Below are 56,533 nucleotides of genomic sequence, written 5' to 3'. Positions count from 1 at the left end.
GTACGCGATCGTGATCTCCGACAGGTGCATCTGCGACACGACGCGCTTCATCGTCTCGATCGGGCACGGCGAGCCGGCCATGATCCCGGTGCGCAGCGTCGAAAGATCGAAGGTCGAGAACGCCGGATGATCGAGCTCGGCGATGAACATCGTCGGCACGCCGTGCAGCGCGGTGCAGCGCTCGCCGGCCACGGCCGCGAGCGTCGCAACCGGATCGAACGCCTCGCCGGGGAACACCATCGCCGCGCCCTTCGACACGCACGCGAGCACGGCCAGCACCATCCCGAAGCAGTGATAGAGCGGCACCGGGATGCATAGCGTGTCGTGCTCGGTGAAGCGCATCGCGGTCGCGATCGAGCGCCCGTTGTTGACGACGTTGCGGTGCGTGAGCGTCGCGCCCTTCGGGCTGCCGGTCGTGCCGCTCGTGAACTGGATGTTGATCGGTTCGTTGGCCGTGAGCGTCGCGCCGATTGCATCGAGCAATCCCGGATCGACGGCCTGGCGGCCGCGTGTCATCACGTCCGCGAAGCGGAACATGCCGGCCGGCGCGACGTCGCCCATCGACACGACCGTGCGCAGGCTCGGCACGCGTGCCGCGTGCAGGTCGCCCGGCGTCGTGGTCGCGAGCTCCGGCGCGATGGCCTGCAGCATCTCGACGTAGGCCGACGACTTGAAGCGCTCGGCCGTGATCACGGCCTTGCAGCCGACCTTGTTCAGCGCGTATTCGAGCTCGGCGAGCCGGTAGGCCGGATTCAGGTTGACGAGCACCGCACCGATGCGCGCGGTCGCGAACTGCGTGAGCAGCCATTCGCTGCGGTTCGGCGACCAGATGCCGACGCGGTCGCCCTTCACGATACCGAGCGCGGCCAGCCCCGCCGCGAGCACGTCGACCTCGTTCGCGAACTCGCGCCAGGTCCAGCGCACCTGCTGCTCGCGGAACACGACGGCCGGACGGTCGGGAAAGCGGCCGGCGGTGTCGCGCAGGAACCGGCCGATCGTCGCGTCGGACAGCGGCACGTCGGTCGCGCCACGCACGTACGACAAGCCGTTCTCGGGCGCGATCAGCGCGCCCACGCCAAGGTCTGCTGCCATGAATGTCTCCGTCTTTTTGGTCTGATCGGCCCGCGCGCGCCTGCCACGCCCGCCTCCATCGCCTCGATCGCGACGGACAGCCTCACTGCGGATGATGCCGCGCTCCGCTGACGACACTCTGACATCAATTCGCGGCGGACGGATGAAATAGCACGACCGGACGGAATGATCTGGCCCGCAATCCGCAGACGAAAAAAAAGCAGCCCGAAGGCTGCTTTCTTTCGCGGGATACGCGGCGCGGCTTAGTGCCGGCTGCGGATCTTCGCCAGACGCTGGATCGCTTCGAGCTGCGCCATCGCGGTCGCGAGCTCGGATTGCGCCTTCGCGAGGTCGAGATCCGACTTCGCGTTCTGCAGCGTTTCCTCGGCACGCTTGCGCGCTTCCTCGGCTTTCGCCGCGTCGAGGTCCTTGCCGCGGATCGCGGTATCGGCGAGCACCGTCACGGCGCCCGGCTGCACTTCGAGAATGCCGCCCGCGACGAACACGAATTCGTCGTTGCCGCCCTCGACTTCGATGCGCACCGCACCCGGACGAATCCGCGTGATCAGCGGCGTGTGACCCGGCAGAATGCCCAGCTCACCCGTTTCGCCCGGCAGCGCGACGAATTTCGCCTCGCCCGAGAAGATCTGCTCTTCCGCGCTGACGACGTCTACTTTGATGGTTGCCATATCGACTCCTGGTTGAGCGTATTACGTGGGCGCCGTGTCTCCTGTCCCCGGGGGTACAGGAGAATCAACGACCTCAACGGCGCCCGCTGCGTTACACCCGACCCTTACTGGATCTTCTTGGCCTTTTCGAAGGCTTCGTCGATCGTGCCGACCATGTAGAACGCCTGTTCCGGCAGGTGGTCGCACTCGCCGTCGACGATCATCTTGAAGCCGCGGATCGTTTCCTTCAGCGGCACGTACTTGCCCGGCGAGCCCGTGAACACTTCAGCAACGTGGAACGGCTGCGACAGGAAACGCTGGATCTTACGTGCACGTGCGACCGACAGCTTGTCTTCCGGCGACAGTTCGTCCATGCCCAGAATCGCGATGATGTCGCGCAGTTCCTTGTAGCGCTGCAGCGTCTGCTGAACGCGACGGGTGATCGAGTAGTGCTCTTCACCGATCACGTTCGGATCGATCTGGCGCGACGTCGAGTCGAGCGGGTCGACCGCCGGGTAGATACCCAGCGAAGCGATGTCACGCGACAGAACGACGGTTGCGTCCAGGTGGCCGAAGGTCGTCGCCGGCGACGGGTCGGTCAAGTCGTCCGCAGGGACGTACACGGCCTGGACCGACGTAATCGAGCCCTTCTTGGTCGACGTGATGCGCTCTTGCAGCTTGCCCATTTCTTCAGCCAGCGTCGGCTGATAGCCCACTGCCGACGGCATACGGCCGAGCAGTGCCGACACTTCGGTACCGGCCAGCGTGAAACGGTAGATGTTGTCGACGAAGAACAGCACGTCGAGGCCTTCGTCACGGAAGTGCTCGGCCATCGTCAGGCCGGTCAGCGCGACGCGCAGACGGTTGCCCGGCGGCTCGTTCATCTGGCCGTACACCAGCGCGACCTTGTCGAGAACGTTCGAGTCCTTCATTTCGTGGTAGAAGTCGTTCCCTTCACGGGTACGCTCGCCCACGCCCGCGAACACGGAGTAACCGCCGTGTTCCTTCGCGATGTTGTTGATGAGCTCCATCATGTTGACGGTCTTGCCCACGCCGGCACCGCCGAACAGGCCAACCTTGCCGCCCTTGGCGAACGGGCAGATCAGGTCGATGACCTTGATACCCGTTTCGAGCAGTTCGGTCGACGGCGACAGTTCGTCGAACGCCGGAGCCTTCTGGTGGATCGAACGCGTATGTTCGCTTTCGATCGGGCCGGCTTCGTCGATCGGACGGCCGAGGACGTCCATGATCCGGCCGAGGGTCGGCTTGCCGACCGGCACCGAAATCGGCTTTGCCGTGTTCTTCACGGTCAGGCCGCGGCGCAGGCCGTCGGAAGCACCCAGACAGATGGTACGGACCACGCCGTCGCCCAGCTGCTGCTGGACTTCGAGCGTCAGTTCCGAGCCATCGAGAATAAGCGCGTCGTAGATCTTCGGCATGCTGTCGCGCGGGAATTCCACGTCGATAACGGCGCCGATGCACTGTACGATCTTGCCTTCTACCAAAGCAGCAGTACTCATCGCTTTTCCTTTAAATACCTGATTCTTTACTCGCGCAAAGGCGCAGTTGTCGTCCCGGGCGCGCGCTTAAACAGCGGCTGCGCCGCCGACGATCTCCGACAGTTCTTTCGTGATCGCGGCCTGACGGCTCTTGTTGTACACGAGCTGCAGTTCGCTGATCACCGTCTTCGCGTTGTCGGACGCGGCCTTCATCGCGACCATGCGCGCCGATTGCTCGGACGCCATGTTTTCCGCGACGGCCTGGTACACCAGCGCCTCGACGTAACGCACGAGCAGTTCGTCGACGACTGCCTGCGCGTCCGGCTCGTAGATGTAGTCCCACGACGTGGCCGGCGTACCGTCATCGGCTTCGAAGTGTTCCGACGACAGCGGCAGCAGCTGCTCGATCACGGCTTCCTGCTTCATCGTGTTGACGAAGCGCGTGTAAGCGATATAAACCGCCGACAGCTTGCCTTCCGAATACAGATCGAGCTGCGTCTTCACGGCGCCGATCAGCTTGTCCAGATGCGGGGTGTCGCCGAGGTGCACGACCTGCGACATCACCTTCGCGCCGAAGCGGTTCAGGAACCCGAGGCCCTTGCCGCCGATCGCGGTGGCTTCGACCTTCTGGCCCTTCTCTTCCAGCTCCTTGAACTTCTGCACCGTCGCACGCAGCACGTTGGTGTTCAAACCGCCGCACAACCCCTTGTCCGTCGTGACGAGGATGATGCCGGCCGTCTTCGCGCCGTCGTTTGCCACCATGAACGGGTGGCGGTACTCCGGGTTCGCACGGCTCATGTGCGCGGCGATGGCACGGACCTTGTCCGCATACGGACGAGCGGCGCGCATGCGTTCCTGCGCGCGGCGCATCTTCGATGCGGCCACCATCTCCATCGCCTTCGTGATCTTGCGCGTGTTCTGCACGCTCTTGATCTTGCCGCGAATTTCCTTCATTCCAGCCATAGCTTGCTCCTTTGCGCCCCGGGTTAGCGCTTTAGCGCTTTACTCGGGGCTCATGCATCGCTCACCGAAGCGGCGCGGGCGCATCAGCACCCGCGCGGCCTCAATGTGTCACTCGCGGATCAATAGGCACCGGACTTCTTGAAGGATTCGATCGCCGAGCGCAGTGCGCCTTCGTCGTCCTTCGAGAGATCCTTGGTGTCTTCGATGCGCTTGATGAGGTCAGCGTGGCTGGTCTTCAGGTTTTCGCGCAGGCCCTTCTCGAACGACAGCACTTGCTTGACGTCGAGATCGTCGAGGTAGCCGTTGTTCGCGGCATACAGCGACACGGCCAGTTCCCAGACCTGCAGCGGCTGGTACTGCGGCTGCTTCAGCAGTTCCGTCACGCGGCGGCCGCGCTCGAGCTGCTTGCGGGTCGCTTCGTCGAGGTCCGATGCGAACTGCGCGAATGCAGCCAGTTCACGGTACTGCGCGAGGTCGGTACGGATACCGCCCGACAGCTTCTTCACGACCTTCGTCTGAGCGGCGCCACCGACTCGCGACACCGACACGCCGGCGTTGATTGCCGGGCGGATGCCTGCGTTGAACAGGTCGGTTTCCAGGAAGATCTGGCCGTCGGTGATCGAGATCACGTTCGTCGGAACGAACGCGGTCACGTCGCCCGCCTGCGTTTCGATGACCGGCAGTGCCGTCAGCGAACCGCTCTTGCCCTTCACTTCACCGTTCGTGAACTTCTCGACGTACTCTTCCGACACGCGAGCGGCACGCTCCAGCAGGCGCGAGTGCAGATAGAACACGTCGCCCGGGTACGCTTCACGGCCCGGCGGGCGGCGCAGCAGCAGCGAGATCTGACGGTATGCCCAGGCTTGCTTGGTCAAGTCGTCATAGATGATCAGCGCGTCCTGGCCACGGTCGCGGAAGTATTCGCCCATCGTGCAGCCGGCGTACGGTGCGAGGTACTGCATCGCGGCCGAATCCGACGCCGAAGCGGCGACGACGATCGTGTATTCCATCGCGCCCGTTTCTTCGAGCTTGCGAACCACGTTCATGATCGACGAAGCCTTCTGGCCGATCGCGACGTAGATACAGATCAGGTCCTTGCCCTTCTGGTTGATGATCGCGTCGAGCGCCACCGCGGTCTTGCCGCACTGACGGTCGCCGATGATCAGCTCACGCTGGCCACGGCCGATCGGCACCATCGCGTCGATCGACTTGATGCCCGTCTGCACCGGCTGCGACACCGACTTGCGCCAGATCACGCCCGGGGCGATCTTTTCGATCGCGTCGGTCAGCTTCGCGTTGACCGGGCCCTTGCCGTCGATCGGGTTGCCGAGCGCATCGACCACGCGGCCGACGAGTTCCGGACCCACCGGCACTTCGAGAATGCGGCCCGTCGTCTTGACGACGTCGCCTTCCGAGATGTGTTCGTATTCGCCGAGAATCACCGCGCCGACCGAGTCGCGCTCGAGGTTCAGCGCGAGACCGAACGTGTTGCCCGGAAACTCGAGCATTTCGCCCTGCATCACGTCCGACAGGCCGTGGATACGCACGATACCGTCGGTCACGGAGATCACGGTGCCCTGGTTGCGAACGTCTGCGCTCGCTTCAAGGCCCTGGATCCGGCTCTTGATCAGCTCGCTGATCTCAGAGGGATTGAGTTGCATTATTCGCTCCTGATAGTCAATTCTGTTGCGTGCCGGCGTGGCGCTCAGGCGGTCAAGGCAGCCTGCATCGATGCGAGGCGCGCGCGAACCGAGGTGTCGAGCACTTCGTCGCCGACCGTCACGCGCACGCCGCCGATCAGCGACGAATCGACTTCGACCGTCGGTTTCAGCTTGCGCTTGAACTTGCGTTCGAGGCCCGAGACGAGACTGTCGAGATCCGCGCCGTTCAGCGGGAACGCGCTCACGATCTCGGCGTCGGCTGCGCCTTCACGTTCGTTCTTGAGCGCCTCGAACTGCTCGGCAATTTCCGGCAGCAGCGCGATGCGATGATTGTCGACCAGCATCTGCACGAAGTTCTTCGCTTCGGCGCCGGCCGCGAGCGGCGACTTCACCGCAGCAAGCAGCAACTCGGCTACTTGCGTGCGCGTCACCTTCGGGCTCGACGCGACCGACAGCACTTCCGGCAGACGCGCAACCTGGGCCAGCTCTTGCACGAGCGTGGACCAGGCGGCGATGTCACCGCCCTCGGCCACGCGGAACAGCGCTTCTGCGTAAGGGCGGGCGATGGTTGCAAGTTCGGCCATGATCAGAGCTCGGCTTTCAGTTGATTCAGCAGTTGGGCGTGGGCCGTTTGATCGACTTCGCGCTTCAGGATCTGCTCGGCGCCCTTCACGGCCAGCGCGGCGACTTCGCCACGCAGCGCTTCGCGCGCCTTCACGATTTGCTGTTCTGCTTCCGCCTTCGCCTGAGCGACGATGCGGGCGGCTTCAGCCTGGGCGTTGGCCTTGATTTCCTCGGCGACCGCCTGGGCACGCTTTTCGGCGTCGGCGATGCGCTGCTGGCCGTCGTTGCGGGCCTGCGCGAGTTCCTGGTCCACGCGCTTGTGCGCTGCGTCGAGTTCCGCCTTGCCCTTCTCCGCGGCGGCGAGGCCGTCGGCGATCTTCTTCGAACGTTCGTCGAGGGCGTTGATCAACGGCGGCCACACGAATTTCATCGTGAACCACGCGAGGACCAGGAACACGACCATTTGCGCAAACAGAGTTGCGTTGAGATTCACGGTGTTTCCTTATCTGCTATTCCGGAAAAATGAAACGGTAAGGCGCTCATCGAGTTGCATTCGATCAGCGCCCCAAGTCTCCGTTCCGCCCTGCGCCGGCTCACGCCGGACGCATATTTCCGAGGAACCTTAGCCTGCGAGCTTCGACAGGAGCGGGTTCGCGAACGCGAACAGCATTGCGACACCAACGCCGATCAGGAATGCAGCGTCGATCAGGCCAGCCAGCAGGAACATCTTCGTTTGCAGCGGGTTGATGAGTTCCGGCTGACGCGCGCAGGCTTCGATGTACTTGCCACCCATCAGCGCGATACCGATACAGGCGCCGATTGCACCCAGGCCGATGATGATGCCGATACCGATGGCGGTCAGACCCTGGATGTTGGCGATGTAAGCTTGCATGATCACTCCTTTGTGAAAAGACTTGGAACTGAGATTTAAAAAACTAAAACGAAGACTCTTTCTTGCACGCCGCGCTTAGTGCTTGTCGTGCGCCTGGCCGAGATACACCAGCGTCAGCATCATGAAAATGAATGCCTGCAACAGAACAATCAGGATGTGGAAGATTGCCCAGACGCTACCCGCGATCACATGACCAACGAAGCCGAGGAACGTTGCGTCGCCACCGAAGCTCCACATGCTGCCGAGCAGGGCGATCAACAGGAACAACAGCTCACCCGCGTACATGTTGCCGAACAGCCGCATACCGAGAGAAACGGTCTTCGCGAGATATTCGACAATGTTGAGCGCGAGGTTCGGGATCCACAGCAGCGGGTGTGCGCCGAACGGTGCCGACAGCAGCTCGTGCACGAAGCCGCCCGCGCCCTTGATCTTGATGCTGTAGTAGATCATCAGGACGAACACGCCGAGCGCGATGCCGAGCGTGCCGTTCAGGTCGGCCGTCGGGACGATGCGATGGTGGGAAATCACGTCCGACAGACCGAGCAGGCCGATCACGCGGCCCGGCAGGTCGACCGGGAGGAAGTCGAGGGAGTTCATCAGCGCGACCCACACGAACACCGTGAGGGCGAGCGGAGCGATGAAGGTACGATTGCCGTGGACGATGGCCTTCGACTGGTCTTCGACCATTTCGACGAGCATCTCGATCGCGCACTGGAAGCGGCCCGGCACGCCCGACGTCGCCTTGCGGGCGGCCAGACGCAGCAGGACGATCGTCACGATGCCGCACACGATCGACCAGAACAGCGTGTCGAGATTCCAGACGTGGATGTCGAAAATCGACGTCTGATGCGAGGTGGAGAAATTCTGCAAGTGGTGCGCAATGTACTCGGACGGATCCGGACCGCGCGTGCCTTCGCTAGCTGCCATATCGTTAATGCCACCCAAATTGTCGAAAATCGTTTTGCCTGTTCCGCAACACGCTATTGCGGGAACGGGCCGGTGCGGTTCGCTGTCGAAACCGCACGCTGCTTGTTCCTTACCGCCAGGCCAGCGCGATCCAGTAGGTCTTCAGCACGACGAGGTACGTGACGAGGAACGGCACCCAGTGCACGCCGGCCCAGCCGAACGCCACTGCGGTGAACATCCCGATCGTCAGAGCGAGCTTCAGGGCTTCGCCCATCACCCAGCTCATCACGGTGGCCGAGCCACCTGCCTTCAGTCGTGCCACGAATACCGCACATGGCACCCAGCCAATCGCTCCGCCCAGAAACGCGGATTGCGCAGCGGCGCCCGGCGACTTCGAAAACAGCCACCACGCCAGCGTTGCAACCAGGGACAGGACCACTTGCGCGAACACCACCTTGTAGGGGGTCACGCGCGAGGGCTTGCTCACGTTCGGACCGAACAGCCTCTCGGCTTCCGTCCGTGTAAGCGGAACGATGTTGTTATCTTGCTGCTCGACATCCCAGTCGTCGGATTCGCGCCACTCACCGGCCGCCGAAGCGGGGCGTTGCGTGCGCTGATCATCGTGCCTGTCGTCCGGCGCCTGACCCGCCATCGCAATCTTCCGCAAAGTCCTTGAACCCGACCCCAAGCTTTCTGAAAGCTTTCAGGGGTGCCTAGCTAACAAATCCGGGCGATTGTAAGCGATAGTTGCAAGTGATTCAAGGCTTTAGACGCGACAAAAACCTGCATAAAACGACGCCTCATCATGTGAAAAAACACTCGATTCGACGACGTACGATGACAGTTGTAAGGTCGATTTCTTGCACCGGTATTTCTTGCGCGTAAAACGCCGGCGGCAGGGGGAATGACGGGGAAACGATGCCCGGTACGGGTCCGGGCGGAGCGGCACGATCGCCGCGGGAAATGCGCGGTGAAACACTCGCCCGGAATGACTTGGCACGACGGCCCGGAACACGCGAAGCGCCCTGGCCGATCGGTCGTGCGCGACGGGTGAAATTCGACCGGACGCTCGCGCATCGATACGTCCAATCAGTTGTCGCGCCACCACAGGTGTTCGACTGTGGGTTGCGGCACTTATCAACAGCCTATAACCACCGCGAATACTGCACCCTTCCCCGCCCCTCGAATCGCACACCTGTGCCGCGCACCCGCCTTGCTCAACCGTGAACGAGCAACCACGCGCCAAGTGCCGCGCTCACGAGTGCGAACGGAATCGACACCAGATGAAACGGCAGCCACATGCGCGGCTCCTTCGCGAGACGCACCGCGATCAGGTTCGCGAGCGAACCGATGGCAAAACCGAAACCGCCGACCGATACGCCGAACGCCAGCGCACGCCAGTCGTGCGTGAATTCCGACAGCAGGATCGCCGCCGGCACATTGCTGATCACCTGTGACAGCACGGCGCCCGCGGCATAGACGCGCAGCGGCGAATCGAGCCGCGCATTTGCGATCGTGTCGTGCACGACGGGCAGCGCGGCCGCGCTGCGCAGCACGACGAACATCAGCACGAAGATCAGCAGCAGCAGCCAGTCGATCTTCAGGACTGCGTTGCGTTTGACGGCGAGCAGGACGATGGCGACGCCGACGAGGCCCGGCAGCGGATGGTGGGCATCGGCGAGCAGTACGAATGCAGCGAACAGCACTGCCGCGATCAGCGCGTGCATGCGCTGTACCGGTAACGCGATGGCGTCGCCGGACAGATCGAGCGGCTTCGCGCGAAACATGAACGCGGTCAGCACGAGCAGCAACGCCATCAACGCAAGCGCCAGCGGCCCGAGCGTAACCACGAAGCGGCCGAACGACACGCCGCTCAATTGCCACAGGAAAAGATTCTGGGGATTGCCGAGCGGTGTCGCGACGGACCCCGCGTTGACGGCCAGCGCGACGACGATCACGAGCCGCCGGAACGGTAGCGGCGTCAGTGCACGCAGCGACACCATCAACGGCACGACGACGAACAGCGCGACGTCGTTGGTGAGCCACATCGACAGTACCGCGGCGAATCCGACCAGCAGCATCGCGAGCCCGCGTTCGGAATGCACGTGATGCACAATGCGGTGCGCGAGCCACATCAGGCAACCGGACAGCTCGAGTGCCTTGGTCAGCATCAGCAGGCCCGCGAGCGTCGCGACCGTCTGCCAGTCGACGCGACCTGCAAGCACCGAAAATGGTTGCGGACGCACCCATTGCAGCACGATCAGGCCGAGTGCAAGCACCGACAGTACCGGTTCCTGCGCAAGCCATCCGAGCCACCGGCGCGGCGCCGGTGCGCCCGTCTTCTCCATTGGCTGTCCTTACTCTTCGGTTGCGACGTTGCCGCGCAGCCGCGCGAGAATGCCCTCGAGCGCATCGAGGTTGCCGAAGTCGATCGTCACCTGCCCGCGCCCGCGGCGGCCGAGCTTGATCTTCACCGTCGACGCGAGCAGGTCGGACAACTCCTCTTCGAGACGGCGCGTATCGCGGCCGCCGTCGTCCTTCGCGCGCGCCTTCACGGCCGGCGCTTCCTTCGTCGTATGTGCGACGAGCTTCTCGGTTTCGCGCACCGACATGCGCTTGTTGACGACCTGATGCGCGAGCGTGATCTGCGTGGCCGCATCGACGGCGAGCAGCGCGCGCGCGTGCCCCATGTCGAGATCGCCGGCCAGCAGCATCGTCTGCACCGGCGACGCGAGGTTCAGCAGGCGCAGCAGGTTCGACACCGCGCTGCGCGAACGGCCGACCGATTCGGCCGCCTGCTCGTGCGTGAAACCGAACTCGTCGAGCAGGCGCTGGATACCGTGCGCCTCTTCAAGCGGGTTCAGGTCCTCGCGCTGGATGTTCTCGATCAGCGCCATCGCGGCGGCAGCCTGATCGGACACGTCCTTTACGAGCACCGGCACTTCATCGAGACCGGCCAGGCGCGCCGCGCGGAACCGCCGCTCGCCTGCAATGATCTCGTATTTGTCTGATGAAATGGGCCGTACCAGGATCGGCTGCATCACGCCCTGAGCGCGAATGCTGGCCGCGAGCTCCTGCAGGCTGCCCTCGTCCATCCGCGTCCGCGGCTGGTACTTGCCGGCCTGCAGCTTGCCGAGCGCGAGCGTGTTCGGCGCCCCTTCGATCTTCACCGCTTCGGTGATATCGGCGCTGCCGCCGAGCAGCGCTTCGAGGCCACGTCCCAAGCCCTTCTTCTTTGGTACCGCGTTCATGTCTTTCTTCCTCGCTTCGCTCATGTCCGGATCACGACACCTCGAACGCGCGGACGCGTTCGATCATCTCGGCACCGAACTGGAGATACGCCTGCGCACCGCGCGAGCTGCGGTCGAACACGACGCCCGGCAACCCGTAACTCGGCGCTTCCGCCAGGCGCACGTTGCGCGGAATCACCGCGTCGAACACCTTGTCGCCAAAGTGCGCTTTCAGTTGATCGGAGACTTGCTGCTGCAGCGTGATGCGCGGATCGAACATCACACGCAGCAAGCCGATGATCTTCAGGTCGCGGTTCATGTTCGCGTGAACCTGCTTGATCGTGTTGACGAGGTCCGACAACCCTTCCAGCGCGAAGTACTCGCACTGCATCGGGATCACGACGCCATGTGCCGCGCACAACCCGTTCAGCGTCAGCAGCGACAGCGTCGGCGGGCAATCGATCAGCACGAAATCGTAGTCGTCGGCCACGCGTTCGAGCGCTGCTTTCAGCCGGCGCTCGCGGTTGTCGATGCTGATCAGTTCGATCTCGGCACCGGACAGCTCGCGGTTCGCGGGCAGCACATCGTAGGTGACGCCGTCCGGGCGGATGCGCGCATCGGCGACCGACACGCCATCGACCAGCACTTCGTACACGGTCGCCTCACAGGCGGCCTTGTCGATCCCGCTGCCCATCGTCGCGTTGCCCTGCGGGTCGAGATCGATCAGCAGGACTCGTTGCTCCTGCGCTGCAAGGCTTGCGGCGAGATTGACCGATGTCGTCGTCTTGCCGACGCCCCCCTTCTGGTTCGCAACGCAGAAGATCTTTGCCATCGTTGGTGTGTTCCCTTTACCTTCAAACAAACGGCGCGCTACCGCGCGCCTTCAATTCGCGTCGTCGACGGCCACTTCGAACAGATGCCGCTCGGCATCGAGCATCGGCACCGCCAGCCGGATCGTCTGCTTCACGCGGCTGCCTTCCGGCAAGCGCGCAATTTCATCATCCGGGTGAACGCCCTTCATTGCCCAGATCGACCCACCCGGCGCAACCAGATGTCGAGCAAGTTTAACGAAGTCGGACAGATCCGCGAAAGCGCGGGATACGATCATGTCGAATTTTTCCGGCACTTCGACGCCCGGCTGCAGCGATTCGACCCGCCCGGTGACGACCGACAGGTTCGCGAGCTTCAGTTCCGCGCGCATCTGCGTCTGGAATGCAGACTTCTTCTGCACGATATCGTTCAGCGTGACCTGCCAGTCAGGCTCGACGATCGCGAGCACGATGCCGGGCAACCCGCCGCCCGAACCGACGTCGAGCACGCGCGCCGACGCACGGCCGCGCAGATGCGGGACGATCGAAAGCGAATCGAGGATGTGCTGGATCAGCATCTGCTTCGGGTCGCGGATCGCGGTCAGGTTGTAGACCGCGTTCCACTTGCCGAGCAGCGCGACATAGTCGAGCAACTGGTTGCGCTGAGCATCCGTCAGCGTGAGGTCGAGCGCCGCCGTGCCTTCGACGAGCATCTGTTCCAGTACGTCCCGATTAACCGCCGGCGCGCGACGCGCCGTCATTGTTGCGTCGGGACGGCGCCGTCCCCCTGCTCCGTTGCCTCGGCGGCCGTGCCATTCCGGCGGCCCAGCCCGCGACGCTTCAGGTGCACCATCAGCAGCGAGATTGCCGCCGGCGTGACGCCCGAGATGCGCGATGCCTGCCCGATCGTTTCCGGCCGGAACTCGTTGAGCTTCTGGCTCACTTCGAACGACAGCCCGCGCACTTCACGGTAATCGATACCATCGGGCAAGCGCGTGTTCTCGTTCGCGTCGTTGCGTTCGATCTCGGATGCCTGGCGCTCGATATAGCCCTGATACTTGATACCAATCTCGACCTGCTCCTTGATCTGCTCGAGCAGCACCGGATCGTCGGTCAGCGGCTCCGCGGGACCGCATTCACCACCCTTTAGCCCGCATACGCCGTCGTAGCTGATGCCCGGACGACGCAGCAGTTCGGCGAGGCTGTATTCGTGATCGATCGCCTTGCCGAGCAGCGCGGTCGCCTCTTCCGGCGGCAGCGTCTTCGGCGTGACCCACGTCGACTTCAGGCGTTCGGTTTCACGTGAAACAGCGTCGCGCTTCCGGCTGAATGCGTCCCAGCGCGCGTCGTCGACGAGCCCCAGCTCGCGGCCGATCTCGGTCAGGCGCATGTCGGCATTGTCTTCACGCAGGCTCAGGCGATACTCGGCACGGCTCGTGAACATCCGGTACGGCTCGGCCACGCCACGCGTCACGAGATCGTCGACCAGCACGCCCAGATAGGCTTGGTCACGACGCGGGCACCACGCGTCCTTCTCCTGCACATAGCGCCCCGCATTGAGGCCGGCCAGCAAGCCCTGCGCGGCCGCCTCTTCATAGCCGGTCGTGCCGTTGATCTGGCCCGCAAAGAACAACCCGTTGATCGCCTTGGTCTCGAGCGACGCCTTCAGCGCGCGCGGGTCGAAGTAGTCGTACTCGATCGCATAACCCGGGCGCAGGATGTGCGCGTTCTCGAGGCCGCGCATCGAATGCACGAGCTCGAGCTGGACATCGAACGGCAGGCTCGTCGAGATCCCGTTCGGGTAGAACTCGTTGGTCGTCAGCCCTTCCGGCTCGAGAAAGATCTGGTGCGATTCCTTCGACGCGAACCGGTGGATCTTGTCCTCGATCGACGGGCAATAACGCGGCCCGACGCCTTCGATCACGCCTGTATACATGGGCGAACGGTCGAGGCCGCCGCGAATGATGTCGTGCGTGCGTTCGTTCGTATGCGTGACCCAGCACGGCAGCTGCTGCGGATGCTGCTCCGCGCGGCCCAGGAACGAGAACACGGGAATCGGATCGAGGTCGCCCGGCTGCTCGTCGAGCTTCGAGAAGTCGATCGTCCGGCCGTCGATACGCGGGGGCGTACCGGTCTTCAACCGGCCCTGCGGCAGCTTCAGCTCCTTCAGGCGCGACGACAGCGACACGGCTGCCGGATCGCCGGCGCGGCCGCCCGTGTAGTTGTTCAGGCCGACGTGGATCTTGCCGTCGAGGAACGTGCCGGCCGTCAGCACGACCGCACGCGAGCGGAAGCGGATACCGATCTGCGTGACGGCGCCCACCACGCGGTCGCCTTCGACCATCAGGTCGTCGACGGCCTGCTGGAACAGCCACAGGTTCGGCTGGTTCTCGAGCCGCTGGCGGATCGCGGCCTTGTACAGGATGCGGTCGGCCTGCGCACGCGTCGCGCGCACGGCCGGGCCCTTCGACGAATTGAGGATCCGGAACTGAATACCGCTCTCGTCCGTCGCGGCGGCCATTGCGCCGCCCAGCGCGTCGACTTCCTTGACCAGATGGCCCTTGCCGATGCCGCCGATCGACGGATTGCAGCTCATCTGCCCGAGCGTTTCGATATTGTGGGTCAGCAGCAGCGTCTTCGCGCCCATACGGGCGGACGCCAGCGCGGCTTCCGTGCCGGCATGACCGCCACCGACGACGATGACGTCAAATTCTGTGGGAAAAAGCATGGTGGATTCCGCACGCCGAGCTGCGCACGAACCTATCAGAGAAATGTATGGGCCGAATTATAGCGGGTTCGCTTTTCACCCGAATGCCGTCCGAATGGTAGGGTCTGTGCATTTCGTCGATTTTTGGGCCGTGGACGGGAGAATCCAGGGTGTCGAGCCTGTTCAGGCAAAGCCCGAGCACGGTTTGCCGTACATCGCTGCACCTGTGCAAAAAAGCTGGCTGGCGAGAACGCCGCAGGCGGAATATGACCCGATCGATATCCGTAGCCCGCGAGGCCGCGCGAACACGACATGCTGTGCCCCCTTCTCTTCACAGCATTTCTGCCGGTTGCTCTCACCCTTGTCCACCGAGGTTCCACACATCATCGGCCTGTGGAACGAGCCACCACCGCACAGGACTTAAGACGATTCCTCCGGCGCTTATCCCCAGACCTCGAGCCAACAAGGCCTCACCGGCAAATAAAAACGGCGTGTTTCACGTGAAACACGCCGTTCGTTTCCCGCCAACCGCTCGGGCCATCAAGCCGTCTTCTTCGCCAGCCCCAGGTACGTTTCGATCACGCGCGGATTCTGCGCAAGCTCGGCGGCCGGCCCTTCCAGCGCAACCTCACCGGTCTCCAGCACATAGCCGTAATCCGAGATCTGCAACGCGGCCCGCGCGTTCTGTTCGATCAGCAACGTCGCCACCCCCGTACCGCGCAACGCGCTGATGATATGAAAGATCTCCTTCACGATCAGCGGCGCGAGCCCGAGGCTCGGCTCGTCGAGCATCAACAGGTCGGGCTTGCCCATCAGCGCGCGGCCGACCGCAAGCATCTGCCGCTCGCCGCCCGACAGCGTGCCGGCCGCCTGCTTGCGGCGCTCCTTCAGCCGCGGGAACAGCACGAACACGTGGTCGAGCTGGTCGAGGAAGTTCGATTCGCCAGCCTGCTTGCGGCGATATGCACCCAGCACAAGGTTGTCCTCGACCGTCATCGTGCTGAACAGCTCGCGCTTTTCCGGTACGAGGCACATCCCGCGCGCGACACGCTGCTCGACCGGCAACGCACCGACGTCGCTGCCGCGGTACACGACCGCGCCCGACGCATGCCCCGTAACCGGCAACGCGCCCATGATCGCGTTCAGCAGCGTCGACTTGCCGGCACCGTTCGGGCCGATCACGCTGACGATCTGCCCCGCACCGACCTTGATCGCCGCACCGTGCAGTGCCTCCACCTTCCCGTACCGGACTGCCAGCCCGCGCACTTCGAGAATCGGCATCGTCGTGTCCGTCATCACTCCACCCCGCCCAGATACGCTTCAAGCACGGCCGGGTCCTGCTGCACATCCTGCGGCAACCCTTCCGCGATCCGCGTGCCGAACTCCATCACCACCAGCCGGTCGGTGAGATTCATCACGAAATCCATGTCATGTTCCACGAGCAACACGCTCATGCCTTCCGCCTTTAGCCGTCGCAGCAGGTCGGCGAGCTGTTGCTTCTCCTGGTAACGCAGCCCCGCAGCCGGCTCGTCGAGCAGCAGCAGCGTCGGATCGCAGCACAGCGCGCGGGCGATTTCGAGAATCCGCTGCTGGCCGAGCGCGAGGCTGCCCGCTTCGTCGTACATGTGCTTCTCGAGCCCCACGCGGCGGATCTGGCGTGCGGCTTCGGCCAGCAGTTGCGCCTCCTCGTGTGCATTGAGCCGCGCGATGCTGCGCCAGACGCCCGTATGGCCGCGCAGATGCGCACCGATCGCGACGTTCTCGAGCACCGTCATCGCGGGCAGCAGCTTCACGTGCTGGAAGGTACGGCCGATGCCGCGGCGGACGATCTGGCGCGACGTGAGCCCGTCGATGCGCTCGCCACGGAACGTGATCGTGCCGCCCGTCGGCTTCAGCACGCCCGTCACGAGGTTGAACGTGGTCGACTTGCCGGCGCCGTTCGGACCGATCAGGCCGATGATCTGCCCCGCTTTCACGTCGAAGCTGACGTCGTTGACGGCCACGAGGCCGCCGAACTGCTTGCGTGCATTGTCGACGACGAGCAGCGGCTCACCGGCCGCCGGCTTCGCACGCTGCGGCAGCGGATCGGCCTGCTCGGGCACGTGCGCGCTCGGCCCGCGCGGGAACAGCCGGGCAACGAACGGCCACACGCCCTGGCGGGCGTACTGCAGCAGCAGCACCATCAGCACGCCGAACACGATGATCTCGAAGTTGCCTTCCGAGCCGAGCAGCTTCGGCAGCAGCGTCTGCAGGTAGTCCTGCAGCACCGTAAGGATCGCTGCACCGAGCACCGCGCCCCACACGTGCGACACGCCGCCGACCACGGCCATGAACAGGAACTCGATCCCGTGATTCAGCCCGAACGGGGTCGGGTTCACCGCACGCTGCAGATGCGCGTACAGGAAGCCCGACACCGCCGCCAGCACGGCTGCGTAGACGAAGATCACCACACGCATCCATGCCGTGTTCACGCCCATCGCCTCGGCCATCACGCCGCCGCCGCGCAGTGCGCGGATCGCGCGGCCCGGGCGGCTGTTCAGCAGGTTCTGCACCGACACGATCGCGGCCAGCACGACGGCCCAGATCAGGAAGTACAGGCTGCGGCCGCTTTCGAGCGCGAGGCCGAACAGGTTCAGCGCCGGAATGCCGTTGATCCCGTCGTACTTGCCGAGCAGCTCGAGGTTGCCGAACAGGTAGAACAGCGCGAGGCCCCACGCGATCGTGCCGAGCGGCAGGAAGTGCCCGGACAGCCGCATCGTGACCGCACCCAGCACGAGCGCGACGAGCGCCGTCAGCACGACGCCGACGATCAGCGCGAGCCACGGCGATACGCCGTAGCGCGTCGTCAGGAACGCGGTCGCATACGCGCCGATGCCGACGAACGCGGCCTGCCCGAAGCTCGTCATCCCGCCAACGCCCGTCAGCAGCACGAGCCCGATCGCGACGATCGCATAGAGGCCGATGTAGTTCAGCAGCGTGATCCAGTACTCGGGCACGTGCAGCGCGCCGGGCAGCACCGGCAGCGCGAACAACACCACGAGAAACACCCAGAAGGTCTTGTTGCGTACCATCGTCTTCATCGCGTCACTCCTCTTCCTCTTCCGCATGCGGCGTCACGAAGCTCCGCCACAGCAGCACCGGAATGATCAGCGTGAACACGATCACCTCCTTGTACGCGCTCGCCCAGAACGACGAATACGATTCGAGCACGCCAACCAGCAGCGAGCCGGCGGCCGCGAGCGGATAGCTGACGAGCCCGCCGATGATCGCGCCGACGAAGCCCTTCAGACCGATCAGGAAGCCCGAGTCGTAGTAGATCGTCGTCAGCGGGCCGACGAGGATCCCGGACAGCACGCCGAGCCCCGCCGCAAACGTAAACGCGAGCCGCCCCGCTTCCGTCGTGCCGATGCCGACGAGCCGAGCGCCGAGCCGGTTCACCGACGTCGCACGCAGCGCCTTGCCGGCGATCGTGCGGCCGAAGTACACGTAGAGCGCACCGATCAGCACAAGCGCCGTGGCGACGACCAGGATGCTCTGCACCGAGATCGTCATGCTGCCGATCGCCAGCGACGCGTCCGAGAATCCGTTGGTACGCGAGCCTTCCGCGCCGAACATCACGAGCCCGAGGCCGACCATCGCGAAGTGGACGGCGACCGACACGATCAACAGCAGCAGCGTCGTGCCTTCGGCGATCGGCTGGTACACGAGCCGGTAGACGAACGGCCCCATCGGCACGACGATCGCAAGCGTCAGCGCGATCTGCGCGAGCATCGGCATCGGCTGCGCGGCAAAGCTGCGCGTGATCGCGAACACCGCGAGCGGCAGCAGGATGTAGCGGCTGCCGAGCGTCGCGAGCGTGCGGCCGAGCTGATGGCGGCGCTCGCGATGCCGGATCAGGCCGCCGACTTCGAGCAGGAAGCACGCGATGCCCATCACGAACAGCAGCCAGCAGGTGGCGGGAAATTTCTGCGCCTGCAACGCGGCAAGCGTCAGCGCACCGTAGGCGACGAATTCGCCCTGGGGAATGAAGATCACCCGCGTGACGGAAAACACCAGCACGAGCGCCAGAGACAGCAATGCATAAATGGCGCCCGTCGTGATGCCGTCTTGCGCGAGGATCGCCGCAATCGAGAGATCCATACGTTTCGTGTATCGAGAATGCTGCGGAGAAACGAAAGGCGGAAACGCCGCGGGGCATGGGCGACACGGCAGGCGCGTCACGCGCCATGTGTCGGCCCCAGGACGTTCCAGGCAGCCCGGGGCGCGGCCCGTCAGGCCCGGCGCCCTGCCGACGGCATGCGCGGCGCCGTTCGCGCCGCGCATGCCGGTTTCACGTGATGCTTACTCGGCCTGCAGCTTCCACTTGCCGTCGACGATCTGCACCATCACGCGCGCACGCGTGTCGAAGCCGTTGTGATCGGTTGCCGTCATGTTGATCACGCCGTGCGACACGGGAAGGTCCTTCACGCTTTCGAGCGACGCACGCAGCGCCTCGCGGAACGCCTCGGTGCCCGGCTGGCCCTTCTTCAGCGCCTCCGGAATCGCACGCTGCAGCAACAGCCCCGCATCCCACGCATGGCCGCCGAACGTCGACAGCGAGCCCGCGCCGTAGGCCTTCTCGTACGCGGCCTTGTAACTGAGCGCCGGCTTCTTCACCGGGTTCGAATCAGGCAGCTGGTCGGTCACGAGCACCGGGCCGGCCGGCAGGATCTCGCCTTCGCAATCCTTGCCGCACACGCGCAGGAAGTCGTTGTTCGCGACGCCGTGCGTCTGGTACACCTTGCCCTTGTAGCCACGCTCCTTCAGCGTCTTGGCCGGCAGCGCCGCCGGCGTGCCGGAGCCCGCGATCAGCACCGCATCCGGGTTCGAGCCCAGCAGCTTCAGCACCTGCCCCATCACCGACGCGTCGGTGCGGTTGTAGCGCTCGTTCGATACGACCTTCAGGCCGTTCCTCGCGGCCGCCGCGTTGAACGTGTTGTACCAGCTGTCGCCGTACGCATCGGCAAAGCCGACGAAGCCGACCGTCTTCACGCCGTGCTTCGCCATGTAGCCGGCGATCGCATCGGCCATCAGCTGGTCATTCTGCGGCACCTTGAACATCCACGCGCGCTTCGCGTCCATCGGCGAGATGATCTGCGCGCTCGCGGCGAGCGAGATCGTCGGCGTCTTGCCCTGCGATACCGGGTCGAGCATCGCGAGCGAGTTCGGCGTGACGGACGAGCCGATGATCGCGTCGACGTGGTCCTCGTCGATCAGCTTGCGCACGTTCTGCACCGCACGGCTCGTGTCGGAGGCGTCATCCAGCACGATGTACTGCACGCTCTTGCCCGCGATTTCCTTGGGCAGCAGCGCGATCGTGTTCTTTTCCGGGATCCCGAGCGACGCGGCCGGCCCAGTGGCCGACAGCGTCACGCCGATCTTCACCTGCGCCGACGCCGTTGCCGCCGCGCACACGAGGCCCGCGGCAAGCACGGCCTCCATCCATCGATTCATCTTCATTTACGTTGTCTCCAAACGCTGCTCGAAAAAGCCACGGGTCGCTCGGGCGGCTCCCGGTCCCCAAAACAAGTTAATAATTTAACTATCTCGCCTGGCCGCGCCTACGCTCGTTTTCCCGTGAAACCCCGCACACCCGCCGCCTGCCGCCTGACACGGCCGTTCGCCCGTCACGATGCGCAGCAGCAGTGTCGTCAGGATGAAGGTGGCGAAGAAATGCGGGATCGTGCGAACGATCGATGCATGCGCAACGATGGCGGGAACGCACGCCGCTCCGGCCGGATACGGCCAGGTATACGCGCGGTGAAACGTCGAAAAAACGGCGGCTCATGAGAATGCGGATACGGATGCGAACGCAACGACCCCCGATGGCGTCGCAGCGCGCGTACAGGCCGCAGAACGGCCCGGGAAGGCCGCGCTGACCGTTGCCACACCCCGCGACGAACGGGCGGCGCCAGCCGCCTTTCCTGCCCCGAACCATCGTCCCGCGCTGCTCATCCAACCGTACTCCCTCTTCTGCATTCTGCTTGTAGGAGAACTGCCGACCGTTTTCCCGACCGCTCGGTCGGCGAAAGCTGAGTGTAACGGACGCGATTCGCGCACGCCAACCGGGTAAGCCCGGACAGCATGTGCGCAACGGCGCGCTGTCTGCAAACGAATGTCGGGAACGGGAAAAACGGAGAACGCGGCGAAGCGCGGAAGCGATGCGGTGCGCATGCAGGTGCGGGGCACGACTATCGCGCAGGCTGATGCACCATCGGGGGAAATCCGTGCACGCAAATGAAAAAGCGCTGTTGGATTCCGTCCAACAGCGCTTTGGGGTCCGGGCACTTTGTGCCTCGATTGTCTCCTCGTTCTCCACCTGCAAATTCGTTTCGCGGTGCATCAGAACTAGAGTGAATCTTAAAGAGGCTTAAGCACCACGACAACTTAGCATTTACCCCTATGGTGCATTGCCGCACGAAAATGGGGCACCAGCCTGTCGCGCGGCGCCGGCCCGAGCCGGCCGCAATACCCTTTTCGGCGCATGCGGGATGGTGCTGCGCATCAGCGGGCGGCGATGCGTACGGCCTGCGCTCAGGGCGATGCCCGGAGCGGCTTGATCCGCGCAACCATCTCGCCGACGATGCCGCGCCGGAATGCCAGCACGCATGCGATGAAGATCAGCCCGGTGACGATCGTCGCCGACTCGCCGAGCGAATGAAACCACGCGACGCCCGTGGCCGACGCGAGCCATTCTCCGATGTCGCCGAGCCGGTCTTCCAGCGCGACGATCAGCGCGGCGCCGAGAAGCGGCCCGAACAGGGTGCCCATCCCGCCGACGAGCGTCATCAGCACGACCAGGCCCGACATCGTCCAGTGCGCGTCGGACAGCGTCTCGAAGCCGAGCACGAGCACCTTCAGCGAGCCGGCCAGCCCCGCGAGCCCGGCCGACAGGATGAACGCGAGCAGCTTGAAGCGGTCGGTGTCGTAGCCGAGCGAGATGGCGCGCGCTTCGTTTTCCTTGATGGCGACGAGCACCTGGCCGAACGGCGAATGGACGACCCGCACGATGAACGCGCATGCGGCGACGACCACCGCCAGCACGACGTAGTACAGCGCGACGTCGTTCGACAGGTCGAGCAGCCCGAACAGGCGGCCGCGCGGCACGCCCTGCAGGCCGTCCTCGCCGTGCGTGAACGGCGCCTGCAGGTAGATGAAATAGACCATCTGCGCGAACGCGAGCGTGATCATCGCGAAGTAGATGCCCTGCCGGCGGATCGCGAACAGCCCGACGACGAGCCCGAGCAGCGTCGCCGCGACGGTGCCGACCAGCACGCCGAGCTCCGGCGTGAAGCCGAGCGTCTGCATCGAATAGCCGGTCGCGTAGCCGGCCGTCGCGAGGAACATCGCATGGCCGAACGACAGCAGCCCCGTATAGCCGATCAGCAGGTTGAACGCGGCCGCGAACAGCGCGAACGTCAGCACCTTCATCACGAACACCGGATACGCGCCGATGAACGGCGCGGCGAGCAGTGCGGCGAGCAGCACGCCGTAGAGCACTTTTCTCTGCATCATTTTTCCTTGCCGAAGAGGCCCGCCGGGCGGAACAGCAGCACGATCGCCATGATCACGAACACGACGGTGGCCGACGCTTCCGGATAGAACACGCGCGTGAAGCCTTCGATCACGCCGAGCAGCAGGCCCGTGACGATCGAGCCGAGGATCGAGCCCATCCCGCCGATCACGACCACCGCGAACACGGTGATGATCATCGGCTGGCCCATCAGCGGCGACACCTGGATCACCGGCGCGGCCAGCACGCCGGCGAACGCGGCGAGCGCGACGCCGAAGCCGTAGGTGAGCGTGATCATCATCGGCACGTTCACGCCGAACGCCTCGACGAGCTTCGGGTTCTCGGTGCCCGCGCGCAGGTAGGCACCCAGACGCGTCTTCTCGATCACGAACCACGTCGCGAGACACACCGCGAGCGACGCGACGACGACCCACGCGCGATAGTTCGGCAGGAACATGAAGCCGAGGTTGGTCGCGCCCGACAGCTGCGACGGCACGTCGTACGGCTGGCCCGACGATCCGTAGATCGACCGGAACACGCCTTCGACGACCAGCGTGAGGCCGAACGTGAGCAGCAGCCCGTACAGGTGATCGAGCTTGTACAGCCAGCGCAGCATCGAGCGTTCGATCGCGATCCCGAACGCGCCGACCACCAGCGGCGCCAGCACGAGCATCGCCCAGTACGGCAGCCCGAAGTACGACAGGCCCATCCACGCGAGCATCGCGCCCAGCATGAACAGCGCGCCGTGCGCGAAGTTGATCACGTTGAGCAGCCCGAAGATCACCGCGAGCCCGAGGCTCAGGATCGCGTAGAACGAGCCGTTGACGAGCCCGAGCAGCAACTGGCTCAGCATCGCCGGCAACGGAATGCCAAAGATTTCCATCGACTTAGCCGTCAGAATGAGTTTCGTTGCGTGCGCAACCTTCAGGCGCCACGCACGCGGGCGGCGCAGCGGGCACATCGCGGCAGCCACCACCGAGCGGCGCGCCCGTGCGCGCCGCTACGCCCTGCTTACTTCCACAACGCGCAGCGCGTCTCCTGCTTGGTCCCGAACGCCTGTTCGCCCGGAATCGTCGCGAGCACCTTGTAGTAATCCCACGGCTCCTTCGATTCCGACGGCTTCTTCACTTCCATCAGGTACATGTCGTGGATCATGCTGCCGTCCGTGCGGATGTAGCCCTTCGCGTAGAAGTCGTTGATCTTGATCTTCTTCAGCTCGGCCATCACCTTGTCGGAGTCGGTCGTTCCGGCGGCCTGCACGGCCTTCAGGTAGGTCGTCACCGACGAGTAGTCGGCCGCCTGCAGGCTCGACGGCATCTTCTTCATCTTGCCGAAGTAGCGCTGCGCCCACTGGCGCGACGCGGCGTCGCGGTTCCAGTACCAGCTGTCGGTCAGCACGAGGCCCTGCGTCGTCTCGAGGCCGAGGCTGTGCACGTCGTCGATGAACATCAGCAGCGCGGCGAGCTTCATCGTCTTCATGATGCCGAATTCCTTCGCGGCCTTGATCGAGTTGATCGTGTCGCCGCCGGCGTTCGCGAGGCCGAGAATCTGCGCCTTCGACGCCTGCGCCTGCAGCAGGAACGACGAGAAATCCGATGCCGACAGCGGGTGGCGCACCGCGCCGAGCACCTGCCCGCCGTTCGCCTTCACGACGTCCGACGTGTTCTTCTCGAGCGCCTTGCCGAACGCGTAGTCGGCCGTCAGGAAGAACCACGACTTGCCGCCCTGCTTCACCACCGCCGAACCGGTGCCTTTCGCGAGCGCCATCGTGTCGTATGCATAGTGGACCGTGTACGGCGTGCACTGCTCGTTGGTCAGCGTGTCGGCGCCCGCGCCGATGTTGATGTAGACCTTCTTCTTCTCGGCCGCGACCTGGTTCATCGACAGCGCGGTGGCCGAGTTCGTGCCGCCGACCAGCAGGTCGAGCCCGCCGCGGTCCATCCATTCGCGCGCCTTCGATGCGGCAATGTCGGCCTTGTTCTGGTGATCGGCGTAGACGACCTCGATCGGCTTGCCGAGCACCTTGCCGCCGAAATCGGCGACCGCCATGCGGATCGCCTCAAGGCCGCCCTGCCCGTCGATATCCGCGTAAAGCCCCGACATGTCGGTGATGAAGCCGATCTTCACGGTATCCGCCGCGTGTGCGGCGCCGGCGGTGAACGCGGCGGCCGCGAGTGCGAGACAGGCCTGTGCGAGGGTCTTCATTTTCATTGACGTCTCCTGTTGTTCTGATGCGTTGTGGTTGTTCGAGGGCCGCCACGGCTAGCGGCAAGGGCAACGGGGCGGCGTCACACCCCAAGCAGGTCGTGCAGGGTCGGCATCTTGCTTTCCAGTTCGGCCGCCTGGAAATGCTCGACGATGGTGCCGTGCTCCATCACGTAGAAGCGGTCGGCGAGCGGCGCGGCAAAACGGAAATTCTGTTCGACCATCACGATCGTGTAGCCGCGCGCCTTCAGCGCGACGATCATCCGCGCGAGCGCCTGCACGATCACCGGTGCGAGGCCTTCGGAAATCTCGTCGAGCAGCAGCAGGTTCGCGCCGGTGCGCAGGATCCGCGCGACCGCGAGCATCTGCTGCTCGCCGCCGGACAGCCGCGTGCCCTGGCTCTGCCGGCGCGACGCGAGGTTCGGGAACATCGCGTAGATCTCGTCGAGCGACATCGCGTGCTCGCGCGGCCCGATCAGCGGCGGCAGCATCAGGTTCTCCTCGCACGACAGGCTCGAGAAGATCCCGCGCTCCTCCGGGCAGTAGCCGATGCCGAAATGCGCGATGCGGTGCGTCGGGAGGCCGATCGTCTCGTGGCCCGCGACCTTGATCGACCCGCTGCGGCGGCCCGTGAGGCCCATGATCGCGCGCAGCGTCGTCGTGCGGCCCGCGCCGTTGCGGCCGAGCAGCGTGACGACCTCGCCGCGATGCACGGTCAGGTCGACACCGTGCAATATGTGGGATTCCCCGTACCAGGCCTCCAGGCCCGTGATCTCCAGCGCGGGCGTAACGCTCTCGACGCCGCTCAATTCGCGTTCCTCCCGTTCGCTGTGCTTCATGCGTGCGCCCCCGCGAGCGCCGCGTCGGCGCTGCCCATGTAGGCTTCGATGACGAGCGGATTCTTCGAGACCTCCGCATACGAGCCTTCGGCCAGCACCTCGCCGCGTTGCAGGACGGTGATCGTGTCGGAGATGCCCGCGATCACGTTCATGTTGTGTTCCACCATCAGGATCGTGCGGCCGCTCGCGACCTTCTTGATCAGCGCGGTCACGCGATCGACGTCCTCGTGGCCCATCCCCTGCGTGGGCTCGTCGAGCAGCATCAGTTCGGGCTCCATCGCGAGCGTCGTCGCGATCTCGAGCGCGCGCTTGCGGCCGTACGCGAGCTCGACGGTCGGCACGTGCGCGAAATCGGTGAGGCCGACCTGCGTGAGGAGATCCATCGCACGGTCGTCGAGCCGCTTCAGCGTGCGTTCGCTGCGCCAGAAATGGAATTCGGTGCCGAGCGCGCGCTGCAGGCCGATGCGCACGTTCTGCAGCGCGGTCAGGTGCGGGAACACGGCCGAGATCTGGAACGAACGGATGATGCCGCGCCGCGCGACCTGCGCGGGCCGCTCGTCGGTGATGTCGATGCCGTTGAAGACGATCTGGCCGGCCGTCGGTGTCAGGAACTTGGTGAGAAGGTTGAAGCAGGTGGTCTTGCCCGCGCCGTTGGGCCCGATCAATGCGTGGATCGCACCGCGGCGCACACGCAGGTTGACGCCGTTCACGGCGGTGAAGCCCCTGAATTCCTTCGTCAGTCCGCGTGTTTCCAGAATCGTGTCGCCGAGAATCATGTTCCCTTCCGTACGAAGTCAGGCGAAGCACCGGGATGCCTGGCGCAAGCGGCCGCGAACAGGTCAGCGGATCAGCGGGCTGCCCCCGGGCGCCGTGGTACGCCTCGAGGGTTGGTCTCCCGCGCCGACGCGTATGCACATTGCGCAACATTGTCGCGCCGTTGGTGCAGTGCAATCATCGGGATTTGCACTTATAGGGCTGACCGCCCTGTCGCACGCGGCCGAACGCGATTTTTCGCCATGCTTTTTTGACACGTGCATCATCGCGCGTTGACCTTCCGCCACACCCGGCACGCGCGATGAAACAAGCCGCGCGACTGCGCGGCCTGCATCGAGCATGGATCGTGCCGCTCGCGCGGCCGCGGCGACGGCTTGGTTCGCATAGCGAATCAGCGGCCGCGTGCATGACGGCCCGCTGTCGCGCGCGTCAGCGGGCCGTCACGCAACCGACGCCGCAGCGTCGGTTCGCACCGGCGTCGCCTCGCGCGCCGCGCGGCGATCGGCGCGGATCATGTCGCTCGCGCGCTCGGCGATCATCAGCGTCGGCGAATTGGTGTTGCCCGACGTGATGAACGGCATCACCGACGCATCGACGATCCGCAGCCCGGCGATGCCGCGTACGCGCAACCGGCTGTCGACCACCGCGCGTTCGTCGTCGGCCCGTCCCATCCGGCAGGTGCCGACCGGATGGAAGATCGTCGTGCCGACGGCGCCGGCCGCCTCGATCAGCTCGGCTTCGCTCCGGTATTGCGTGCCCGGCAGGATTTCCGCGGGACGATAGCGCGCGAGCGCCGGCGCGGACGCGATCCGGCGCGTCAGGCGCAGCGCGTTCGCGGCGACATGGCGATCGTGATCGGTCGACAGATAGTTCGGCGCGATCGCCGGCGCGATGCCCGGATCGGCGCTCGTGACGTGCACGCTGCCACGCGAGGTCGGCCGCAGATGACACACCGACGCCGTGAATGCGTTGAAGCTGTGCAGCGGTTCGCCGAAGCGTTCGAGCGACAACGGCTGCACGTGGTATTCGAGATCGGGGCGCGTGAGCGCGGGATCGTCCGGATCCGATTTCGCGAATGCGCCGAGCTGCGACGGCGCCATCGACATCGGCCCGCGCTGCAGCAACGCATATTCGGCGCCGATCATCAGCTTGCCCCACCAGTGCGCGGACAGCGTGTTGAGCGTGCGCACGCCTTCGACGCGAAACGCCATCCGCAACTGCAGATGATCCTGCAGGTTTTCGCCGACGCCCGGCAGATCCTGCACGACGTCGATGCCGAGCGCCTGCAATCGCCGGCCGTCGCCGATTCCCGACAGCTCGAGCAGCTGCGGCGAATTCACCGCGCCGGACGTCAGCAGCACTTCCGCGCGGGCCCGCGCGACGTAGTCGGTGCCGCCGCCGCGATACTCGACGCCGACGGCGCGCCGCCCGTCGAAGATCACGCGCTGCGCCTGCGCGCCGGTGATCACGGTCAGGTTCGGTCGCGCCATCGCGGGCCGCAGGAATGCCTTCGACGTATTCCAGCGCACGCCGCGCTTCTGGTTCACCTCGAAATAGCCGACCCCGGTATTGTCGCCGCGGTTGAAATCGTCGGTCGCGGGGATGCCGGACTGCTGCGCGGCCTGCGCGAACGATTCGAGGATCTCCCAGCGCAGACGCTGCTTCTCGACGCGCCAGTAGCCGCCCGCGCCGTGCGCGTCGCTCGCGCCCGCATGGTGATCCTCGCTGCGCTTGAAGATCGGCAGCACGCTGTCCCACGACCAGCCGGCGTCGCCGGTGGCCTCGGCCCAGCTGTCGTAATCCTCGCGCTGGCCGCGCATGTAGATCATCCCGTTGATCGACGAGCAGCCGCCGAGCACGCGGCCGCGCGGATACGACAGCGCGCGCCCGTTGAGCGCCGCCTCGGGTTGCGTCTTGTACAGCCAGTCGGTGCGCGGGTTGCCGATGCAGTACAGATAGCCGACCGGAATATGGATCCAGTGATAGTCGTCCTTGCCGCCGGCTTCCAGCAGCAGGACGCGGATGTCGGGATCCTCGGTCAGGCGGTTCGCGAGCACGCAGCCCGCGGTGCCCGCGCCGACGATCACGTAATCGAATTCGCCTTCGAGCGTACGTGGAGTACTCACGGCGTGTCCCCTTCTTCCTTGTTGTGCGCCGCGCGGCGCGATGCCGCGCGCATTTTCAGCATAGTGCGTCGCGGGCCATGCAGGCGGCCGCGCACACCATGACCCGAGCAAGCGTACTCCCGCGGCCGGCAGCCGATCCAATGAGTTATGCTGAACTGCGTTATAAGCCACGCTCATATCACGACGATGGATCTCACCCTGCTCCGCGCGTTCGCGACGGTCGCGCGCGAAGGCAACCTGACGCGCGCCGCCGCGCAGCTGCACGTGACGCAGCCGGCCGTCAGCCTGCAGATCAAGCATCTGCAGGAGACGCTCGGCGTCACGCTGTTCACGCGCACGTCGCGCGGGCTCGCGCTCACGCGCGACGGCCAGACACTGCTGCCGCATGCGGAACGCGCGCTCGCCGCGGCCGCCGACGTGCAGCGCGCCGCTGCCGCGCTGCGGCACGAAGTGCGCGGCCGGCTGCGGATCGGCACGATCCTCGATCCGGGTTTCCTGCGGCTCGGCGGCTTCCTGCGCGCGCTGGTCGAGACCCATCCGCAGATCGAGACGGCGCTGCGGCACGGGATGTCGGGCTGGGTGATCGAACAGGTGCGCACGCGGGCGCTCGATGTCGGCTACTACATCGGCCGGCCGGGCGAGGACGATTCGCTCGACGGCGCACTGTTCCACACCGTCACGCTCACGCATTTCCAGTACCGCGTGCTCGCGCCAGCCGGCTGGAAGGAACGCGTGCAGCGCGCGCACGACTGGCGTGCGCTCGCCGCGCTGCCGTGGATCTGGACGCCGCCGGCGTCCGCGCACCACCGGCTGCTGTCGCGGCGCTTCGCCAACGCCGGCGCGCAGCCGGTGAAGGTCGCCGAGGTCGACCAGGAGCAGTCGATGCTCGACCTCGTCAAATCGGGGATCGGACTGACGCTCGCGCGCGACTCGACCGCGCTGGCCGAAGCGCACGCCCACGCGCTGACGATCGTCGAACGCGTGACGGTGCCGACCGAGCTGACGTTCGTGACGCTCGCCGAGCGGCGCGACGAACCGGCGATCACGGCCGCGCTGCGGCTGATCGAGGCCCAGTGGGCGATATGAGCCGTGCTGATGAAGGTGGCGTGACGGCCCGCACGCGTCATCCCGCCACATCGGCGGTCACGCCATCGTCTTCGCGTTTTTGCTAGATTGTGCGTTCGCACACCGCGAGACCCCGATTGAAGGAGACCCGCATGGCCCGCAACATCGAGATCAAAGCCCGCGCCCGCGAATTCGACCGGCTGCGCGAACAGGCTGCCAAGCTCGCGACCGAAGCGCCGCTGTTCTACCGCCAGCAGGATTTCTTCTACGACGTGCCGCGCGGCCGGCTCAAGCTGCGCCGTTTCGAGGACGGCACGCCGGCCGAACTGATCTTCTACCAGCGCGACGACCGCGACGGCCCGAAGGCGTCGTACTACACGCGCAGCCCCGTGACGAACCCCGACGCGATGCACGCGCTGCTCGCGACCGCGCTGACCACCCGCGGGATCGTGACGAAGGAACGGCACGTGTACCTTGCGGGTCGCACGCGCATCCATCTCGACCGCGTCGACGGCCTCGGCGATTTCATCGAACTGGAAGTCGTGCTCGGCCCGGACGACGACGAGGCCGGCGGCGAAGCCGAAGCGCACGACGTGTTCGCGAAGCTCGGCGTGGCGCAGGACGATCTCGTCGCGGTCGCGTACGTCGACCTGCTGAACGCCGATACGCAGCACGAAACGGCCTGATCCGGCCCTTCGGCGGCCGCGCAGCGCGGCCCGCCTTCAGCCCTGCCGCCGCCCCGTCATTGCGTCATGCGGCGCCGGGCGCCAGGTGCGCGAGCGGCAGCGCGCCGTTGCGCTTGAAGGTCGTCAGCACGATGTTCGAGCGCACGCTGTCGACGCCCGGCACGCGCATCAGCTTCTTCATCACGAACTGCGACAGCGCGTTCAGGTCGGGCGCGACGATCCGCAGCAGGTAGTCGGCATCGCCCACCACCGCGTGGCATTCGAGCACTTCGGGCAGCACGTCGATCTGCTGCTGGAACTGCTCGATGATCGAATCGCCGTGGTGCTTGAGCTTCAGGCTCGTGAACGCGGTGACGCCGAGCCCGAGCCTTTCCGGGCGAAGCATCACGCGATAGCCTTCGATCACGCCGGCCGCCTCGAGCCGCTGCAGCCGCCGGCCGATCTGCGACGGCGACAGCGGCACCTCCTCGCCGAGCTGCTGATGCGTCGCGCGACCGAAGCGCTGCAGCACGTCCAGCAGCGCGAGATCGAAGTGATCGAGTTCCAGCATGAGCATTCTCCGCATTGATTCATGATTTGATGCACGATTATCGCATCAACCATCAAATCAGCGCCAACGATGCGCCCTTTCCGCGCGCGGCCCGCTCTACACTTGCATGGTTACCCAACCCAGCCTGCAGAGCCTGATCATGTCCACCGTCGTCACCGCGAAACGGCAGGAGCAGTTCGACGCGGGCCTCGAAACCCGCGCCGATTTCACCATCGACCAGCCGCTGCGGCGCTACGGCCAGGTCGACCACGCGGTGTGGAAGCAGCTCTATGCGCGCCAGTCGGCGCTGCTGCGCGGGCGCGCGTGCGACGCGTTCGTCGCCGGGCTCGGCAAGATCGACCTGCCGGCCGACCGCGTGCCGTCGTTCGCCGACGTGAACCGCCAGCTGAAGCCCGCGACCGGCTGGGAGATCGTCGCGGTGCCGGGCCTCGTGCCCGACCGCGTGTTCTTCGAGCATCTCGCGAACCGCCGTTTCCCGGTCACCTGGTGGATGCGCCGGCCCGACCAGCTCGACTACCTGCAGGAACCCGACTGCTTCCACGACCTGTTCGGCCACGTGCCGCTGCTGATCGACCCGGTGTTCGCCGACTACATGCAGGCGTACGGCCGCACCGCGCTCGCGGTCGCCGACGACGAGGCGGCGCTGGCGCGGCTCGCACGGCTCTACTGGTATACGGTGGAATTCGGGCTGATCCGCGATCCGCGCGGCCCGAACGGGCTGTCGATCTACGGCGCCGGGATCGTGTCGAGCAAGGGCGAAAGCCTGTACAGCCTCGAAAGCGCGGCGCCGAACCGGCTCGGTTTCGACCTCGAGCGCGTGATGCGCACGAAGTACCGGATCGACACGTTCCAGAAGACCTACTTCGTGATCGACGATTTCGCACAGCTGTTCGCGCTCGCCGGCGTCGACGGCCGTGCGCTGGCCGACCGGCTCGCGGCGCTGCCCGAATTCGCGGCCGGCGCGGTGCTCGATAGCGATCGCGTGCTGCACCGCGGCACGGGCGAAGGCTGGCCCGACGACGCCGACGCGTGACACGCCGGGGCGCCGAGGCCGGTGCCCGTCACCCTGCCCGCAACTATGAAACAATGAACGGCGCCGGCCGTGCCGCGCGGCGCAGCCGCGCGCGGGCGCCGTTACCGAACGAGAGGTGCAAGATGATCCACAAGCTCACATCAGAAGAACGCAAGACCCGGCTCGCAGGCCTGCCGCTCTGGACGGCCGTGCCGGGCCGCGACGCCATCCAGCGCAGCCTGCGCTTCGCCGATTTCAACGAAGCGTTCGGCTTCATGACGCGCGTCGCGATCAAGGCGCAGGAAATGAACCACCATCCGGAATGGTTCAACGTGTACAACCGCGTCGACGTCACGCTGTCGACCCACGACGCCGACGGCCTGACCGAACGCGACATCGAACTCGCGCTGTTCATCGACCGCGCCGGCGCGCACGCGCAACCGTCCGCCTGACGCTTTCCTCTACCGCCGCGCGTCTTTTGGTGCGCGGCGCGTCAACTTTTCATTTCGATGAACGTTTTCTAGGATGTACTCAGCGAAAGCCTTCAGCTTTCCAAGCCATCCTTAAGGCGCACGTAAGTCTCATACGCTTTCCGTGCCTTGGGGTCCAAACCTTCCAGTTGCAACGCGCTTTCGCGCTGTACAATCAGCAGCGCATACGGCTTGGAGAGCGCGCTGGCCTCTTCGCAGAGTTTGAGTTCGTCGCCGCTCGACGGCGAGCGGGCGCGCCAGAAATTGATCGCGGCTTCTAGGTCGTGGATCGAAATATCGGACATGATTGGATTTAATCGTTCGCTGGCCGCCATGCTTGATTGTCAGGTAAGGCGGCGCCCCTGTGGAAACGGCGTCGTGCTGTCCGCGTGCCTGAACCGCCAACCCATTGTACTTGAGCGAACTTCATGCGACTCCTTCTGATCGAAGACGACCGCCCCATCGCACGCGGCATCCAGAGCAGCCTCGAGCAGGCTGGCTTCACCGTCGACATGGTGCATGACGGCATCTTTGCCGAACAGGCGCTGGCACAGAACCGCCACGAACTCGTGATCCTCGACCTCGGCCTGCCGGGCATCGACGGGATGACGCTGCTCACGCGTTTCCGCCAGACCAACCGCCACACGCCCGTGATCGTGCTGACCGCACGCGACGAGCTGAACGACCGGATCCAGGGCCTGAACTCGGGCGCCGACGACTACATGCTCAAGCCGTTCGAGCCGGCCGAGCTCGAGGCGCGCATCCGCGCGGTGATGCGCCGCAGCGGCCCGCACAGCGACATGCCGCGGCCGGAAGTGTCGCTCGGCGGCGTCCGCCTGTCGGGCGTCGACCGCCGCATCTTCAACGACGACAAGCCGCTCGAGCTGTCGCCGCGCGAATTCGCGGTGCTCGAGATGCTGCTGCTGCGTCACGGCCGCGTCGTCAGCAAGGCCCAGCTGCAAGATCACCTCACGCACTTCGGCGGCGATCTCGGCGACACCGCGATCGAAGTCTACGTGCACCGGGTGCGCAAGAAACTCGAGCAGTGCCGTGTCGAAATCGTCACGGTGCGCGGCTTCGGCTACCTGCTGCAGGAAATCCGCCAGACGGCGAGCGTCTGAGCGGCGCCGCATGCCGGCCGGCCAGGTGCCGCCGGCGTGTGCGCCGCCCGCTCCGTTGCGCCGCCCGGCGTACGACCGCGCCGCTCCCCGTGAGCGGCGCTTATCCATTTGCCCGTCGAAATGTCTCCTGATCCGGCTGTGACCACCAGCCTGCGCCGTTCGCTGCTCCGGCGCCTCGCCGCCCCGCTGTCGATGCTCGCGCTGATGAGCGGCCTGATCGCCTACTGGCTCGCGTGGCAGTACACGCAGCATGTGATCGACCGCTCGCTCGCCGATCTCGCCACCGCCATCTCCAAACAGATCCAGATCGCCGGCCCCGACGCGCCGTTCACGGTGCCGCCGCTCGCGCAGGCGATGTTCTCCGATCCCGCCGAAGCGCTGATCTACCGGATCAGCGACGGCGAGCAGGAACTCGCCGGCGATCCGAAACTGCCGCTGCAGGGCATCAACGTGCGCCGCATGCATCACGCGTACGTGTTCGAGGCGGAGTACGACAACCGCGCGGTGCGCGTCGCGCAGGTGCGTGTCGACAACGTCGAGGGCGGCAAGCCGATGGTCGTCGAAGTCGCGCAGCCGGTGCGGCACCGCTACCGGATCGCGGCCGAATTCCTCGTCGCGATCATGATGCCCCTGTTGCTGCTGCTGCTCGCGGGCTGGGGCATCGTGTGGCGCGTCGTGAACCAGCAGTTGGGCCCGCTCACGCATCTCGCCGATTCGCTGAACCGGCAGACCCACACGTCGCTGGAACCGGTCGACGAAACCGAGGTGCCGCTGGAGATCCGGCCGCTGACGAGCGCGATGAACGCGCTGCTTGGCCGCCTGAAGACCGCGCTGGACGCGCAGCGCAAGTTCATCGCCGACGCCGCGCACCAGTTGCGCACGCCGCTCACGGCCGTGAAACTGCATGCGGAACAGGCCGCCGTCGCGCGCGATCCGCATCAGACCTATGCGGCGGTACGCGAACTGCGTGCGGCCGCCGACCGTGCGGTGCGGCTGTCCAACCAGTTGCTGTCGCTTGCCCGCGCGGAACCGGGTGAGCAGGCCGCACGCTTCGTCGATGTCGACCTCGCGGCGATGGCGTTCGAGACGGGTGCCGAATGGGTGCCGCGTGCCCTCGCGTCGCACGTCGATCTCGGTTTCCAGCGCGCCGACGGCGCGGACGACGACGAGAAGCTGACCGTGCGCGGCAACCCCGTGCTGCTGCGCGAGGTGATCGCGAACCTGCTCGACAATGCGCTGAAATACGTGCCGCTTGCCCGGCCGGACGGTGCGCGGATCACGGTGAACGTCGCGCGCAGCGCGCTCGAGGACGGCCAGCCGGCCGCCGAGATCGTCGTGGAAGACAACGGCCCCGGCGTGCCCGCGAACCAGCAGGCCGACCTGTTCAAGCGCTTCTTCCGCGGCGACGCGCAAAGCGGTAACGGCGTCGAGACGGGTGCCGGGCTCGGGCTCGCGATCGTGCACGACATCATCGCGATGCATGGCGGCACCGTGTCGTACGAGGATGCGCCCGACGGCGGTTCGCGCTTCGTGGTGAGGGTGCCGCTCGCCGCGCATCCGGAGAAGCCGGCCAGCGAAACGCCGGCGGCGGCCTCGACGCACTGAGCGATTCGCGGCGAGCGACCCGCCGCCCCGGGGCCCGAACGACAGCGGCGGCGCAAGGTACGCCGCCGCCTGTCTTACTTCTTGCTCTTCTTGTCCTTCGGCTTCGACTCGGACTTGCCGTCCTTCCTGTCCTTCTTCTTTTTCTTCTTCCCGCCTTCGTCCGACGTCGCGAGCAGCGTGCCGCGACATGACACCGCGCCGCAGTGGCACGCGTATTCGCGCTTGAGCTTCTTCGTCAGCTTCGCATCGATCACGAGGCCGTAGTCGTAGAACAGCTCCTCTTCCGGCCCGATGTCGCGCAGCGCGTGAATGAACACGCGCCCTTTGACTTCCTCGGCCTCGCAGTTCGGCGCGCACGAATGGTTGATCCAGCGCGCGCTGTTGCCGTCGATCTTGCCGTCGATCACGCCGCCTTCGTCGAGTGCGAAGTAGAACGTATGGTTCGGCTCGCTCGGGTCGTGCGGGTGGCGGCGCAGCGCTTCCTTCCACGAGATTCGCTCGCCCTTGTATTCCACTACGCGCTCGCCGGCCTTGATCGGCGCCACGGCGAACACGCCCTTGCCGTGTACTCCCGAGCGGCGCACCGCGATCCTGCGTGAACTCATCGAACGAATCCTTGTGAAGACGACTTGAATGGAAGCGGCCGCGATCGCGGCCCGGCGTCGCGCCAAACGAAAACGCGGCACCGGGTGGTGCCGCGTCGGGGCATGCGGCGGATCACCCGCATCCTACACGTTCACGATTGCTTCGTTCAACATCGCACGCAATATTGCATGCGGAACGCTCAACGCTGGCCGAATGCGATGTCGCCGAACAACGCCTTGTGCTCGCGCGGCTGCGAACGCCAGTATTGCGGCGGCGCCGTCACCTGCGCGTCGAGCTCGGCCGCCGCATGCCACGGCCAGCGCGGGTCGTACAGCATCGCGCGCGCCATCGCGACGAGGTCGGCATCGCCGGCCTCGATCAACCGGTTCGCATGCTCGGGCTCGTTGATCAGGCCGACCGCTATCGTCGGCATGCCGACCGCGCGCTTCACCGCCTGCGCGAACGGCACCTGGTAACCGGGCGACAGCGGGATCTTCTGCAGCGGCGACACGCCGCCGGACGACACGTCGATCCAGTCGCAGCCGCGCTGTTTCAGCGCGTGGGCGAACGCGATCGTATCGTCGAGCTCCCAGCCGCCTTCGACCCAGTCGGTCGCGGACACGCGTACGCCGACCGGCCGGTCCTCCGGAAACGCGGCACGCACGATCTCGAAGATCTCGAGCGGAAAACGCATCCGGTTTTCGAGCGAGCCGCCGTATTCGTCGGTACGCCGGTTCGCGAGCGGCGACAGAAACTGGTGCAGCAGGTAGCCATGCGCCGCATGCACTTCGATCGCGTCGATGCCGAGCCGCGCCGCACGCTTCGCCGACGCGGCGAAGGCCTCGCGGATGCGGTTCAGGCCCGCGGCATCGAGCGCGAGCGGCGGCGTCTCGCCGTCCTTGTGCGGCACGGCCGACGGGCCGTGCGGCAACCAGCCGCCGTCGGCGACCGATACCAGTTGCCCGCCCTCCCACGGCACCGCGCTCGACGCCTTGCGTCCCGCATGCGACAACTGCATCGCGATGCGCACCGGCGAATGCTTGCGGATCGCGGCCAGTACCGGTTTCAGCGCGGCTTCGGTCACGTCGTCCCAGAGGCCGAGGTCGGCGTGCGTGATGCGCCCGTCGGGTTCGACCGCGGTCGCCTCGATGCAGAGCAGCCCGGCGCCCGACAGCGCGAGATGGCCGAGGTGAATCATGTGCCAGTCGGTCGCTTCGCCGCGTTCGGCCGAGTACTGGCACATCGGGGAGATCACGATCCGGTTCGGAAGGGTCACGCCGCGCAGCGTGAACGGAGAAAACAGCGCAGTCATGGAAGCCGCTCGCCAGGAAAGGGAAAGAGCGGACGAGCGTAGCACGCAGGCTGGAAGCGTGCAGACGGCGCAACCGGCAGTAAGCGGATGGTCAGGTACGGCCGGCAGCAGCGTGCCGGCGATGCGGAAAATGCGGGGCGTACGGCAGTGCGCCGGCCTGCGACGGATGCGGGCCGGGCCAGACCTTCGCGGCGGGCGGAGCCGCCCGCGGCGCTATAGCCCGACGCTGTCGAGCCACTCCGCGAACATGCGCCGCGCGGCCGTTTCGAGCACGGGGCCGTGCTGCACCGTATCGGCACGCAACCGGCGCGCGTCGATGCCGGGCGTCGCCGCGATTTCACCGGCGTTCGCGATCAGCCAGGGTTCGAAGCGGTCGGTGCGGATTTCCGGGTGGCATTGCAGCGCCAGCACGTGCTGCCCCCACGCGAATGCCTGGTGGCGGCACGCCGGTGTCGACGCGAGATGGATTGCCCCGCCCGGCAGGTCGAACATATCGCCGTGCCAATGGAGCATCGACGTCGCCGCGCCATCGAGGTGACGCAGCGGCGACGCGCGGCCGGCATCGGTGAGCGCCAGCGGCGCCCAGCCGAGTTCGTGCTGCGCGGCCGGATAGACACGTGCGCCGAGCGCCCGCGCGATGAACTGCGCGCCGAGGCAGATGCCGAGGATCGGCAGCCCCGCGTCGATGCGCTGCCGGACGAGCGCCAGGAGCGGCGCGATCGACGGATACTGCGCATCGTCGTACACGCTGATCGGCCCGCCGAGCACGACCAACAGCGACGGCTCCAGCACGTTGAGCACCTCGACCCGCGACGATCCGACGTCGACATAACGCACCCGCCTCCCCCGTTCGCCGAGCACCTGCTCGAAGCTCCCGAGATCCTCGAAATGCACATGGCGGATCGCCACGACTTCAGCGTTCATCATCGGCCTCCCGGTCGATCGACGGACGTCAGCCTGCGAAAATCTTCCAGGTCTTCTTCTGCGTCGCCGCGTCGGCTTCTTCCTGCACCGAGCAGTCGAGACGCAGATCGCTGTCCGACATCGAGATGTCGAGCGCCGCGCAGTGATGCACGGTCTTCTTCGACAGCTTGCCCGGCTGGAAATGCGCGCACGTCAGGCACATGCGCTGCGGCGGCGTCGCACCGGCCACCTGCAGCTCGCGCAGCGTCTTCAGCAGCGCGCGGTACAGCGTGCCCTGCTCGTCCGCGCCGAGCTTGCCGACGGCTTTCGTCAGGAATTCAGGCCATTGCAGCGCCTTCTTCGCGGCCGTACGGCCACGCGCCGACAGGCGCACGGCCAGTGCACGGCCGTCGTCCAGCGCACGGCGCTTCTCGACGAGCCCCTTCGTCTCGAGCGTGCTGACCGCATCGCTCGTGGTCGCCGCGGTGAGCTGCGTCTCGCGCGCGATCTCGCCGAGCCGCATCGGGCCCTTGCGCTGCAGCAGCAGCACGAGAATCTCGCCCTGCGTCGGCGTGAGGCCAGCGCCTTCCGCCCAATCCCATGCCTGGCTCCGCATGGCCGTGCTCAACCGCAGCAGGCTGTGGGTCACACGTCCCGAAGCCTGGTTCCCGTAAACGCCTTCGCTCATAGTCTTTTCGCTTTGCCGCCGCCCGGATTGCCGAGCGGCCGTAGTGTGGAGATCGAATGTCTATCTCAAAACAAACGCGCTCTCTCGAGTGCGTCATCACGGCCGTCACGAGGCACACGCGGCGGTCGCGTTCGCGGCGACCGGAATGACACACGCCGTTCCGGTGTCCGCAAAGCCGACATTCTAAGCGAGAGCGGAAAATCGCACAGCTAAGTTATCCCCTGCATTCTGTGGAAAATCACTGGATAACTGAAATTTTTCGTTGTGCCCGCAATGCCGCGCGCCCGCGCAACGGGGCGCGCCAGCATTTTCCTGTTCGGATCGGCCATCGGTCGAATGGCATTGATCCACCGGGTTATCCCGCGCACAGATCATTGACTTTGCAGCGGAATATTAGGTTATCCACAGATTTTCAGGACGACCGGCACCGATTTCGGCCGGACATGGCGCCAACCGTCATTCAGCGAATCGCGACGCGGTCGAGCCTGCAATCTGCAAAACATTTTTTCACTCACGCCAACGTAAGCACTGCTGCCGGACCGTCTCGTTCAGCGATTTTTCCTGTTTGAAAACGGTTCTCAACCACGATGCGTCGTTCACGCGGGCTTTCGCGAGCGCGCCGATCTCGTCGAGCGCCGCGCGCGAGCCGAGCGCAGCCGCATGCGGCGCGATCCGGTCGAGCGTGTCGAGGATGTCTTCCGCGATCGTGCGGCGTTCACCCGTCTGAGGATTCACGCACGTGCCCTCGAGCCCGAAGCGGCACGCTTCGAAACGGTTGAACGTGTAGACGAGGTAGTCGTCCTCCGACAGCTTCAGCGGCCGGTCGGTCAGCAGGTAGCGCGCGAGCGTCTGGATGTAGCAGGCGATCGCCGCGGCGCGGTCGACCGACAGCGGCGTGTCCATCACGCGCACCTCGATCGTGCCGAAGCCGGGCTTCGGGCGGATGTCCCAGTAGAAATCCTTCATCGAGTTGACGACGCCCGTGTTCACCATCTTCGTGAAGTACTCCTCGAAGCTGTCCCAGGTCAGCACGAACGGCGCGCGGCCCGACAGCGGGAACGCGAACACCGAATTCAGGCGTGCCGAATGGAAGCCCGTGTCGACGTTCTGCACGAACGGCGACGACGCGGACAGTGCGATGAAGTGCGGAATGAAGCGCGACATCGAGTGCAGCAGGAACAGCGCGCTGTCCGCATCGGGACAGCCGATGTGCACGTGCTGGCCGAACACCGTGAACTGCTTCGCCAGATAGCCGTACAGCTCGGAGATGTACTGGAAGCGCGGCGCGTCGTAGATCTGCCGGTCGCTCCATTGCTGGAACGCATGCGTGCCGCCGCCGGCCAACCCGACGTTGAGCTGGTCGGCCGCCTTCACGAGCACGTCGCGGATCGCATGCAGCTCGCTGACGGCCTGCTCGTGCGAATGGCAGATGCCGGTCGACAGCTCGATCATGCTCTCGGTGATTTCCGGCGTGATGTTGCCCGGAAAGGTCTCGCCCTGGATCAGGCGCATCAGGTCGGATGCCGCCTTGGTCAGGTCGTAGTTGTGCGTGTTGACGACCTGGATCTCCAGTTCGACGCCGAACGTGAACGGTTCGGAATTGACGAAGGTTTCGAGTGCCATGGCAGGTTCCGGAATCAGTTGCTGTCGCTGCGTTCGCCGACCGCCGACAGGCAGCGGTAGACGACGAACGGGCTCACGAGCTGCAGGATCACGATCGAGCACATCACGATCGCGCGCAGGTGCGGGTCGAAATTCGGGTAGAGCTGGTACGTGTCGTCGACGAGCAGGTACGACAGCGCGGACATCGGCGTCAGCGCGATGCCGAGCGCAATGCCCTGCTTCATTCCGAGGCCGCTCGGCTTCGCGAACGCAACGACGCCGGCCAGCTTCGCGACGAGCCGCGTGACGATCAGCACGATCGCGAGCAGCCCGCCGAGCGCGATGTCGCCCCACGTGAACGACGTGAGCGTCAGCACGAACAGGACCACCGTCAGCAGCCAGCCGGCCGTGCCGAAATGCTCGGGCCACAGCTGCGGCCGCGCCTCGAGGTTCTTCACGATGATGCCGGCGAGCAGCAGTGTGAGCAGCGTCGACAGCTTCAACGCCTGTGCGACCGCGATCGCGAGCATCACGAGCCCGAACAGCGCGACGAACGAATGCTCGTCGCGCATCGTCGCGGTCATGTGGCGGAACAGGTAGTTGCACGAACGCGCGACGAGATACGCGACGATGAACGAGCCGGCGATCAGGTACACGGGTTGCAGGATCGTCGCGAACACGTTGCCGTACGCTTCCTGGTGAAGCCAGCTCGTCACGAGCTTGGTCAGCACGATCGCGTACACGCTGTTGAGCGCGGTGAGCGTGATGAGTCGTTGCGACACCTGCCCTTCCGCGCGCAGTTCGGTCTTGAGCTGGATCACCATCGACGGCGACGTCGCGATCGCGATCGCCGACAGCACGAGCGCGACCATCCCCGACACGCCGAGCGCGAGCATCACGAACAGCACGAGCACGAACGTCAGCGTGGCTTCGGCGAGGCTCGACGCGACGAGCCACGGATTGCGCCGGATCCAGCGCAGGTCGAGGCGGCTGCCGAGTTCGAACAGCAGCAGGCCGAGCGCGACATCCATCAGCAGCCGCGACGTTTCGTCGGTGCTGGTATCGATCACGCCGAATCCGAACGAACCGGCAATGAGACCGATCACCGCATAACCGGTGATGCGCGGCAGACGCCACGCGCGGTAGCACAGCTCGCCGCACAGGCCGGCCGCGAACAACGCGAGCCCGGCCCAGAACACGGCATCCGGCGCGAGCGGCCAGTTGGGCAGGAATGAGAACGCCGACTTCATCGTGGTGACTTCTCCTTTGGAAGCAACCGCCAGCGACGCGGGGTCAAGCGTCAGAAATGGATGCGCGCCGGCTGGGTATCGCCCCGAATGTGATTGTTGTGGTCGACGACGGCGGGACATGGGATCCGCCTGTTCCGCCACAGGGCGGAACGTCGTTCAGGTTGCCGATCTGGATTGTCGGCCTGATGTGTGAACGGACTGCGCAGTCTCGAAGATTCAGATTCGAAATCGTGCGGACCGTTCCATTGAAGCATGTCCGGCGCCTGGCCGGACGAACGCGAAGGAAACCGATTGTGCCACAGCTTTTTCGTTCCGGAACCGATTGAATCGACTCGCGGCGCTGTGCGGCACCACAGGTCTTTGGTTTCAAAGGTTTACTTGTATATATACGTAGTAGAAGTTAACAAAGGACGCACAGTTCTGTGGATAACTTCGGTTTACGCTGACGGATCAAGGCGTTGGCGAAACCATAACCGGTTGCACAGGCTGTTCGTGCACAGTCGTTTGAGTTGAGCAACTTTCGGGCCGTTGCACAGCTGTGCGGAGTTGCCCAGTTTACGTCCACTGTGATTACACACGAAGTGCGTGCGGATTCCGCGCGGTTATCCACAGCGTGGCGTGGATAACCTTGCGCGAAAAAATCGGGAGACTGTGCGCGATTCGCGTGCCGGTCAGCCGGCGGAGCCGACGCGGCGTGCGCGCAGTGCGCGGATCAGGAAGCGTGCGGGGTCGACGGCGTCGGCGAGTTCGCGCTCGAGCGGCCAGGGTTCGCCTTCGAGTTGCGATGCGATCAGTTCGGCGCCGAGCGCGGCCCACACGAGGCCGCGCGAGCCGAAGCCGAATGCGCCGTAGAGGCCGGGCGTACGCGGCAAATCGCGTGCCTGCGCACCGCCCAGCGCGCGGGCGTTCGCGAGCGCTCGCGTTTCGTCGGCCAGCGGGCCGAAGAGCGGCAGGCGGTCCCCGACGACCCAGCGGAATGCGACGCGGCCGCGCAGCGTGGCGGGATCCGGCAGCTCGCCGATCAGGCCGGGCAGCAGGTGCCGCACACGATCGAGGTTTTCAACGTGGCCGGCCGCGCGCATCGCCGGATCGACGTCGTCGGGCTCGAACGTGGCGCCGATCAGCAGCGTGCCGTCGTCGAGCGGCACCGCATATCCGTCGCCGATCGTCGGGCACGGCAGCGGCGCCGCGGTGCCCGGCGGCAGCAGCGTGAGCTGGCCGCGTACCGGCTGCAGCGCGACATGCTGCAGCCCGGCAAGACGCGCGGCGTCGCCCGCGTTCGCGAGCACGACGACGGGCGCTTCGGCGAGCGTCGCACCCGTATCGTCGAGCGCGTGCCATGCATCGCCGTGCCGCTCGAGCCGCGCGACGCCGCTGGAGGCAAGCAGGCGTACGCGCTCGCCGGCCGCCGCGTACTGCGCCGCGCACAGCGCGGCCGGCCAGACGGCGCCGCCGTGCGGAAACAGCAGGCCGCCATGTGCGACCGGCAGGTTCAGATGCGCACGCGCGGCGTCGGCATCGAGCAGCGTCACATAGTCGGACGGCGCGCCGAACGCGTCGAATGCGTCGCGCATCCGCGCGAAGTCGTCGGCCGATTCGGCGAGATGAATCATGCCGTGCGTGCTGCGCGCGAACGCATGACCCGCGCGTTCGAGTGCGCGCCAGCGTGCGATCGCGTGCAGGAAGCCGCTGCGCGTGAGGCGGCTCGCGACGTTGTCGTCGCGCGTCATCAGCGGATGGAATACGCCGGCCGGATTGCCCGATGCTTCGCTCGCGATCCGTTCGTGCCGTTCGATCAGCGTGACGTCCCAGCCGCGCGCGGCCAGGCGTTCGACGACCGCGCAACCGGCCAGGCCCGCGCCGATCACCAGCGCGCGACGCGTGGCAACCGTCAGCGCGCGCGGCGGTTCGTGCCGGCGCGAGCGCCAGCGCGGCGCATAATCGCCGACGAGCCGATCGTCGACTTCGCGAAAGATGAAACCTGTTTCGCCGAGTGCGTGCTTCATCTCGTCGGAACGTGCACGCGTTGCAAACGTCGCGGCGTCGCCGGCCATCTTCGCGAGCGCGCGGATCACGTCGGTCGATGACGCGGCGCCGTCGAGATAGAACGCGTCGGCCCGCACGACCAGCTTCTTCAGCATGTCGGCCGTATCGCCGAAGGCGAGCGTGAGCACCACGCGCCCTTCGTCGAATTCGAGCCGGTGCAGGCCGGGCACGAGCATCGGCCATGCGTCGATCAATGCATCGGCATCCGCGGATATGGTTGTGTTCGCAACGATATGGGAAACCGCGCGACGCAGGTCTTCGCGCGAAAACGGATGCGGTTCGACCGCGACGAAATGGAGCCGCTCGCAGCGCGACGGATCGTCGCGCCACGCGGCCCAGGTCGCGAGGAAGCCGGCGCCCGTGCCGAATTCCGTCGCGACGATCGTGAAGGTGCGACGCTGTCGCCAGCGAGCCGGCAGCCCGTTTTCCGCGATGAACGCGTGATGCGCGAGCGCGCCTGACGCACTGCGATGGAGCTCGCCGAACTCGGGCGAGACGAGCGTGCCGTCGTCGCGAGGCGCGAGCGTGGCGGGTACAAGTCGGTCGGGCATGCGAAACAAAAAACGTGGCAGCCAAGCCTGGCAAGGGATTGCGCGGAGCCGTCCGACCGGCCGTTGGAAAAGGGCAACGGGGCGGCGCACGGGCGGACCGCGCTGCGTATCCTGTCCGGTTGGCGCAGGTCAAAAAACGGGCAATCGACGATTCATTCGGCGAAATACCGATGAAAATCTTTGAAACCCTTGTCGTTATTGGGTTTGCGCTGCGCTATCATAGCAACGCCGTACCGCGGGGTGGCCGCCGGCAAGCCGGAGGGCGCGTCGCGCGGGCCAGGATTCGGCGCTGTGCCGTCGGAGTCTGACTCTCGACGGCACGGTTCGCGCACGTATAATCGGCGCGTTCGCGCTGTTCGTGTCAACCTAACCTGATAAAGGAACCTTAATGAACAAACAGGAACTGATCGACGCCGTCGCCGCCCAAACGGGCGCCAGCAAGGCTCAAACCGGCGAAACGCTGGACACGCTGCTCGAAGTCATCAAGAAGGCCGTGTCGAAGGGTGATGCGGTTCAGCTGATCGGCTTCGGCAGCTTCGGTTCGGGCAAGCGCGCAGCACGTACGGGCCGCAACCCGAAGACGGGCGAAACCATCAAGATCCCGGCAGCCAAGACGGTCAAGTTCACGGCTGGCAAGGCGTTCAAGGACGCCGTCAACAAGCGTTAAACCCGCGCCTGTTCCAACAAAAAACCCGCCTTTCGGCGGGTTTTTTGTTGGGCGCGCGCGGCATTTTCGCCACAGTCCGCGCCGCTCTTGCAAAAGTTAACGGTTACTTTTACAAGCCGTTACGACGCGGTCAGTCGTGCACGATCTGCGTGTTGCCGTGATCGTCGTCGTCGTGCGAATCGACGTCCCATGCGGGGAACGGATCGTCGAACGCGACCCAACCCGCCGCGCCGACCGCGAACTCCGCATCGGTCAGCAGGCACGCGTCGAGTTTCGCGCGCCACGCATCGGCGTCGAGCGCGATGCCGATCAGCACCAGTTCCTGCCGGCGATCGCCGACCGCGCGATCGTCGAGATCGCCCAGCCATTCGGCGCGGATTTCGCCGAGCAATTCGTCATCGTCCGGCCATTCCGCGCGATCCTGCGCGGCCCACCACAGCCCGGCCGGCCCATGCCGGCAGACGCCGCCAGCCTGCGACAGCGAACCGGCGATGTCGTTGCGCGTCGCGAGCCAGAAGAAGCCCTTGCTGCGCAGCACGCCCGGCCACTCCTGATGCAGCAGCGCCCAGAGGCGGGCCGGGTGAAACGGCCGGCGCGCGCGGTAAACAAAATTACCGATGCCGAATTCGTCGGCTTCGCCGTGCACGTGCGCATGATGTGCGTCATGGCAGTCGGGGTCGTCGCACTGCGTGTGATCGTGATCGAGCGATGCGAGCCAGCCGGGTGCGTTCGCCGCTTCGTCGAAATCGAAGCGGCCCGTGTTCAGCACTTCGTCGAGCGGCACGTTGCCGAACGTCGACACGACCTGGTGCGCGCGCGGATTGAGCCGCGCGAGAATGTGCTGCAGGCGGGCGAGATCGTCGGCGCCGACGAGGTCCGCCTTGTTGATCACCAGCACGTCGCAGAATTCGATCTGCTCGATCAGCAGCTCGACGAGCGTGCGGTCGTCGTCTTCCGACGCGGCGATGCCGCGCGTCGCGAGCGCGTCGTCGGAGCCGTAGTCGCGCAGGAAGTTGTAGGCGTCGACCACGGTGACGAGCGTGTCGAGCCGCGCGATCGACGACAGCGACGTCCCGTCGTCGTCGACGAACGTGAACGTTTCGGCGATCGGCATCGGCTCCGCGATACCGGTCGATTCGATCATGATCGCGTCGAAGCGGCCTTCGGATGCAAGGTTGCGGATTTCGACGAGCAGGTCGTCGCGCAGCGTGCAGCAGATGCAGCCGTTCGACATTTCGACGAGGCGTTCCTCGACGTGCGACAGCGCCTGCGCATCGCGCACGAGCGACGCATCGATGTTGACCGCCGCGAGATCGTTGACGATCACCGCGACTTTCAGGCCCGCGCGGTTCGCGAGGACGTGATTGAGCAACGTGGTCTTGCCGGCGCCGAGGAAGCCGGACAGCACGGTGACGGGCAACGGCTGGTTCATTGCCGGATTCATGATGATATGCACCAACGGAAAAGATGAAAAAGCGGCCGCGGCGCCCTTCCGGGGCGCGATCGGCCCGCGGACGGGCGAAGTTGCGGCGCGAGATCCGCATTGTGCATCAAACGGGCGCCGGCCGGCCGGCACCGGGTCGGGCCGCGACGCGGCGCCACGTCATTGCACGGGCGGCAGCAGCTTCCACTGCGACAGGATGCCGGCGATCTGCCGCGCATACTTGTCGCGCAGCGACGGGGTTTCCGAATGATAGGCGCCGACGGCCTGCCACGTGTTGCCGTAACGGTTCATCTTCTGCTTCAGATGCCACGCGGCGATGTAGACGTTCTTGCACGGTTCCATCAGCGTGTCGCGGCCGATGCCGTAGCGCGACAGCGCGGGCAGGTGAATCGAATTGATCTGCATCAGGCCGTAGTCGACCGAACCGTTCGTATTCTTGTTCAGCGCGCCGGGGCGGTTGCGCGATTCCTGCCACGCGATCGCGCGCAGGATCAGCGGATTGACCTGCTGGTATCTGGCCGCTTCGTCGAAACAATCCGCACGAGCGTTTGCGCTGGCGAACCACGCGCCAGCGGCGATCAACGCGATCGAAGCGAACCGTCGTCTGTTCATCGTGCGAAAACGAAAAGGAATTGCGCGAAGGTCGGGAAAACCCGTGCCTGTTATTAGTGCGACGAGAAACGCGCCGACCGTATCATACCGGCAGACCGTCAGATTGCGACATGCAGGAATACGGCAGCCCGGTTATACCGCATTTTCGTGTCGGTTCGTCGCGAATCGGGGGCGATGGCCGGCATGCGGCGGGCCGCCCCATCCTTACATATTGCATACGATTCGCCGGATCCCTGTCGTATGTGAGACAGTCCTCGGATCAATGTGATATTTCGGACATGAAAAACTGCTAATGTCGCCTCTTTCGGACTTGGATCCCAGCACTACCGCCGGAAGTGGCCTGAGCCGGCATCGACCCATTCATCCATGACAAGAAATCGCTTCGTTATGCGGCGCATTGCCACGACCCTCCTCGTCGCCGGCATCATCGTCTCGCAGGCCGCCTACGCTCAGGTCACGCTCAATTTCGTGAATGCGGATATCGACCAGGTCGCGAAAGCGATCGGCGCCGCGACCGGCAAGACCATCATCGTCGACCCCCGCGTGAAGGGGCAGCTCAACCTCGTGGCCGAACGGCCGGTACCGGAAGACCAGGCGCTGAAGACGCTGCAGTCGGCGCTGCGCATGCAGGGCTTCGCGCTCGTGCAGGATCACGGCGTGCTGAAGGTCGTGCCGGAAGCCGACGCGAAGCTGCAGGGCGTGCCGACCTATGTCGGCAATGTGCCGCAGGCCCGCGGCGACCAGGTGATCACGCAGGTGTTCGAACTGCACAACGAATCGGCGAACAACCTGCTGCCCGTGCTGCGCCCGCTGATCTCGCCGAACAACACGGTGACGGCCTACCCGGCGAACAACACGATCGTCGTGACCGACTATGCGGACAACGTGCGCCGCATCGCGCAGATCATCTCCGGCATCGACAGCGCCGCGGGCGCGCAGGTGCAGGTCGTGCCGCTGCGCAACGCGAACGCGATCGACCTCGCCGCGCAGCTGCAGAAAATGCTCGATCCGGGCGCGATCGGCAACAGCGACGCCACGCTGAAGGTGTCGGTCACGGCCGACCCGCGGACCAATGCATTGCTGCTGCGTGCGTCGAACGCCTCGCGCCTCGCGGCCGCGAAGCGCCTCGTGCAGCAGCTCGACGCGCCGAGCGCGGTGCCCGGCAACATGCACGTCGTGCCGCTGCGCAACGCCGATGCGGTGAAGCTCGCGAAGACGCTGCGCGGGATGCTCGGCAAGGGCGGCAACGACAGCGGCTCGTCCGCTTCGTCCAACGACGCGAACAGCTTCAACCAGAACGGCGGCTCGTCGTCGAGCGGCAACTTCTCGACCGGCACGTCCGGCACCCCGCCGCTGCCGTCGGGCGGCCTCGGCGGTTCGTCTTCGTCCTCGTCGTACGGCGGCTCGTCCGGCGGCGGCGGTCTCGGCACGGGCGGCCTGCTCGGCGGCGACAAGGACAAGGGCGACGACAACCAGCCGGGCGGGATGATCCAGGCCGACGCGGCGACCAACTCGCTGATCATCACCGCGTCCGATCCGGTTTACCGCAACCTGCGCTCGGTGATCGACCAGCTCGACGCGCGGCGTGCGCAGGTCTACATCGAAGCGCTGATCGTCGAGCTGAACTCGACGACGCAGGGCAACCTCGGCATCCAGTGGCAGGTGGCGAGCGGCCAGTTTCTCGGCGGCACGAACCTGAACCCCGGGCTGGGCCTGGGCAACAGCATCGTCAACCTGACGGCCGGCGGTTTGACCAACGCCGCCGGCGGGATCACCGGCGGCGGCCTGGCCTCCAATCTCGGGCAGTTGTCCCAAGGGCTCAACATCGGCTGGCTGCACAACATGTTCGGCGTGCAGGGGCTCGGCGCGCTGCTGCAGTATTTCGCGGGCGTGAGCGACGCGAACGTGCTGTCGACGCCGAACCTGATCACGCTCGACAACGAGGAAGCGAAGATCGTCGTCGGCCAGAACGTGCCGATCGCGACGGGTTCGTATTCGAACCTGACGAGCGGCACGACGAGCAATGCGTTCAATACGTACGACCGCCGCGACGTCGGCCTGACGCTGCACGTGAAGCCGCAGATCACCGACGGCGGGATCCTGAAGCTGCAGCTCTATACCGAGGATTCGGCGGTCGTCGCCGGCACGACCAGCGCGCAGACCGGCCCGACCTTCACGAAACGCTCGATCCAGTCGACGATCCTGGCCGACAACGGCGAGATCATCGTGCTCGGCGGCTTGATGCAGGACAACTACCAGGTGTCGAACAGCAAGGTGCCGCTGCTCGGCGACATCCCGTGGATCGGCCAGCTGTTCCGTTCCGAATCGAAGGTGCGCGCGAAAACCAACCTGATGGTGTTCCTGCGCCCGGTCATCATTTCCGATCGCAGCACCGCGCAGGAAGTCACGGCCAATCGTTACGACTACATCCAGGGCGTGACGGGCGCGTACAAGTCGGACAACAACGTGATCCGCGACAAGGACGATCCGGTCGTCCCGCCGATGCCGATCGGCCCGAGCCAGGGCGGCACGGCCGCGGGCAACCTGTTCGATCTCGACAAGATGCGTCGCCAGCAGGTACAGCGCCAGGTGGTGCCGGTGCCGGCCCAGCCGTTGCCCGAGGCGACGCCCGCGCAGCCGCAGAGCGTGCCGCAGCAGGCCGTGCCACAACAGCCGCTGACCGCCACGCCGGGAGCCTCGCAGTGAGCGACGTGCTCGCGTCTTCCGCCCACGACGGCGCGCCGGGCGAACGCCAGCCGCCGTCGCCGCTTGCCGCGCGGTTGTTGCCGTACGGCTTCGCGAAGAGCGGCCAGGTGCTGATCGCGCACCAGCTCGACGACACGCTCGAGGTGTGGATCAGCGAACGCACGAGCGATGCCGCGCTCGCGGAGATCGCGCGCAACTTCGGCTCGATTGCCGTGCACCACGTGCCGGCCGACGAGCTCGCGCAGGCGATCAACCAGGCGTACGCGCGCCAGGACGGCAGCGCCGCGCAGGTGGTCGGCGAGGTCGAAGGCGAAGTCGACCTGTCGCGGCTGATGCAGGACATCCCCGAAGTGGAGGATCTGCTCGAGTCGGAAGACGACGCGCCGATCATCCGGATGATCAACGCGCTGCTCACGCAAGCGGCGCGCGAACAGGCGTCGGACATCCACATCGAGCCGTTCGAGAATGCGTCGGTCGTGCGCTTTCGCGTCGACGGCACGCTGCGCGACGTCGTCCGTCCGAAGAAGGCGCTGCACGGCGCGCTGATCTCGCGGATCAAGATCATGGCGCAGCTCGACATCGCGGAGAAACGCCTGCCGCAGGACGGCCGCATCACGCTGCGCGTCGGCGGCCGGCCGGTCGACGTGCGCGTGTCGACGCTGCCGACCGGGCACGGCGAGCGCGCGGTGCTGCGTCTGCTGGAAAAGGATGCGCAGCGCCTGAACCTCGAGGCACTCGGGATGGGCCGCGACACGCTCGTGCAGTTCGACAAGCTGATCGCCCGCCCGCACGGCATCGTGCTCGTCACGGGTCCGACCGGCTCGGGCAAGACGACCACGCTGTATGCGTCGATGTCGCGGCTCGAAACCGCGACGACCAACATCATGACCGTCGAGGACCCGATCGAATACGACCTCGGCGGCATCGGCCAGACGCAGGTGAACGAGCGGATCGGGATGACCTTTGCCCGTGCGCTGCGCTCGATCCTGCGCCAGGACCCGGACGTGATCATGATCGGCGAAATCCGCGACCTCGAAACCGCGCAGATCGCGGTGCAGGCATCGCTGACGGGCCACCTGGTGCTCGCGACGCTGCACACGAACGATGCGGCGTCCGCCGTCACGCGCCTGACCGACATGGGCGTCGAGCCCTACCTGCTCGCGTCGTCGCTGCTCGGCGTGCTCGCGCAGCGTCTCGTGCGCCAGCTCTGCCCCGTCTGCAAGGAAGAGCGGCACGAGGACGGCCGCACCGTGTGGCATCCGGTCGGCTGCGACAAGTGCGGGCATTCGGGTTACGCGGGCCGGCGCGGCGTATACGAACTGCTGCTGGTCGACGAATCGATCCGCTCGCTGATCCATCGCAACGCGGCCGATGCCGAGATTCTCGCCGCCGGCCGCGCGGAAGGAATGCGCACGCTGCGCGACGACGCCGAGCGCTGGCTCGCGTCAGGCGCGACGTCGCTCGAGGAAGTGCTGCGCGTGACGGGAGGCGCATAGCGCGATGCCGGCATTCCGTTTCGAAGCAATCGATGCGGCGGGACGTGCGCAGAAAGGCGTCATCGACGCCGACAGCGCACGTGCCGCGCGCGGCCAGCTGCGCACGCAGGGGCTCACCCCGCTCGTCGTCGAGCCGGCCGCCAGCGCGACGCGCGGGGCGCGTTCGCAGCGGCTCGCGTTCGGCCGCAAGCTGTCGCAGCGCGAACAGGCGATCCTCACGCGCCAGCTCGCGAGCCTGCTGATCGCCGGGCTGCCGCTCGACGAGGCGCTCGGCGTGCTGACCGAGCAGGCCGAGCGCGACTACATCCGCGAACTGATGGCCGCGATCCGCGCCGAGGTGCTCGGCGGCCATTCGCTCGCCAATGCGCTGGGCCAGCACCCGCGCGATTTTCCGGAAATCTATCGCGCGCTCGTCGCGGCCGGCGAACACACCGGCAAGCTCGGCATCGTGCTGTCGCGTCTGGCCGACTACATCGAGCAGAGCAACGCGCTGAAGCAGAAGATCCTGCTGGCCTTCACCTATCCGGGGATCGTCACGCTGATCGCGTTCGGCATCGTCACGTTCCTGCTGAGTTACGTCGTCCCGCAGGTCGTCAACGTGTTCGCGAGCACGAAACAGCAACTGCCGATCCTCACGGTCGTGATGATGGCGCTGTCGGATTTCGTGCGGCACTGGTGGTGGGCAATCCTGATCGCTGTCGTGCTGGTTGTGTGGTTCGTGAAGGCGACGCTGTCGCGCGACGGGCCGAGGCTCGCGTTCGACCGCTGGGTGCTGACCGCACCGCTCGCGGGCAAGCTCGTGCGCGGCTACAACACGGTGCGCTTCGCGAGCACGCTCGGCATTCTCACCGCGGCCGGCGTGCCGATCCTGCGCGCGCTGCAGGCGGCCGGCGAGACGCTGTCGAACCGCGCGATGCGCGCGAACATCGACGATGCGATCGTGCGCGTGCGCGAGGGCTCCGCGCTGTCGCGGGCGCTGAACAACGTGAAGACGTTTCCGCCGGTGCTCGTGCACCTGATCCGCTCCGGCGAAGCGACGGGCGACGTGACGACGATGCTGGATCGCGCGGCCGAAGGCGAGGCGCGCGAGCTCGAACGCCGCACGATGTTCCTGACGAGCCTGCTGGAGCCGCTCCTGATCCTGGCGATGGGCGGCATCGTGCTCGTGATCGTGCTGGCGGTGATGCTGCCGATCATCGAGCTGAACAACATGGTGCAGTGACGTGGCGGCCTGACGGTCAGGCCGTCGCCGTTCAGCGCATGTAGATCGCGGGGGACGGCGTGTTCGCCGGGAGCTGGATTTCGGCGCGGGCGCCGTTGCGGTCGACGATGATCGAGCGCGGGCGGACCTCGGCGAGCTTCGCGCCGGGCGTGACGTCCGCGCCGAGCGACACGGCGCGCGGCGGTTCGCCGCCGACGCCGACGATCGCGGCACCGCCATGGTCGAGCGCGAGAATGCCGAACAGGTGGATGTCCTGGACGGGATTCTTGTCGAGCTGGCCGCCGAAGAGCGCCGCGGCGTCCTCGGTGCGGATCGGCAGCCGCGCGGCGGCGGCGGGCAGCGGCGCTTCGCGGGCCGACAGCGTGACGACCCAGTAGGTGGCCGTCGCGCACAAACCCGCGAAGAGGGCGAGGGAAAGGATCCGGATCGAGAGCGCGTTCATGCGCGCTATTGTACGGATGTATATGAAATTTGCGTTGGGTGAAAGCCCTCGACGATGCGCGCCTTACAATGCGTGCTCCGCGCCCGCGGGACCGGAAGCTTGCTGTCAGGCAATCGTCCGGTGCGCGGGGTGCGTCACTCAATCGACGACATTTTTTGGAAGAGGTAGTCAGTCATGCAAACGTGGATCACTCGCCGCAACGCGGCCGTGCGTCGTCAGCGCGGTTTCACGCTGATCGAGATCATGGTGGTGGTCGCGATCCTCGGGATCCTGGCGGCGCTGATCGTGCCGAAGATCATGAGCCGCCCGGACGAGGCCCGCCGCATCGCCGCGAAGCAGGACATCGGCACGATCATGCAGGCGCTCAAGCTGTACCGGCTCGACAACGGCCGTTATCCGACCCAGGAGCAGGGCCTGAACTCGCTGATCCAGAAGCCGACCACCGATCCGATCCCGAACAACTGGAAGGACGGCGGCTACCTGGAGCGTCTGCCGAACGACCCGTGGGGCAACGGCTACAAGTACCTGAACCCGGGCGTGCACGGCGAGATCGACGTGTTCAGCTACGGCGCCGACGGCAAGGAAGGCGGCGAAGGCAACGATACCGACATCGGTTCGTGGCAATAAGCCGGCACTGATCGGCCCGGCGTTTCACTCCCGTTCTTCATGCCCGCCATTCGCACGACCTCCCGCTGCGGTCGCGATCGCCGTGCGCGTCGCGGCGCGGTGTCGGCCGTACCGGCGCGTGCCCACGGCGGGCCGGTGAACCGCCGCGCGCCGCGTCGTCGCACGCGCGGCTTCACGCTGCTCGAAATGCTGGTCGTGCTGGTGATCGCGGGGCTGCTGGTGTCGCTCGCGTCGCTGTCGCTGACGCGCAATCCGCGCACCGACCTGCGTGAAGAAGCGCAGCGCGTCGCGCTGCTGTTCGAGACGGCCGGCGACGAAGCGCAGGTGCGCGCGCGGCCGATCGCGTGGCAGCCGACCGAGCACGGTTTCCGTTTCGACGTGAGTTCGCCCGACGGCTGGCGCACGCTGCGCGACGACCTGCTGCGCCCGCGCGACTGGGACGGCGGCGTCACCGGCGCCGAGATCGACTATCCGGGCTCCGACACGCAGGCGAGCCGCGTCGTGTTCGGCACCGAGAGCATCGACACGCCGGTGCGCGTGACGCTGCATTCGGCCGCCGGCAGCGCGACGATCGTCGGCACCGGCAACGGCCGCTACGAGGTGCAATGACGATGCGTCGTCGCCTGCCCTGTTCCGTTTCTTCATCGCGCGGTTTCACGATGATCGAGGTGCTCGTCGCCCTCGCGATCATCGCGGTCGCGCTCGCCGCGTCGATCCGTGCGGTCGGCACGATGGCGACCAACGCGTCCGACCTGCATCGCCGGCTGCTGGCCGGCTGGAGCGCCGACAACGCGCTCGCGCAGTTGCGGCTCACGCACGCATGGCCGGAGGTCGGCGAGCAGAGCTTCGACTGCTCGCAAGGCAACGTGCAGCTCGTCTGCACGCAGCGTGTGAGCACGACGCCGAACCCGGTGTTCCGGCGCGTCCGGATTTCGGTGAGCATGCCCGGCCAATCCGGCGTGCTCGCGCAGATGGTGACGGTGGTCGCGAATGAAACCAGCCGTCCGCTCTGACGCGCCGATGCGCCGCCTGTCCGCCCGCCGCGTCCGCGGCTTCACGCTGATCGAGCTGATGATCGCGATCGCGATCCTCGCGGTGGTCGCGATCCTCGCGTGGCGCGGGCTCGACCAGATCATGCGCGGCCGCGACAAGGTCGCGGCCGCGATGGAAGACGAGCGCGTGTTCGCGCAGATGTTCGACCAGATGCGCATCGACGCGCGGCTCGCCGCGACCGACGACGAAGCCGGCCAGCCGGCGATCGGCGTCGCCGGCAACACGCTGCAGATCGTGCGCGAACTCGAGGTGCCGGGCGCCGCGCCGCGGCTGCAGGTGGTCCGCTACCGGATCGCCGGCGGGCGCGTCGTGCGCTATGTGTCGCCGCCGATCGACGACGCGAACCGGCTGCGCACGATGCTGAAGGACAGCAGCGTCGAAGGCTGGAGCTGGGTCGCGCTGATGGGCGGCGTCGGCGCGATCGACGCGAAACTGTACGTGCCGCGCGTGGGCTGGACCACCAACCTGCAGACGGCCGACGACGCGCTCGCGCAGAACAACGACGCGCTCAAGGTGCCGCAGATCGGCAACGCGCCGCCGACGCGCGCGGTGACGGGGCTGCAGGTCAGCATCGGCGCGACGTCGCTGCGCGTGCCCGTCACGCGCATCTTCCTCGTCGGGGAATGACGATGCGCGCGCGCCGCTCCCGTCCGCCCTTCCGCAACCGCGGCAACCCCGCCGCCGGTCGCACGCGTGCCCGCCGCGAGCGCGGCGCGGCGATCATCACGGCGCTGCTCGTCGTCGCGCTGTCCGCGATCCTCGTCTCGGGAATGCTGTGGCGCCAGCAGGTGCAGATCCGCCGCATCGAGAACCAGCGGGTGATCGCGCAGGCGCAGTGGGTCGCGCGCGGCGCGCTCGACTGGACGCGGATGATCCTGCGCTCCGAAGGCGACACGGCGCCCGGCATCACCTATCTCGGCGGGATCTGGGGCGTGCCGATCGCGAAGACGAAGCTGTCGGATTTCCTCGGCAGGATCGGCGCGCCCAACGACAGCGGCGGCGAAGACACCTATATCTCCGGCTCGATCGAGGACGCGCAGGCGAAGTTCAACCTGCGCAACCTCGTGTCGTCGCCGGCGCCCGGCGTGCTGCAACTGAACGTCACGCAGCTCCAGGCCTTCCAGCGCCTCCTGACGACGCTCGGCTACGACGGCGCATTCGCGAAGCGCATCGCGCTGCAGGTGCGCGCGGGCCTGCTGCATTCGGCGACGCGCTTCCAGATGCCGAACCTGCCCGGTGGCGGCGGTACCGCGGCGAACGCCGTGACCGCGCCGGTCACGACCGACCAGGGCGGCGGCGGCTTCACCGACGATCCCGGTATGGCCGGCGGCGACCGCGGGCCGGCGCCGCTGATGATGACGAGCGTCGACAGTCTGCTCGACGTCGACGGCGTGACGCCCGAGATGGTCGCGCGGCTGCGCCCGTTCGTCACCGTGCTGCCGACCACGACACCGGTGAACATGAACACCGCGCCGGCCGAAGTGATCGCGTCGCTGGTGCCGGGGATGAGCGTGTCGTCCGCGCAGGCGCTCGTGTCGCGCCGCGAGACCGTGTTTTTCCGGAACGTCGGCGACGTGCAGCTTGCGCTGCGCGGCGCCGGCGCGCCGAACGTGACGATCGACTCGAGCCTCGTCGACGTCAATTCGAGTTATTTCATCGTGCATGGCCGGATCCAGCACGACCGGGCGGAGGTCGACCGCACCTCGCTCGTGTATCGTGATCCGACCACGCACTCGACGCGGGTCGTGCGTATCCGCGACCAGCTATAACGACGCCAATCGGGAGAGGAGCTCTTGTGAGCACGTTGATTGTTTCTTTGCCGCCGCGCGAGCCTGCCGTGCCGTTGCAGGAATGGCAGTGGCCCGAACTGCCGTTCACGCTCGTCGACAAGGCCGGCCAGGTGCAGCGCGCCGGACGCGCCGCGCTCGCGCTGCTGCCGCGCGCGAACGCGACGGTGCTGATCGTCGCCGCGCGCGACGTGCTGCTGCTGGCCACGGCCGTGCCGCCGCTGAAGGGGCCGAAGCTGCGCCAGGCGCTGCCCAACATCGTCGAGGACCAGCTGATCCAGGATCCGCTCGGCTGCCACATCGCGCTCGATCCGGTCGCGCTGCCCGACGGGCGCCGCGTGCTGGCCGTCGTCGATCGCGCGTGGTTCCGCAATGACAACCCTCGAACTGACACGACGTGACGCGATGCCGGCCGTTCAATCTCGACGCGTCACGTCGTGACAACCCTCGAACTGACACGACGTGACGCGATGCCGGCCGTTCAATCTCGACGCGTCGCTGTGGCGGTGACGGGAATCCATGCATTGTTCTACGCTGCCAGAGCCATTGTCCTGCCATGGCTGGT

Annotated in this window: 52 protein-coding genes and 2 pseudogenes (1 of these 54 cut by a window edge); 17 read left to right on the top strand and 37 right to left on the bottom strand. The window is 66.0% G+C overall.

What is annotated here, in order from left to right:
- The 25 genes from G3N62_RS10710 to G3N62_RS10590 form a co-directional block, all read right to left on the bottom strand.
- Positions 1-1,092: the 5' portion of an AMP-binding protein gene (locus tag G3N62_RS10710; protein ID WP_124670653.1), read on the bottom strand. It extends 636 nt beyond the left edge of the window; the window shows 1,092 of its 1,728 coding nt (coding positions 1-1,092); it begins with the start codon at positions 1,090-1,092; its stop codon lies off the left edge, out of view.
- A gap of 242 nt (positions 1,093-1,334) precedes the next feature.
- Complete coding sequence (locus G3N62_RS10705) at positions 1,335-1,760, bottom strand: F0F1 ATP synthase subunit epsilon (protein WP_006477288.1); 426 nt, start codon at positions 1,758-1,760, stop codon at positions 1,335-1,337.
- A 104-nt stretch (positions 1,761-1,864) separates the two neighbouring features.
- Entirely contained in the window at positions 1,865-3,259 is a 1,395-nt protein-coding gene (atpD, locus tag G3N62_RS10700) for a F0F1 ATP synthase subunit beta (protein ID WP_034188169.1), read from the bottom strand.
- A 66-nt stretch (positions 3,260-3,325) separates the two neighbouring features.
- Entirely contained in the window at positions 3,326-4,201 is an 876-nt protein-coding gene (gene atpG / locus G3N62_RS10695; RefSeq protein WP_034188170.1) for a F0F1 ATP synthase subunit gamma, read from the bottom strand.
- A 119-nt stretch (positions 4,202-4,320) separates the two neighbouring features.
- Complete coding sequence (gene atpA, locus G3N62_RS10690) at positions 4,321-5,862, bottom strand: F0F1 ATP synthase subunit alpha (protein ID WP_034188171.1); 1,542 nt, start codon at positions 5,860-5,862, stop codon at positions 4,321-4,323.
- A gap of 44 nt (positions 5,863-5,906) precedes the next feature.
- Positions 5,907-6,446, bottom strand: coding sequence for a F0F1 ATP synthase subunit delta (locus G3N62_RS10685; RefSeq protein ID WP_034188172.1), 540 nt, complete (start codon positions 6,444-6,446; stop codon positions 5,907-5,909).
- A 2-nt stretch (positions 6,447-6,448) separates the two neighbouring features.
- Complete coding sequence (locus G3N62_RS10680; RefSeq protein WP_006477283.1) at positions 6,449-6,919, bottom strand: F0F1 ATP synthase subunit B; 471 nt, start codon at positions 6,917-6,919, stop codon at positions 6,449-6,451.
- A 129-nt stretch (positions 6,920-7,048) separates the two neighbouring features.
- Positions 7,049-7,318 carry a F0F1 ATP synthase subunit C gene (atpE, locus tag G3N62_RS10675; protein ID WP_006482730.1) on the bottom strand — a complete coding sequence of 90 codons (270 nt, stop codon included), beginning with the start codon at positions 7,316-7,318 and terminating at the stop codon, positions 7,049-7,051.
- Positions 7,319-7,393: 75 nt separating this feature from the next.
- Positions 7,394-8,245: a F0F1 ATP synthase subunit A gene (atpB, locus tag G3N62_RS10670; RefSeq protein WP_012492242.1), complete on the bottom strand. Its 852-nt coding sequence runs from the start codon at positions 8,243-8,245 to the stop codon at positions 7,394-7,396.
- Between the two features lie 109 nt (positions 8,246-8,354).
- Positions 8,355-8,876, bottom strand: a complete 522-nt coding sequence (locus G3N62_RS10665; protein WP_124670654.1) for an ATP synthase subunit I — start codon at positions 8,874-8,876, stop codon at positions 8,355-8,357.
- Between the two features lie 565 nt (positions 8,877-9,441).
- On the bottom strand, positions 9,442-10,572 hold the full coding sequence (locus tag G3N62_RS10660; RefSeq protein WP_049030887.1) for an SLC13 family permease: 1,131 nt from the start codon (positions 10,570-10,572) through the stop codon (positions 9,442-9,444).
- A gap of 9 nt (positions 10,573-10,581) precedes the next feature.
- Complete coding sequence (locus G3N62_RS10655) at positions 10,582-11,475, bottom strand: ParB/RepB/Spo0J family partition protein (protein WP_034188249.1); 894 nt, start codon at positions 11,473-11,475, stop codon at positions 10,582-10,584.
- Positions 11,476-11,506: 31 nt separating this feature from the next.
- Entirely contained in the window at positions 11,507-12,286 is a 780-nt protein-coding gene (locus G3N62_RS10650; RefSeq protein ID WP_059559486.1) for an AAA family ATPase, read from the bottom strand.
- Between the two features lie 51 nt (positions 12,287-12,337).
- Entirely contained in the window at positions 12,338-13,024 is a 687-nt protein-coding gene (gene rsmG, locus G3N62_RS10645) for a 16S rRNA (guanine(527)-N(7))-methyltransferase RsmG (protein ID WP_034188176.1), read from the bottom strand.
- Positions 13,021-14,991: a tRNA uridine-5-carboxymethylaminomethyl(34) synthesis enzyme MnmG gene (mnmG, locus tag G3N62_RS10640; RefSeq protein WP_124608622.1), complete on the bottom strand. Its 1,971-nt coding sequence runs from the start codon at positions 14,989-14,991 to the stop codon at positions 13,021-13,023. The genes rsmG and mnmG overlap by 4 nt, the downstream gene beginning before the upstream one ends.
- 519 nt (positions 14,992-15,510) lie before the next feature.
- Positions 15,511-16,266 (bottom strand): ABC transporter ATP-binding protein, encoded by a 756-nt coding sequence (locus tag G3N62_RS10635; RefSeq protein WP_069705844.1) that lies wholly within the window; start codon positions 16,264-16,266, stop codon positions 15,511-15,513.
- A complete protein-coding gene (locus G3N62_RS10630; protein ID WP_049032698.1) occupies positions 16,266-18,050 on the bottom strand; it encodes a branched-chain amino acid ABC transporter ATP-binding protein/permease in 1,785 nt (594 codons plus the stop codon). The genes G3N62_RS10635 and G3N62_RS10630 overlap by 1 nt, the downstream gene beginning before the upstream one ends.
- Before the next feature lie 4 nt (positions 18,051-18,054).
- The gene (locus G3N62_RS10625; protein ID WP_034188179.1) at positions 18,055-19,110 is read right to left on the bottom strand and encodes a branched-chain amino acid ABC transporter permease; all 1,056 of its coding nucleotides are present in this window, start codon (positions 19,108-19,110) and stop codon (positions 18,055-18,057) included.
- 201 nt (positions 19,111-19,311) lie between these two features.
- Entirely contained in the window at positions 19,312-20,469 is a 1,158-nt protein-coding gene (locus tag G3N62_RS10620; RefSeq protein WP_124670655.1) for an ABC transporter substrate-binding protein, read from the bottom strand.
- Between the two features lie 1,074 nt (positions 20,470-21,543).
- Entirely contained in the window at positions 21,544-22,521 is a 978-nt protein-coding gene (locus tag G3N62_RS10615; protein ID WP_034188181.1) for a branched-chain amino acid ABC transporter permease, read from the bottom strand.
- Positions 22,521-23,405: a branched-chain amino acid ABC transporter permease gene (locus tag G3N62_RS10610; RefSeq protein ID WP_034188182.1), complete on the bottom strand. Its 885-nt coding sequence runs from the start codon at positions 23,403-23,405 to the stop codon at positions 22,521-22,523. Before G3N62_RS10610 ends, G3N62_RS10615 begins: the two co-directional genes overlap by 1 nt.
- Positions 23,406-23,533: 128 nt before the next feature.
- Positions 23,534-24,733: an ABC transporter substrate-binding protein gene (locus tag G3N62_RS10605; protein ID WP_034188183.1), complete on the bottom strand. Its 1,200-nt coding sequence runs from the start codon at positions 24,731-24,733 to the stop codon at positions 23,534-23,536.
- A 77-nt stretch (positions 24,734-24,810) separates the two neighbouring features.
- Positions 24,811-25,566, bottom strand: a complete 756-nt coding sequence (locus tag G3N62_RS10600; RefSeq protein ID WP_124670656.1) for an ABC transporter ATP-binding protein — start codon at positions 25,564-25,566, stop codon at positions 24,811-24,813.
- A complete protein-coding gene (locus tag G3N62_RS10595; protein ID WP_006477266.1) occupies positions 25,563-26,342 on the bottom strand; it encodes an ABC transporter ATP-binding protein in 780 nt (259 codons plus the stop codon). The genes G3N62_RS10600 and G3N62_RS10595 overlap by 4 nt, the downstream gene beginning before the upstream one ends.
- Before the next feature lie 438 nt (positions 26,343-26,780).
- Positions 26,781-28,466, bottom strand: a complete 1,686-nt coding sequence (locus G3N62_RS10590; protein ID WP_069705841.1) for a GMC family oxidoreductase N-terminal domain-containing protein — start codon at positions 28,464-28,466, stop codon at positions 26,781-26,783.
- 186 nt (positions 28,467-28,652) lie between these two features.
- Here G3N62_RS10590 and G3N62_RS10585 point away from each other — a divergent pair, with 186 nt between their 5' ends.
- Together G3N62_RS10585 and G3N62_RS10580 are read left to right on the top strand one after the other, a co-directional pair.
- Positions 28,653-29,552, top strand: coding sequence for a LysR family transcriptional regulator (locus tag G3N62_RS10585; protein ID WP_124670657.1), 900 nt, complete (start codon positions 28,653-28,655; stop codon positions 29,550-29,552).
- A 131-nt stretch (positions 29,553-29,683) separates the two neighbouring features.
- On the top strand, positions 29,684-30,217 hold the full coding sequence (locus G3N62_RS10580) for a class IV adenylate cyclase (RefSeq protein ID WP_034188187.1): 534 nt from the start codon (positions 29,684-29,686) through the stop codon (positions 30,215-30,217).
- A 64-nt stretch (positions 30,218-30,281) separates the two neighbouring features.
- On the opposite strand, the gene G3N62_RS10575 is transcribed toward G3N62_RS10580, so the two are convergent.
- Positions 30,282-30,767: an Lrp/AsnC family transcriptional regulator gene (locus G3N62_RS10575; RefSeq protein WP_034188251.1), complete on the bottom strand. Its 486-nt coding sequence runs from the start codon at positions 30,765-30,767 to the stop codon at positions 30,282-30,284.
- A 106-nt stretch (positions 30,768-30,873) separates the two neighbouring features.
- On the opposite strand from G3N62_RS10575, the gene phhA reads away from it, so the two are divergent.
- Entirely contained in the window at positions 30,874-31,800 is a 927-nt protein-coding gene (phhA, locus tag G3N62_RS10570) for a phenylalanine 4-monooxygenase (RefSeq protein ID WP_124670658.1), read from the top strand.
- A 53-nt stretch (positions 31,801-31,853) separates the two neighbouring features.
- Positions 31,854-32,231, top strand: a complete 378-nt coding sequence (locus tag G3N62_RS10565) for a 4a-hydroxytetrahydrobiopterin dehydratase (protein ID WP_260435789.1) — start codon at positions 31,854-31,856, stop codon at positions 32,229-32,231.
- A gap of 92 nt (positions 32,232-32,323) precedes the next feature.
- Here G3N62_RS10565 and G3N62_RS10560 read toward each other — a convergent pair whose 3' ends face one another.
- Positions 32,324-32,554 (bottom strand): DUF3717 domain-containing protein, encoded by a 231-nt coding sequence (locus G3N62_RS10560; RefSeq protein WP_006401493.1) that lies wholly within the window; start codon positions 32,552-32,554, stop codon positions 32,324-32,326.
- 123 nt (positions 32,555-32,677) lie between these two features.
- Here G3N62_RS10560 and G3N62_RS10555 point away from each other — a divergent pair, with 123 nt between their 5' ends.
- A complete protein-coding gene (locus G3N62_RS10555) occupies positions 32,678-33,370 on the top strand; it encodes a response regulator transcription factor (protein WP_006401494.1) in 693 nt (230 codons plus the stop codon).
- 120 nt (positions 33,371-33,490) lie between these two features.
- Positions 33,491-34,975: a sensor histidine kinase gene (locus G3N62_RS10550; RefSeq protein ID WP_034188188.1), complete on the top strand. Its 1,485-nt coding sequence runs from the start codon at positions 33,491-33,493 to the stop codon at positions 34,973-34,975.
- Between the two features lie 74 nt (positions 34,976-35,049).
- Here the strand turns inward: G3N62_RS10550 and G3N62_RS10545 are convergent, their stop codons facing one another.
- The 7 genes from G3N62_RS10545 to mnmC form a co-directional block, all read right to left on the bottom strand.
- On the bottom strand, positions 35,050-35,580 hold the full coding sequence (locus tag G3N62_RS10545; protein ID WP_034188189.1) for an SET domain-containing protein-lysine N-methyltransferase: 531 nt from the start codon (positions 35,578-35,580) through the stop codon (positions 35,050-35,052).
- A 179-nt stretch (positions 35,581-35,759) separates the two neighbouring features.
- Positions 35,760-36,872 carry an NADH:flavin oxidoreductase/NADH oxidase gene (locus G3N62_RS10540; RefSeq protein ID WP_124670659.1) on the bottom strand — a complete coding sequence of 371 codons (1,113 nt, stop codon included), beginning with the start codon at positions 36,870-36,872 and terminating at the stop codon, positions 35,760-35,762.
- 213 nt (positions 36,873-37,085) lie between these two features.
- Positions 37,086-37,796, bottom strand: a complete 711-nt coding sequence (locus G3N62_RS10535) for a glutamine amidotransferase (RefSeq protein WP_124670660.1) — start codon at positions 37,794-37,796, stop codon at positions 37,086-37,088.
- A gap of 28 nt (positions 37,797-37,824) precedes the next feature.
- Positions 37,825-38,463: a MarR family winged helix-turn-helix transcriptional regulator gene (locus G3N62_RS10530; RefSeq protein ID WP_034188191.1), complete on the bottom strand. Its 639-nt coding sequence runs from the start codon at positions 38,461-38,463 to the stop codon at positions 37,825-37,827.
- Between the two features lie 507 nt (positions 38,464-38,970).
- Positions 38,971-40,086, bottom strand: a complete 1,116-nt coding sequence (locus G3N62_RS10525) for a YbdK family carboxylate-amine ligase (RefSeq protein ID WP_034188192.1) — start codon at positions 40,084-40,086, stop codon at positions 38,971-38,973.
- 14 nt (positions 40,087-40,100) lie between these two features.
- A complete protein-coding gene (locus G3N62_RS10520) occupies positions 40,101-41,315 on the bottom strand; it encodes a cation:proton antiporter (RefSeq protein WP_034188193.1) in 1,215 nt (404 codons plus the stop codon).
- A 671-nt stretch (positions 41,316-41,986) separates the two neighbouring features.
- The gene (gene mnmC / locus G3N62_RS10515) at positions 41,987-43,912 is read right to left on the bottom strand and encodes a bifunctional tRNA (5-methylaminomethyl-2-thiouridine)(34)-methyltransferase MnmD/FAD-dependent 5-carboxymethylaminomethyl-2-thiouridine(34) oxidoreductase MnmC (RefSeq protein ID WP_124670661.1); all 1,926 of its coding nucleotides are present in this window, start codon (positions 43,910-43,912) and stop codon (positions 41,987-41,989) included.
- A gap of 388 nt (positions 43,913-44,300) precedes the next feature.
- Here mnmC and G3N62_RS10510 point away from each other — a divergent pair, with 388 nt between their 5' ends.
- Positions 44,301-44,579 (top strand): HU family DNA-binding protein, encoded by a 279-nt coding sequence (locus G3N62_RS10510; protein WP_006401505.1) that lies wholly within the window; start codon positions 44,301-44,303, stop codon positions 44,577-44,579.
- Between the two features lie 130 nt (positions 44,580-44,709).
- Here G3N62_RS10510 and G3N62_RS10505 read toward each other — a convergent pair whose 3' ends face one another.
- Together G3N62_RS10505 and G3N62_RS10500 are read right to left on the bottom strand one after the other, a co-directional pair.
- A complete protein-coding gene (locus G3N62_RS10505) occupies positions 44,710-46,023 on the bottom strand; it encodes a GTP-binding protein (RefSeq protein ID WP_069705889.1) in 1,314 nt (437 codons plus the stop codon).
- 159 nt (positions 46,024-46,182) lie between these two features.
- Positions 46,183-46,635 carry a lytic transglycosylase domain-containing protein gene (locus G3N62_RS10500; protein ID WP_034188195.1) on the bottom strand — a complete coding sequence of 151 codons (453 nt, stop codon included), beginning with the start codon at positions 46,633-46,635 and terminating at the stop codon, positions 46,183-46,185.
- Between the two features lie 366 nt (positions 46,636-47,001).
- On the opposite strand from G3N62_RS10500, the gene gspD reads away from it, so the two are divergent.
- From gspD to gspF, 3 genes are read left to right on the top strand one after another with little or no spacing between them, the layout of a single operon-like run.
- Positions 47,002-49,341 (top strand): type II secretion system secretin GspD, encoded by a 2,340-nt coding sequence (gene gspD / locus G3N62_RS10495; RefSeq protein ID WP_034188196.1) that lies wholly within the window; start codon positions 47,002-47,004, stop codon positions 49,339-49,341.
- Positions 49,338-50,837, top strand: coding sequence for a type II secretion system ATPase GspE (gene gspE / locus G3N62_RS10490; protein WP_034188197.1), 1,500 nt, complete (start codon positions 49,338-49,340; stop codon positions 50,835-50,837). The genes gspD and gspE overlap by 4 nt, the downstream gene beginning before the upstream one ends.
- A 4-nt stretch (positions 50,838-50,841) precedes the next feature.
- Complete coding sequence (gene gspF, locus G3N62_RS10485; protein WP_034188198.1) at positions 50,842-52,059, top strand: type II secretion system inner membrane protein GspF; 1,218 nt, start codon at positions 50,842-50,844, stop codon at positions 52,057-52,059.
- Between the two features lie 31 nt (positions 52,060-52,090).
- Here gspF and G3N62_RS10480 read toward each other — a convergent pair whose 3' ends face one another.
- Positions 52,091-52,501 carry a type II secretion system protein N gene (locus G3N62_RS10480; RefSeq protein WP_034188199.1) on the bottom strand — a complete coding sequence of 137 codons (411 nt, stop codon included), beginning with the start codon at positions 52,499-52,501 and terminating at the stop codon, positions 52,091-52,093.
- A gap of 174 nt (positions 52,502-52,675) precedes the next feature.
- Here G3N62_RS10480 and gspG point away from each other — a divergent pair, with 174 nt between their 5' ends.
- The 7 genes and pseudogenes from gspG to G3N62_RS35930 form a co-directional block, all read left to right on the top strand.
- The gene (gene gspG / locus G3N62_RS10475; protein WP_034188200.1) at positions 52,676-53,128 is read left to right on the top strand and encodes a type II secretion system major pseudopilin GspG; all 453 of its coding nucleotides are present in this window, start codon (positions 52,676-52,678) and stop codon (positions 53,126-53,128) included.
- 39 nt (positions 53,129-53,167) lie between these two features.
- Positions 53,168-53,737, top strand: coding sequence for a GspH/FimT family pseudopilin (locus G3N62_RS10470; RefSeq protein WP_034188201.1), 570 nt, complete (start codon positions 53,168-53,170; stop codon positions 53,735-53,737).
- A gap of 2 nt (positions 53,738-53,739) precedes the next feature.
- Positions 53,740-54,141 carry a type II secretion system minor pseudopilin GspI gene (gene gspI / locus G3N62_RS10465; protein ID WP_034188256.1) on the top strand — a complete coding sequence of 134 codons (402 nt, stop codon included), beginning with the start codon at positions 53,740-53,742 and terminating at the stop codon, positions 54,139-54,141.
- A complete protein-coding gene (locus G3N62_RS10460; protein ID WP_124670662.1) occupies positions 54,119-54,808 on the top strand; it encodes a prepilin-type N-terminal cleavage/methylation domain-containing protein in 690 nt (229 codons plus the stop codon). Before gspI ends, G3N62_RS10460 begins: the two co-directional genes overlap by 23 nt.
- Positions 54,805-55,950: a type II secretion system minor pseudopilin GspK gene (gene gspK, locus G3N62_RS10455; RefSeq protein WP_226104012.1), complete on the top strand. Its 1,146-nt coding sequence runs from the start codon at positions 54,805-54,807 to the stop codon at positions 55,948-55,950. Before G3N62_RS10460 ends, gspK begins: the two co-directional genes overlap by 4 nt.
- Before the next feature lie 26 nt (positions 55,951-55,976).
- A pseudogene (gene gspL, locus G3N62_RS10450) lies at positions 55,977-56,339 on the top strand (type II secretion system protein GspL); the annotation flags it as partial.
- A gap of 66 nt (positions 56,340-56,405) precedes the next feature.
- Positions 56,406-56,533: pseudogene (locus G3N62_RS35930) on the top strand (GGDEF domain-containing protein); the annotation flags it as partial.

Origin of the sequence: Burkholderia sp. Tr-20355, assembly GCF_017104685.1 — a bacterium.
Classification (GTDB): domain Bacteria; phylum Pseudomonadota; class Gammaproteobacteria; order Burkholderiales; family Burkholderiaceae; genus Burkholderia; species Burkholderia seminalis.
Note: the sequence above shows the minus strand (reverse complement) of the source record. Positions and strands in the feature narration are given on the sequence as shown.

Bases quoted from the DNA above. Each gene is read 5' to 3' on its own strand.
- G3N62_RS10705 (WP_006477288.1), bottom strand. From the start codon at position 1,760: ATGGCAACCATCAAAGTAGACGTCGTCAGCGCGGAAGAGCAGATCTTC.
- atpD (WP_034188169.1), bottom strand. From the start codon at position 3,259: ATGAGTACTGCTGCTTTGGTAGAAGGCAAGATCGTACAGTGCATCGGC.
- atpG (WP_034188170.1), bottom strand. From the start codon at position 4,201: ATGGCTGGAATGAAGGAAATTCGCGGCAAGATCAAGAGCGTGCAGAAC.
- atpA (WP_034188171.1), bottom strand. From the start codon at position 5,862: ATGCAACTCAATCCCTCTGAGATCAGCGAGCTGATCAAGAGCCGGATC.
- G3N62_RS10685 (WP_034188172.1), bottom strand. From the start codon at position 6,446: ATGGCCGAACTTGCAACCATCGCCCGCCCTTACGCAGAAGCGCTGTTC.
- atpE (WP_006482730.1), bottom strand. From the start codon at position 7,318: ATGCAAGCTTACATCGCCAACATCCAGGGTCTGACCGCCATCGGTATC.
- atpB (WP_012492242.1), bottom strand. From the start codon at position 8,245: ATGGCAGCTAGCGAAGGCACGCGCGGTCCGGATCCGTCCGAGTACATT.
- G3N62_RS10665 (WP_124670654.1), bottom strand. From the start codon at position 8,876: ATGGCGGGTCAGGCGCCGGACGACAGGCACGATGATCAGCGCACGCAA.
- G3N62_RS10660 (WP_049030887.1), bottom strand. From the start codon at position 10,572: ATGGAGAAGACGGGCGCACCGGCGCCGCGCCGGTGGCTCGGATGGCTT.
- G3N62_RS10655 (WP_034188249.1), bottom strand. From the start codon at position 11,475: ATGAACGCGGTACCAAAGAAGAAGGGCTTGGGACGTGGCCTCGAAGCG.
- G3N62_RS10650 (WP_059559486.1), bottom strand. From the start codon at position 12,286: ATGGCAAAGATCTTCTGCGTTGCGAACCAGAAGGGGGGCGTCGGCAAG.
- rsmG (WP_034188176.1), bottom strand. From the start codon at position 13,024: ATGACGGCGCGTCGCGCGCCGGCGGTTAATCGGGACGTACTGGAACAG.
- mnmG (WP_124608622.1), bottom strand. From the start codon at position 14,991: ATGCTTTTTCCCACAGAATTTGACGTCATCGTCGTCGGTGGCGGTCAT.
- G3N62_RS10635 (WP_069705844.1), bottom strand. From the start codon at position 16,266: ATGACGGACACGACGATGCCGATTCTCGAAGTGCGCGGGCTGGCAGTC.
- G3N62_RS10630 (WP_049032698.1), bottom strand. From the start codon at position 18,050: ATGAAGACGATGGTACGCAACAAGACCTTCTGGGTGTTTCTCGTGGTG.
- G3N62_RS10625 (WP_034188179.1), bottom strand. From the start codon at position 19,110: ATGGATCTCTCGATTGCGGCGATCCTCGCGCAAGACGGCATCACGACG.
- G3N62_RS10620 (WP_124670655.1), bottom strand. From the start codon at position 20,469: ATGAAGATGAATCGATGGATGGAGGCCGTGCTTGCCGCGGGCCTCGTG.
- G3N62_RS10615 (WP_034188181.1), bottom strand. From the start codon at position 22,521: ATGCAGAGAAAAGTGCTCTACGGCGTGCTGCTCGCCGCACTGCTCGCC.
- G3N62_RS10610 (WP_034188182.1), bottom strand. From the start codon at position 23,405: ATGGAAATCTTTGGCATTCCGTTGCCGGCGATGCTGAGCCAGTTGCTG.
- G3N62_RS10605 (WP_034188183.1), bottom strand. From the start codon at position 24,733: ATGAAAATGAAGACCCTCGCACAGGCCTGTCTCGCACTCGCGGCCGCC.
- G3N62_RS10600 (WP_124670656.1), bottom strand. From the start codon at position 25,566: ATGAAGCACAGCGAACGGGAGGAACGCGAATTGAGCGGCGTCGAGAGC.
- G3N62_RS10595 (WP_006477266.1), bottom strand. From the start codon at position 26,342: ATGATTCTCGGCGACACGATTCTGGAAACACGCGGACTGACGAAGGAA.
- G3N62_RS10585 (WP_124670657.1), top strand. From the start codon at position 28,653: ATGGATCTCACCCTGCTCCGCGCGTTCGCGACGGTCGCGCGCGAAGGC.
- G3N62_RS10580 (WP_034188187.1), top strand. From the start codon at position 29,684: ATGGCCCGCAACATCGAGATCAAAGCCCGCGCCCGCGAATTCGACCGG.
- G3N62_RS10575 (WP_034188251.1), bottom strand. From the start codon at position 30,767: ATGCTGGAACTCGATCACTTCGATCTCGCGCTGCTGGACGTGCTGCAG.
- phhA (WP_124670658.1), top strand. From the start codon at position 30,874: ATGGTTACCCAACCCAGCCTGCAGAGCCTGATCATGTCCACCGTCGTC.
- G3N62_RS10565 (WP_260435789.1), top strand. From the start codon at position 31,854: ATGAACGGCGCCGGCCGTGCCGCGCGGCGCAGCCGCGCGCGGGCGCCG.
- G3N62_RS10560 (WP_006401493.1), bottom strand. From the start codon at position 32,554: ATGTCCGATATTTCGATCCACGACCTAGAAGCCGCGATCAATTTCTGG.
- G3N62_RS10555 (WP_006401494.1), top strand. From the start codon at position 32,678: ATGCGACTCCTTCTGATCGAAGACGACCGCCCCATCGCACGCGGCATC.
- G3N62_RS10550 (WP_034188188.1), top strand. From the start codon at position 33,491: ATGTCTCCTGATCCGGCTGTGACCACCAGCCTGCGCCGTTCGCTGCTC.
- G3N62_RS10545 (WP_034188189.1), bottom strand. From the start codon at position 35,580: ATGAGTTCACGCAGGATCGCGGTGCGCCGCTCGGGAGTACACGGCAAG.
- G3N62_RS10540 (WP_124670659.1), bottom strand. From the start codon at position 36,872: ATGACTGCGCTGTTTTCTCCGTTCACGCTGCGCGGCGTGACCCTTCCG.
- G3N62_RS10535 (WP_124670660.1), bottom strand. From the start codon at position 37,796: ATGAACGCTGAAGTCGTGGCGATCCGCCATGTGCATTTCGAGGATCTC.
- G3N62_RS10530 (WP_034188191.1), bottom strand. From the start codon at position 38,463: ATGAGCGAAGGCGTTTACGGGAACCAGGCTTCGGGACGTGTGACCCAC.
- G3N62_RS10525 (WP_034188192.1), bottom strand. From the start codon at position 40,086: ATGGCACTCGAAACCTTCGTCAATTCCGAACCGTTCACGTTCGGCGTC.
- G3N62_RS10520 (WP_034188193.1), bottom strand. From the start codon at position 41,315: ATGAAGTCGGCGTTCTCATTCCTGCCCAACTGGCCGCTCGCGCCGGAT.
- mnmC (WP_124670661.1), bottom strand. From the start codon at position 43,912: ATGCCCGACCGACTTGTACCCGCCACGCTCGCGCCTCGCGACGACGGC.
- G3N62_RS10510 (WP_006401505.1), top strand. From the start codon at position 44,301: ATGAACAAACAGGAACTGATCGACGCCGTCGCCGCCCAAACGGGCGCC.
- G3N62_RS10505 (WP_069705889.1), bottom strand. From the start codon at position 46,023: ATGAATCCGGCAATGAACCAGCCGTTGCCCGTCACCGTGCTGTCCGGC.
- G3N62_RS10500 (WP_034188195.1), bottom strand. From the start codon at position 46,635: ATGAACAGACGACGGTTCGCTTCGATCGCGTTGATCGCCGCTGGCGCG.
- gspD (WP_034188196.1), top strand. From the start codon at position 47,002: ATGACAAGAAATCGCTTCGTTATGCGGCGCATTGCCACGACCCTCCTC.
- gspF (WP_034188198.1), top strand. From the start codon at position 50,842: ATGCCGGCATTCCGTTTCGAAGCAATCGATGCGGCGGGACGTGCGCAG.
- G3N62_RS10480 (WP_034188199.1), bottom strand. From the start codon at position 52,501: ATGAACGCGCTCTCGATCCGGATCCTTTCCCTCGCCCTCTTCGCGGGT.
- gspG (WP_034188200.1), top strand. From the start codon at position 52,676: ATGCAAACGTGGATCACTCGCCGCAACGCGGCCGTGCGTCGTCAGCGC.
- G3N62_RS10470 (WP_034188201.1), top strand. From the start codon at position 53,168: ATGCCCGCCATTCGCACGACCTCCCGCTGCGGTCGCGATCGCCGTGCG.
- gspI (WP_034188256.1), top strand. From the start codon at position 53,740: ATGCGTCGTCGCCTGCCCTGTTCCGTTTCTTCATCGCGCGGTTTCACG.
- G3N62_RS10460 (WP_124670662.1), top strand. From the start codon at position 54,119: ATGAAACCAGCCGTCCGCTCTGACGCGCCGATGCGCCGCCTGTCCGCC.
- gspK (WP_226104012.1), top strand. From the start codon at position 54,805: ATGACGATGCGCGCGCGCCGCTCCCGTCCGCCCTTCCGCAACCGCGGC.